The following is a 57,671-nucleotide window of genomic DNA, read 5'->3' on the forward strand; positions in this document are numbered from 1 at the left end:
GGATGAACCTTTCAGGCAGCAATTGTTTAGCATTTATACTGCGTCTGCGCACACTTATGTAGATGGCTACACGACGTGTGCACTTCCTTGTCTAAATGCCAAACACTTTGCTGTAAAAACGTACGACAAAGGTCAACACGCTCTAGGTGTTGTTGATTGACGCAATTTCATGCCACGACTATTATTTTTGGTAACTCTCTGAAATAGATGCCAGAATATTATGTATTGCATAATGGTCATGGAATTGCGTCAATGTCGCATAAGATAAAACCCAGTACGCCTCAATCCCCTGCCCGTCGCACGCTTCTCAAAGGCGGCGCAGCACTCGGAATTACCGCAGGGGTTACTCCCTTTGCCATTGGTCAAGCAAAACCCACACTTAGGGTATTAGGCACGCATGTCACGTTACAAGAAGAACTTCGACAACGTGCCATGCAAGATTTAGGGATAAATATTGTTTTTGAACCCGGCGGCAGTGCGGCTGTACTTCAAAAAGCATCAATGAACCCAACATCGTTTGATCTCTACGAGCAGTGGTCAAACAGCATTAATGTATTATGGCGTGCAAAAGCGATACAGCCGATTGAGAAAAAACGAATTGCGTATTGGGAAGAGATTAATGATCTGTCTAAAACGGGCAAGCTTACTGCAAACGCAAGAATGGGAGCGGGCGACGCACCACACAAAATTATCAATGTGCAAGACAACGGAACGCTAGGTGAACGCCACACAGATACCATCAGCTTTTTGCCTTACGTACACAATGTAGACTCCTTTGGCTACGATAGACGCCTGCTCCCCCTAGAGCTTCAAGGTGAAGCCGAAAGCTGGGGGTGGCTGTTAGATAGTCGATATTCTGGTAAGGTAGCGATCGTAAATGACCCCACCATTGGTCTTTTTGACTTAGCACTCGCCGCCCAAGCGAAGGGTTTTGTTCAATTTGATGATATTGGTGCAATGACCGAAGTTGAACTAGACAATCTTTTCAGCGTACTAATAGAACTCACACAGTTAAATCACTTTAGCGGTTTTTGGACTTCAGTTCCTGAATCGGTTCAATTCATGAAAAGCGGCAGAGTTGCGATTGAAAGCATGTTTTCACCTGCGGTATCTGCGCTAAACGGCCAAGATATTCCAGTGACATTCGCCGCTCCCAAGGAAGGCTATCGCGGCTGGCACGGGGTTATGTGTTTGTCATCCGCTACCCACGGAAGAAGCAAAGATGTTGCTTATGAATACATGAATTGGTGGCTGTCTGGTTGGCCAGGTGCATTTATTGCCCGCCAAGGCTATTACATTTCGAATCCACAGCGGTCCGCAGAATATCTATCTGAGGCCGAGTGGAATTACTGGTACAAGGGACAAGTGGCGACGGCGCCACTCAAAGGTACCGATGGCATGATAAGTGTCGAAAAAGGAGCGCAGAGGAATGGCGGTAGCTACGAAGAACGGTTTAGCAACGTGGCAGTATGGAATACGGTTATGCCGACTTACGAATATAGCCTGCAAAAGTGGTATGAGTTTATTACGTCATAGACCCTTCTTGTCTTTGTGTTCATGAGATAGGACTTTACTACCATCATGCTATCATCAATTCGAATACAACTGATTGCCGTGCTAGTCGCTCTTGTAGCACTCATACTGGCACAGGGATTCATTGCCAGAGAAAACCAAGCCATTCTCAATAGTGGTGTGTCCGCGGCTGCCAAGGCAGTTATAGATGTGGGGTTAGTGAAAGAGCTTGAACGCGATGTCGTAGACTTACAACGCAATGTGCTCATTTTTAAAGAAAACGCCAGTCAATCAGCCATCACTCGTTTTGGCAGATTGATGGTAACGATCAACTCCAAACTCGACCAGTTAGCAAAAGCCGACTCACCTGATGTTCGAGCCGCTGACGATTACATTTTAACGCGCATGCGTGAGCACCTTACGGCGTATCAAGAGAATTTCAACCAAGTGGTTGATGCGCGCTCAGAGCGCGATAATTTAGTCGCCTATGGCACATTGTCTGATATCACAACGCTAGAGCGAGCACTTCAAGATGCATTAAATAAAGGTGCATTAAACGAAGCGTCGATTGACAGTGCGCTGTCGCTACTTTTGCGTGCGGAAAACGCCATGCTTAAATATTTGTCTAAGCCTGACATTAGCTATACCAAGCTTTTTAACGAAGCCATTAATGATTTCCAATCTTTACCATTGTCTAACGACGAAGCAGTTCAAGGTCGTATTGTTAGACTGACGGAAAAAGCAAAGGCCGACTTTTTTAAGCTCACTCAAATAACCCAAGGTAATTTATTTTTAGTTAATGTAGTAATGGCAGGGTCTGCCAACGAATTCTTGTATTTAAGTGGAGAGTTAGCAAACAAAGTAACGTCTGACTCAGAAATCATAACCAAACGTACATACGCGCTTGCCAAGAGCACGCAACAAAATGGTGAGCTATTCTCGCTTTTTGCCATTTTATTGGCATTAATTGCAGCCCTCTTCTCTACGCTTCGCATTTTGGGCCCCATTCGTTCCATAACCGAAGTATTCAACAAACTTTCGCGCGGCATACAAATCTCTCATATTCCCGGCAGCACACGTAAAGATGAAATTGGGAAACTGGCTAGGGCAGCGTTGGTGTTCAGTGATAAAAATCGCCAAACGGAAAAACTGCTGGCAGACACACAAAATATGAATGCCCAGCTTGAGAATCTTAATAAAGCGCTAACTGACTCAAAAATTAAGGCTGAACAAGCTACGGCCTCTAAAAGTATCTTTCTTGCCAATATGAGCCATGAAATTCGCACGCCGATGAATGGGATCATAGGCTTGATAGAACTAGCGCAACAACAGGATTTAAGCCCAACAGTTAAAGGCTACCTTGATAAAGCTGCCTACTCAGGACAAATATTATTGAGTGTTATCAACGACATTCTCGACTTTTCGAAGATAGAAGCGGGCAAACTAAAAATAGAAGAAGTTAGCTTTTCCCTTCATTCTTTGTTTGACAATCTTATTGCTGTAATCGCACTTCGAGCGAAAGAAAAGAACTTGTCCGTTCATTTTACTGTTAACCCTAAAATTCCACCCCAAGTGATAGGCGACCCGTTACGTATTGCACAAATCATTATGAACATTGGTAATAACGCTGTTAAGTTTACCGAGCAAGGAAGAATTGATATTGAGTTTGACGGTGAATTAAATGCGAGCGGTAACGTCTTGTCACTGACAATGCGTATTACTGATTCTGGTATTGGAATGAGTAAATCGCAGCTTGCCAGAATTTTTAACCCTTTTACACAAGCCGACGGCTCTACCAACAGGAAGTACGGGGGTACGGGTTTAGGTTTAGCTATTGTAAGTCAACTCACTGAACTTATGCACGGCCAGCTGCACGCCACTTCTGTACTGGGCAAAGGCAGCATGTTCGAGGTTTCATTACCACTTAAAGCATTTAAGAATCAAAGTGGTGTATTAGAACGCGTGCCCGAGTTACCGAGCGATTGCGTTTATATCACCAAAGAAAAGCTTTTGCCCCGCAGTTATTGCAAACAAATTAATGTAAATAGCAGCGCGATAATGTCAGTTGAAGAGGCTAAGCAGGCTGAATCATTACCCTCTCACATACTCGTCGACATTCCAGAGTTTAGTGCATTCAGGCTCAATATTGCGTGGTTAAATCAGCTACTAGAACAAGGGAAATCCATTGGGTTGATCATGGAAAGTGCTGGCAGTGCGTTGCAGTCAAAATACGCCTCATTGTGGAAAGGGCCGTTTATTATGCACCCATTCACACCGGCACAGTTCGAGCGTTTCGTTAACCAAATGATTAACAATGACGATGAAGCTGCGATGGATTTTGAGGATGACAACCAAGCAGTTAGTCTTGAAGGCCATGTTTTACTTGTCGAAGACAACAACATCAACCAATTGGTCACAGGAGAAATGCTAACTAACCTGGGGCTTACGTTTGATATTGCTGAAGACGGTAAACAGGCGGTCCAAAAAGTCGAAAACTCCCCGGAGTACGACCTTATTCTGATGGATGTTCAAATGCCCGTGATGGACGGTTACGAAGCCACCATCTCATTAAGAGAAAAAGGGTACAAACATATCCCTATCATTGGCCTGTCAGCTAATGCAATGAAAGAAGATAAACAGAGCGCAATAGAAGCAGGTATGGACGACTACCTGACCAAACCTATAAAACAAAAGTCTCTGGTAGCACTTTTAACGCGTTACTTGACGAAACAAAGTGGCCAACACCGAGCGTAACGTGTGGATTGTATTAAAATCAGGGCAATGACATAAAGAAAGGGCTGTCTATAAGACAGCCCTTTTTTTCAAATAGCACAGTTGCCAAACGTTACAGCGCCTGAATTGTCTCGAACTGCTCTTTAAGCTTAGCTAGGGCTTTTTCACCCTCCTCTAACTTAGCACGCTCTTTTTCAATAACGGCTTCTGGTGCGTTGCTAACGAACTTTTCGTTACCCAATTTACCACGAGTACGAGATACGTCTTTCTCGATTTTCTCCATGGCCTTGGTAATACGAGCAAGCTCTGCGTCTTTGTCGATAAGCCCCGCCATTGGGATGAGAATTTCCATCTCACCCACAAGCGCTGTTGCACTGGCTGGCGCTTCTTCACCGTCTTTCAATACCGTTACGGTTTCAAGTTTAGAAAGCTTATCAAGGAACGCTTTAGCGGCATCAAGTCGACGCGCATCCTCATCACTTACGTTCTTAAGTAACGCATTAAGTGGTTTGTTTGGAGAGATATCCATTTCACCACGGATATTACGAATACCCACGATAAACTTCTTCACCCACTCAATGTCGGCAAGCACTTTATCGTCTTGCTTCGCAGCATCAACTTCAGGGAATGCCTGAACCATAATGCTTGCGCCCTCTTCTACCTTGAGCGCACTTAACGGCACAACACGCTGCCAAATAGTGTCGGTGATAAATGGCATAAGCGGGTGCAATAATCGAAGCAGGCTTTCAAGCACGTTAATTAGCGTATGACGCGTACCGCGCTTTTCAGCTTCGGTGCTAGCGTCATTGTTAAGCACTGGTTTAGTCAGCTCTAGATACCAGTCACAGAATTGGTTCCATGTAAACTCATAAACCGTTTGCGCTGCAATATCGAAGCGGTAATCTTCAAGGGCCTTTTCAAACTCAACCAGTGTTTGTTGGAACTTTGCCCAGATCCAGCGATCGGCCATACTAAGCACCATCTCGCCGCCGTCACGACCTGTATCGTGCTCTTCTGTGTTCATTAATACAAAACGCGATGCATTCCAAATTTTGTTACAGAAGTTACGGTAGCCTTCAACACGGGCCATATCAAAGTTGATATCGCGGCTGGTTGACGCCATCGCTGCAAAGGTAAAGCGCAACGCGTCTGTACCGTAGGCTTGAATGCCATCTGGAAATTGCTTGCGAGTACGCTTAGCAATTTTTTCAGCAAGCTGCGGCTGCATCATACCCGCGGTGCGTTTAGTCACTAACGACTCAATATCAATCCCGTCGATCAAATCAATTGGGTCTAGAACGTTGCCCTTCGATTTTGACATTTTGTCGCCGTTCTCATCGCGGATAAGGCCGGTAATATAAATATCTTTAAACGGGATTTTGCCAGTAAATTTCTTGGTCATCATGATCATTCTGGCAACCCAGAAGAAGATGATGTCAAAACCCGTTACCAATACTGAAGACGGGACAAACGTTTCCAGATCTGGTGTTTCTTCTGGCCAGCCCATGGTTGCGAATGGCCAAAGCGCACTTGAGAACCAAGTATCAAGAACGTCGTCATCTTGTGAAAGGGAAACGTCACTACCAAGTCCATGCTTTTCACGCACTTCCTCTTCGGTACGGCCAACAAAAACGTTACCGTTTTCGTCGTACCACGCAGGGATACGGTGTCCCCACCACAGCTGACGTGAAATACACCAATCTTGAATATTGTGCATCCACTGGTAATACGTTTTGTTCCAGTTCTCTGGCACAAATCGAATTTCGCCACTTTCTACTGCTTCAATAGCAGGCTTTGCAAGAGACTCAACGGCAACATACCATTGGTCAGTTAGGTATGGCTCGATGACTGCACCGGTTCTGTCGCCGCGCGGTACTTTTAGCTTATGAGGTTCAATCTTAACCAGTGAACCTTGTGCTTCTAGGTCTGCAACAATTTGCTTACGCGCGTCGAAGCGATCTAAACCACGGTATGCTTCTGGCGCATCATCGTTAATTTTTGCATCGTCAGTAAGAATATTGATCATAGGTAGGTTGTGACGCTTACCCATGTCGTAGTCGTTGAAGTCGTGAGCTGGCGTAATTTTAACGCAGCCTGTACCAAATTCTTGGTCGACATAGTCATCGGCAATCACTGGAATTAAACGACCAGTAATAGGCAGCTTAATTTCTTTGCCGATAAAGTCTTGATAACGCTCGTCATCTGGGTGTACTGCAACCGCTGTATCACCTAGCATAGTCTCAGGGCGGGTAGTCGCTACAACTAACTCACCGCTGCCATCCGCAAGCGGATAGCGCATGTGCCACATGTGGCCGTCTTCTTCTTCGTTCAGTACTTCTAGATCTGATACCGCAGTGTGAAGCACCGGGTCCCAGTTTACCAAACGCTTACCACGATAAATAAGGCCTTCTTCGTGCAATTTCACGAATACTTCTGTCACAGCTTTAGACAGGTCTTCGTCCATGGTGAACACTTCGCGCGACCAGTCAGGTGACGTACCCAAACGACGCATTTGGCCGGTAATAGTACCGCCGCTGTGCTCTTTCCATTCCCACACTTTTTTAACGAAGTCTTCGCGACCTAAATCGTGGCGAGTCTTACCCTGTGCGTTAAGCTGACGCTCAACGACCATTTGTGTTGCTATACCCGCGTGGTCTGTACCCACTTGCCAAAGCGTGTTGTCACCTTTCATGCGGTGATAACGAGTAAGGGCATCCATAATAGTTTGTTGGAAACCATGGCCCATATGAAGGCTACCCGTTACGTTAGGTGGCGGAAGCAAAATACAATATGGGTCGCCACTGCCTGAAGCTTTAAATAAACCCGCATCTTCCCATGACTTATAGCATTGCTGCTCGATGGACTGCGGTTCAAAGGTTTTATCCATTACTTACTCTCAAATTGAAGCTGAATGCGAATGACCTATGCAGACTTAAACTGCATGTTGCAACCAGCTTGCTGATAGTTTTTATATCTTACCCGCGCCGCTTGCTTAGCGTTTTCATCCACGGGTACAAAATCAATAATTTGGCGATGTTGGTTGGGCGAAGGCACCATGCCAGAGCCCACGTTTACCACCATTTGTCGTCTGGCTACCTGTTGCGGTTGCCAACAAATTTCTACCGGCGTACCCGTTTGTGGACCTTCACCGTGAAGGTTATGGGGAACAAAACGGTCTGACGGTAGCTGCCACAACAATTCATCAACCTGCTCAGCCTGCGCCTGAGTGTCGCACAATACGCTAATTTTTTGTTTATTAGCGTATGCCGATGCAATCACTTCACTGGCGCGGCCTGCCACACCGTTGTCGCTACTGGTAAGTTGATAAAAAATAACCTGTGGCATGAATAATTAGTCCTCTAACTTGATGTCAGCGCGGTTCATTAAGAACTGAGACAGCATAGGCACTGGACGGCCCGTTGCGCCTTTGTTCTTGCCACTGCGCCATGCTGTACCTGCAATATCAAGGTGCGCCCAGTTGTACTTCTTGGTGAAGCGCGACAAGAAACAGCCAGCGGTAATTGAACCAGCAGGACGACCGCCTAGGTTTGTCATATCGGCAAACGGACTTTCAAGCTGCTCTTGATAGTCGTCCCATAGCGGTAAACGCCACGCACGATCTGAACTTTGCTCAGATGCATTAAGTAGCTCGTGTGCTAGAGGGTTGTGTGTGCTCATTACCGCTGTTGCATGGTGACCAAGCGCGATAATGGCCGCCCCCGTAAGGGTAGCTACATCGATTACCAACTCTGGCTCAAAACGCTCAACGTAAGTTAGCGCATCACAAAGCACTAAACGGCCTTCGGCATCCGTGTTTAACACTTCAACCGTTTGGCCCGACATTGTCGTTAAAATATCGCCCGGACGATACGATTTGCCGTCTGGCATGTTTTCACAGCCAGCAAGTACACCAATAACGTTAATCGGCAAATTCAGCGCCGCAATGGTATGCATGGTACCTAGTACCCCTGCTGCACCACCCATGTCGTATTTCATTTCATCCATCGCTTCGCCAGGCTTAATTGAAATACCGCCTGAGTCGAAGGTTAAGCCTTTACCAACAAGCACGATAGGCGCTTGGTCAGCAGGGCCACCACGATGGTGCATAATACTCATCATGCTTTCATTCTCAGAGCCACGACCAACCGCCAGATAGGCCTGCATGCCAAGCTCAGCCATTTGGGTTTCATCAACCACTTCAGCAGTAACGCTATCGTATTGGCTTGCTAATTCTTGTGCTTGTTGCCACAGATATTCTGGATTACAGATATTTGGCGGCATGTTAGCCACATCTTTGGTTACTTTGGCGCCGCGAGATACTGCAAGACCATGCTCAACGGCACGCTCTCCTACCGTTAGCTCACGGCGAGTAGGTACATTAAATACAATTTTGCGCAGGGGACGACGAGGCTCGCCTTTTTTAGTTTTAAGCTGCATGAAGGTATACAGCGTATCTTCAGTCGCTTCTACTGCTTGGCGCACTTTCCAATACGTATCGCGACCTTTAACGTGTAATTCAGTTAAGAAGCACACTGCTTCCATTGAACCCGTTTCGTTCAGCGTTTGGATCGTTTTGGCAATGATGTTTTTGTACTGGCGCTCGTCTAGTTCACGCTCTTTACCACAACCGACAAGAAGGACTCGCTCGCTCAGTACATTTGGCACATTGTGTAAAAGCAACATTTGACCTGCCTTGCCTTCTAAATCGCCGCGGCGTAGCAAGTTGCTGATGTAACCTTCACTGATTTCGTCTAGCTGTTCAGCCACTGCCGTTAGGCGGCGCGGCTCAAAGACACCCACAACAATACATGCACTGCGTTGTTTTTCTGGACTGCCACTTTTTACACTAAACTCCACGATATCACCTCGCTTTTCGTCGTTTATGGTTTGCACGATGACTAAAATCACGTAACGTTTCGCGCTGCTTTATGTTTTAATACACAGCATAACTATTGATTACGCTGCAAATCACGCAAAACGCCCTATGAAATATAGGCTATTTTTGCGTCAAAACACCATGCAAACGGTTTATGATTGCAGGCAAAACTTGTAAAAACGGTAAGTTTAAACAAAATTGTGCATTCTTTCACTAAAATTCCTAATTTTCCGGAAGGACTGAGATGCTGATATTCCGCTATTTACTTAAGGAAACGCTGAAATCTCAGTTAGCGATTTTCTTCATCTTAATGGCAATTTTTGTCACCTTGAGGTTTGTGCGCGTTTTAGGCGACGCTTCTGATGGTGATATCCCTGCAGGCCTTGTTTTAGGCTTTTTAGGTTTATATGCCCCAATACTCTCATCACTCGTGTTACCCATCAGTGCGTACTTGGGCATTATGTTGGCCCATGGCCGATTGTATGTAGACAGTGAAATGACCGTCATGCGTGCCTGTGGTATCAGCGAATGGTACGTCACGCGGGTTATGTTGTTTTTATCTGTGCTGATAATGGTAGTCACAGGGGCCATTACGCTATATTTCGCACCACTGGCGGCGGAAAATGAATACCAACTACGCGAGAAAGCCCGCAGTGAGGCAGGTATTTCTGCACTTATGCCTGGACGATTCCAGCAAACTGGCAATGAAAAGGCCGTTATTTTTGTTCACGACGTTGATAGCAATAGTGACAATGAAGACCAGTTACTTCGCGTATTCTTGTCGCAAAATCAGACCGAAGGTAATGATGGCGAAGTGCGGGTAGTGTATGCACAAACGGGCGAAGTAGCCAACAACCCAGACGGCACGCGAAACCTTGTACTTAAACAAGGTGTGCAGTATGAAGGCAATCAATCTGAAAAGGCTTATCGCAAAGTTGAGTTTGATGAATACCAAATTCAGATTGCAGATAAACCCGCTGATGAAACCCGTAAAAAAGTGAGCGTATTACCCACATCAGAACTATGGGAAGATGACAGTATTGAGGCACGTGCTGAGCTTCAATGGCGTATTGCCATTCCATTATCTATTCCATTTTTGGTCCTAATCGCGGTACCGCTGAGTGCGGTAGATCCTCGTCAGGGACGCTTTGGTAAAATGTTCCCCGCAATACTGTTGTACTTAGGGTATTTCTTGTTATTACTTGCAAGTAGACGCGTACTCGAAGATGGCAAAATGCCACCTCAATTGGGGCTTTGGTGGGTGCACACAATCATGCTAATAATTGGTATTACCTTGATTGCTCGAGATAGAAAAACCGGCACACAATTTCGTGCGTGGATATTGGGGAAAAAGTAAATGTTTAAAATCCTCGATCTCTATATTGCGCGCACACTATTAGGCACAATAACGGTCACACTAAGTGTCCTTATCGGTTTAAGTGCACTCATTAAGTTTGTTGAGCAGCTAAGAAAAATCGGCGAAGGTGACTATGACATGATGGTTGCTTTTCTCTATGTTTTACTGAGTTTACCACGCGACTTAGAACAGTTTTTCCCGATGGCAACCTTGCTTGGCGGCCTGATTGGTATGGGCGTGCTGGCGAGCAATAGCGAGCTAGTGGTGATGCAAGCAGCGGGACTCAGCCGCTGGAATATCATTAATTCTGCCATGAAGTCGACATTGGTCATGATTTTACTGGTAATGGCTGTGGGCGAATGGGTTACTCCCTACAGTGAAACCAAAGCCAAACAAATTCGTACCGAAGCCATTTCTGGCGGTAGCTTATTTTCATCTGACAAATTAGTGTGGGCTAAGGATGGCGAGCGATTTGTGAGTATTGGTCAGGTGCTTAGCCAAGACTCGTTAAAAGATATTAGTATCTTTAATTTTAATGATGATTTATCTCTGCAAAGTATTACCTATGCCAAAAACAGTGAGTTCGATGGCGATGGTTGGTGGCTAAGCGATGTCGAGGTAACGCAATTTAGCGATACTCAAGTAACGCTTGAGACCAGCGATAGTATGCGTTGGAACTCCACACTCACTCCAGATAAGTTGGGTATAGTTGCAGTTAAGCCAGAGGCATTGTCGATAACTGGCTTATTAGATTACGTAAACTACCTTGAGAATAACCAGCAAGACCCTGCTCGTTACGAATTAGCGCTTTGGCGAAAGATCTTTCAGCCCATATCGGTTGGCGTTATGCTGTTAATGGCGTTGTCATTTATCTTTGGCCCATTGCGCAGTGTTACTATGGGCGCACGCGTGATCATGGGCGTGCTAACAGGCTTTGGCTTCTTTATTCTAAACGAAGTATTTGGGCCGGTAAGCTTGGTGTATCAACTTCCGCCTTTCTTGGGAGCCTTACTCCCTAGCTTACTTTTTGCTGCTATCGCAGGAATAATGTTAAGGCGCTAATTCGCGCCTTACGCTATTTACCAACTTTTGTGGTCGTTGGCTTCTTTGGTGAGCTTTAACACCTCGGTCTTCGCAAGGCGGTCTTGCAGTGATTGTTTGTTTTTAAAATCGAATAAAACAAGCAATGTACCCAAACCGCCCAACGATGCTATTAAGCGTATGAACAAGCGCGGCCACGTCATTGGCTCTTCAACCGTGCTATAAATGCGCAAACGCCATGCACGCATGCCTAGGGTTTGACCGCCTCGGCGCCAGAACCACAAGAAAAAACCAACTATCCACACGCCTACCCACGTTTGAATAAGCAGTTTATAGCCAAATGACGCCTGAATAAGATCAGCAGGCTCAGCATAACCTTGTAAGTCAAGCACACCATTTTTCAGCATGACCACCAGCGTTACGATCATCACCATGGCAGCGCACATACCCACGGCAGTTGCCACTAGCGTATCGTAAATCATTGCCAACAGGCGACGCAAAAAACCTGCTCGCTCCATTTGCTCAGTATTTTGCGTTTGAACTTCGTTGTCATTGGCTTGAACAGCACGTGCTGCTTTCTTTTTTCTGTCTCTGGCCATGAATAACCCGTTTTAAAACTTCATTGGCGCGTAGTTTGCCACATTAGCGTTAATCTACAAGCAATCATAAGTGAATCAGGTGATTAAGCATTTAGTCAGTATGAATATGAGCGATACGTCAGCAAAAGCTTACAGAGTTACTGTTCTACCGGTTTTCGCAGCCTCAAATATCGCATTTACAATTTTGATATCAGACAGCCCTTCTCTACCAGTTACCATTGGCTGTCGCCCGGTTAGTATGGCTAAGGCATCGTTATCCATTTGAAGCGTTTGCTGCATACCGTCTATAGGGGGGAGTATTTTCTCGTCTGACGTCGTGCCCGTTACACCGTTATAGCTCTGCATGGGCTTAAGTTGATACCAACCGTCTTCGCAGTCTGCTTTAAAGTGGTTGAATCCTTTCACAACACTCGTACCACAGTCAGCCACCAGCCCGCCCCCAAAATCCATGGTAAACAAGGTAGTTTCATCAACTTCGGTAAATTTCTCAGGAAAGCGTTTTGGAGGGTGATTGCCGGTAACCGCCACTGGCTCGCGGCCAGTCAAAAAACGCGCACTGTTTATCGCATAAACCCCCATGTCATAAAGTGCACCGCCTCCCATATGCTTTTTCATACGCCAGTTGTCTTTTGCTCTCCCCTGCCCGGCATAGCCCGCGAAACTCGATACCCCCGTTATATTTCCATAGGGCTTTGTCTTCAGATACTGACGAAAAGTGCGTGTATTCGGTTCGTGCTGCATGCGATAACCAATAGACAAGGTAACATTATTGCTTTTACAGGCATCGATGATAGCTTGGCACTCCTTGCTATCCATTGCCATAGGCTTTTCACACCACACGTGCTTTCCGGTATTTGCAGCTTGCACCGCAAAATCTTTGTGTGTTCCAGTGGGGGTAACTACATAGATAATGTCGATGTCATCATTGTTCGCAACCTCGGCCATGGTGCGGTACAGGTATACGTTGTTATCCTTGATACCATGCTTTCTTTGCCACTGAGGAATTTTTCCTTCGCTTCCTGTAATGATGCCTCGCAGCTCACAATACTTGGTGTGCTTTAGCGCTGGTGCTAATAAATTCGTGCTGTAATTGCCCAGCCCAAGCAAAGCGACGCCTAATTTCTTTTTAGGGGGCTGAGCTAGTAAATAAGGGCTGTGCGCAATGAGCAAACCTGAGCCAGTTAATTGAAGAAAATGACGGCGAGTGATGCTAGGCACAGGTACTCTCCATAAGAAAAAGATCCACGTATAGTTTTAATAGTGTCCGCTCTGTATGGAAAGATCACTCTGCTATTTCTTCAAACTCACCTTTATATTTTTCGCTACAAATACTGCGTTCATTAATTCAGAGTTTCTTCGAAGTGCTATACATAAATAAGTGCGCGATAAAGACATCTCATTTAAAGCTAAGACATGGATAACATAAGCCTTACTTAGCGTCATTTAATAGTGCAATAAGCACGTAAGCTTACAGAAAAATGTTCCCATATTCGTGCATCCATTAACCATTGTTAATCGTTATTGCTATTACAAATGGATAATGGACGTAAATACGGTGACAGCAAAAACTCTGGTAACAATACTTATCGCTAGCTCATTTTCGCTCGACATGTGTACTGCAATGGCATTAGACGACCCCGAAGGTGATATTGAGCATATTCGAGTACGTGGTGACTCGTCTGTAAAAGATGGTGAGTTTATCTCAGCTTCGCAAGGGTGGGTGTCTGGTGACACCTTAATTGAGCGCCCAATGTTGCGCGCCGGTGAAATACTTGAATTTATTCCAGGCATGATGGTGACCCAACACAGCGGTTCGGGGAAAGCCAACCAGTACTTCCTGCGTGGTTTTAACCTCGACCATGGCACCGATTTCACTGTACGTGTAGATGGCATGCCAGTGAATATGCGAAGCCACGGACATGGCCAAGGCTACAGTGACCTTAACTTTATTATCCCCGAATTTATCGACAACCTAAGCTACTTTAAAGGCACCTATTATGCCAACATCGGCGACTTTTCGAGCGCTGGCGGGGCGTTCTTCAACTTAAGGAACTCACTTGAGCAAAACCAGTTGTTCTTAGGCGTAGGAGAATTTGGGTTCAAGCGAGCCGTCGCATTAAATCACTTTGAGTCTGGAGAAAGCCGCGTTATTACAGCTTTGGAATATCAAACCTATGACGGTCCGTGGACTGACGTTGACGAAGATGTAAAAAAGAAAAACGCCCATATTCGTTATATTACGCCCTTGCTAGACGGCCAACTCGCCATTACAGGTATGGCCTACGATAATAGTTGGAACGGTGCTGACCAAGTACCTGAACGCGCTATTGAAAGCGGCTTAATTGACCGTCTTGGCTCTATCGACACCCAAGTTGGCGGCGATTCGTCTCGCTATAGTCTCTCCGCAAACTATACCAGTGATACATGGAATGCCTCACTTTATGCCATAGATACAACGCTTAGCCTTTTTTCTAATTTTACTTACTTCCTTGATAACCCTACGACTGGCGATCAATTCGAACAGGCCGACGACCGAAAAATTTACGGTGGTGAAATATTCACTACCCTTCCATTGGCGCTTACGGATGGAAGCAGTATTACGCTAGGTGGCCAGTGGCGTTTCGACGATATTGAAAACGTGGGTTTGTATCGCACCCAAAACTTAACCCGCTTTGGCACTATTCGAGAAGACGAGATTAAAAGCAACAGCTATGCACTTTTTGCTCAATCAAACATTGTATTGAGTGACGCACTAAGCCTGTCATTAGGTGCTCGATACGATTACTTAGATGTGGACGTTACTAGCAATCTTGGTACTAATTCAGGAAGCGAAAGTGACGGTATATTTACCCTTAAAGCGGGCTTGAAGTACAGTGTATCAGACCAACTCACCGCATTTGCCAACATTGGGCAGGGCTTTCATTCTAACGATGCACGAGGAGCAACAATTAGCATAGATCCAATAAGTGGTGACGCTACCGAAGCAGCTCCCTTATTAGTAAAGAGCCTTGGCTACGAAGCGGGCGTTAACTATACCGATAATAAAACCTATAACCTATCTGCTGCCCTGTGGCGCTTAGTACTTGATAGCGAGCTGGTATATGTTGGTGATGCAGGCTTTACTGAAGCCAGTCGCCCCTCAGAGAGACACGGCATTGAAGTGAGTGCCTACTACTGGATGAGCCATCACCTAACTGCAGATATTGAAGCAGCGTGGACAAAGGCACGATTTAGCGACAGCGTCGAAGGCGAAGGTCATCACATTGATGGTACCGTACCAGGTGTGGTGAGTGCGGGGCTGACCTACTTCCAAAAAAGTAATCAACTAGGGTTCAGTTATACCCTACGAGGCCGTTACTTAAGCTCTCGCACCGTAGAAAGTTTCGATGAAATATCACCGCCATCAACATTTTTAATTAATGCTCAAATTGCCTATCGCCAGCCAACATGGGACGTAACGCTAGAAGTACTCAATGCCCTAGACAGTGGCGATCACGATATTGATTATTTTTACGCATCTAGGCTGCCCGGAGAGCCAGACGAAGGGATTGAGGATTTGCATTATCACCCTGTAGAGCCGAGAAATGTTCGCCTTACCTTTTCAATAAAGTATTAATACATAAGCGCTATGTTGTTTAGAAGTCTGTCTATTGATTAGGTAATCATTCAGGTAGTTGTATATAAAACATGCTAGTTTAAGAAGTAGCCGCCAAACAGTTAAAGCAATAAATAAATGGCCGCACCACAACGATAAAAATAGGAGCAACAATGGAACACGAAACTCTGTTTCCTCTGCTGTGTAAAACCGCAGACGGCGACAAAAAAGCGTTCGCAGAGCTTTATAAGATAACAAGTCCACAGCTCTACGCTGTTGCTTTAAGGCTTTTAAAACGTCCCGAACTTGCTGACGAAGCCACCCAAGACGCCTACATCAAAATTTGGCATAACGCCGGTAACTATCAACGAGGCAAAGGTACGGTACTTACCTGGATGGTCAGTATAGCTCGCTATCGTGCGCTCGATTTAATCCGCTATCACAATGTTAGAAATGAAGTCGAATTAAAAGATGATGCACCGTCAGGTATGGAAACTACGCAATCAATAAAGTTAGAGGCAGAACAAGCAAAATTAGCCTCTTGTTTAGATGAACTTGATGGACCACAGCGTCAAGCTATCCATTTAGCCTATGTGAATGGTATGTCACATCAAGAGGTGGTGACTCACTTGGCGTCACCACTTGGAACCATTAAAAGCTGGATAAGACGAGGCTTGCAAAGCTTGCAGAGGTGCCTATCGCTATGAATTATTTAAAAGAAGAACGATTAAACGCTCTCGCGGCTGAATATGTAGTTGGAACGCTGCGCGGCAAAGCGCGAACGCGCTATCAAAAGCTAATGATGCAGTATCAGGCTGTTAGCGATGCAACCGCACAATGGGAGCAATATCTTACTGGGTTTGCTGAAACCTTGCCTCCGGTGACACCACCTGACAGCGTGTGGGAGAATATACAAATTAAGCTTGGCCACAAGGCGGCCAATGATACAGAGTATGTCGATCAAACGACTAGTACTAAACCAAGTGGCGACAATGTAGTTGCTCTTGAAAAAGTAAATCAGAAGCGTTGGAAGAACTTATCGTTCATATCCACAGCTGCTGCAATGGTGTTGGCCGTATTGCTTTTCGTCATGCAACCTGCGCCTACCCCAGAGGTTTCCCATATTGCCGTAGTCAATAATGCTGATAACACGCCATTGTGGGTGATAGAAGTTTCTGACACGACTATGAATGTTAAGGTCACCGATGCATTTGTCGCGTTAGCAGACAAAGACTATGAGCTTTGGATGGTGCCGGCAAACGGCGAAGCACCAATTTCCCTCGGCTTAATGCCTGAGGTTAATGGCGACACGCGCGCGACACCAGATATCTTGCTAGATCAAAGTATCGCGGCGTTAGCAGTGAGCTTAGAAGCACCAGGCGGCTCGGTAACAGGCGCACCAACGGAAGTGCTATATATAGCGCCGATTGTTTCCGTGTAATTTCCCGCGCTAAGCTGCATACCAAAAGGCCACGAAACGTGGCCTTTTACTTTTCATAAAAACTTTTTTCTAATTTTTTAAACAATTTTGCATCTAAGGTGAAACCTCGGTCGTTTGGTCTCTTGAACTCATAAAAAACAGAGAGACTCGACATGATACAATTTAAACGCAAAACTTTGTCACTGGCTATTGCCGTGACATGTGCAGCTGTAACTGCTGGCGCAATAGCGTCAAGTCACCGAGAAGCACCGAATATCACTCGCCACCCAGCGTTAGATAGCACCGACTTTTATGCTTTCAATAGCTATGAACAAGGTCGTGAAGATTATGTGACTTTCATAGCAAACTATATTCCACTGCAAGATGCCTACGGTGGTCCTAACTACTTTGCTATGGATCCCAACGCGCACTACGCGATTCATATTGATAGTGATGGCGACGCGGTTGAAGACCTAAGCTTTGTTTTCAAGTTTAACAATATGCTTGCCGCCGAGAACGAAGGTATTGCCCTGCCTATCGGCCCTGAAGGCGAACAAAAAATGGTGAAAGTGCCGCTTAAAAATGTAGGCGGTATCAGCGCAGATGATTCAAGCGCAGCGAATTTTTCAGAGATGTACAGCCTTACTATGGTGAGCGGCGACATGCAGACAGGCACGCGCACTACGCTTACTCCCGCCATGGGCGATATGTTCAAAAAGCCGCTTGATTACATTGGTAACAAAACCTTTACCAGTGAAACTGAATACGCGCGTTATGCTGAGAGCTTTATTTACTCATTCAGTATTCCTGGATGCGATGATATGGCCAAAGTGTTTGTTGGTCAGCGTAAAGACCCCTTCGTTGTTAACTTAGGCAAAACATTCGACTTGGTAAATTATGTACCTGTTGAGGGCGACAGCGCACCGGGCGCAGGTGATGGCGAGGGTTTTCCTGGCGGTATAACGCAAAGCGCGATGAATGACGACTTAGCCGATAAAAACGTGACAGCGTTATCTATTGAAGTTCCAAAAGCGTGCATCACTGGTGAAGGTAACGGCGTAATAGGTAGCTGGACCACGGCAAGTTTACCGCAGGCGCGCATCCTAAACCCAGATGCCACTTTTGCGAAACCTGAGGCTAATGGCGGCGCGATGACTCAGGTGTCTCGTTTAGGTAGCCCGCTAGTCAATGAGCTTGTTATTGGCATTGGCGATAAAGACAAATTCTCAACTTCTCACCCAAGTGCAGACGGTCAATTCGCTGATTATGTAACCCACCCTTCTTTGCCAGAACTACTGAACATTCTGTTTAAAGATGCAGTGAATACTACGCTGGGCACGGATATCGAGACCCTTGCGCCGACTAACTTCCCGCGTATGGACTTAGTGACAGCGTTCCTTACAGGTTTCCCAGGTGTTAACCAGCAAGCAACGGTTACAGCATCAGAAATGCTGCGCCTAAACACAGGGATCCCAGCAACGCCAGCCGAATCACAGTCAGCATTTGGTGTTGCAGGCGATGACTTAGCAGGATTTCCTAACGGTCGCCGCCCTGGTGATGACGTGGTCGATATTGCCCTTCGCGTAGTTATGGGCCGCTTGTGCTATCCCATCCCGGTAGCAGTTGAAGATACAGACCTGGGCCTTTGTACACCAGAAGACGCTAGTGTGGGTAATGTACCTTTCACTGATGGCGCACCTGTAGATGCAAGTATGATTGATTCATCATTTCCGTACCTAAAAACACCACTTGCTGGCTCTGAATAAGGAGATCCATCATGTCCATGAAGATTAGGTTATTTAACAAGAATCCAAATGCACCCGCGTTTGTGGGTTCGGCTCCAGCCCCTTTCCTAAAGCACAAAATGTGGGTCATTTCTGGATTGGTACTAGCGCTATCTGGCTGTTTCGATAGTGATGACGATAACGATTATCAAGCGCCAGAAGAAAATGCAGCGCCCGTAGCCGTTGATGAAATGCTGACGACACAAGCAGATATTGCCTTTGAGGGTACGTTGACAGCAACCGACGCCGATGGTGATGCGCTTACCTTCGGGCTTGGAGAAAACGGTACATTAGGTAATGCCAAAGTTAATGCTGATGGCAGCTTTACCTACGCACCTAACGCTCAGGTAACGGGTATTGATAGCTTCACATTCACCGTTTCTGACGGCGTAAACCCAGAGGTTACGGCCACCGTAAGCGTTACGATTGAGGCTCAGCAGGTATCGTTCTCTAGCTATACCCGTGATGCCTTTAATCAAGCACCCATCGATGAACCTCTGCCAATTAACGGGCGCGAGTTCACTCAAGATGCTGACGAGACCACGTTCGATGATCTATTGATTGGTCAATAACGAACCGTCAGTACACAGTGTCAACCGCAAAGCCAAGGACGGCTTTTTTAAAGGAAGTTCTAATGAAGTTTTTAAAGCATTCAGCTCTGCAATTCGCTTTAGCAAGTGTATCGCTGGCCTCGATAGCTTGTTCAGCGTATACCCAAACTGGAAATCTAGATTTTAATACGGTTATCGCAACATGGCAGCCTGAGCAGCTATCAATAGAGAGTATAGATGAAGCGGAAGAGGTGCTGTCTTCAAGTCGTTACCTTTCAGCATCTGGAGATGAAAGAGAACGAGTAACGCGTTTTGTAAACTTCATGCGAAACGACATTAGATTACTAAGTGCCGGACAAAAAGAGCGTTTAGTGTTATTAGAAGCTCGATTATTACAGGGCATTCATAAATTTGAGCAAGCTCAACAACACCTTAAAAAAATAAATCACTCTCGCTCTCCAGCTGCACAATTACTGTTGGCAGATATCAATATACAACAAGGTAATATTAAAAAAGCAAAAGAATACTGCGAGAAATTGGTAGGTCAAACAAGCTTTTTGATAGCCTTTACGTGCATGATAAATGCCGATTTTTCACAAAATAGAGATGTAAAACTGCTCAATAAACTTAGCGCATTTGAGCGCTACACCAGTAAAGCAAGACCTGCTGAGCGCCAGTGGTTTTATGAAGTACTATCAGATATGGCACTGCGACTTGGTAATCCTGAAGCAGCAATTACATATCTAGTAAAAACTAATTTTGAGCAGCTTCCCATAAGCGCAATGCTAGTTTGGGCCGACGCTCATTTTGCATTGAAAAATTACGAAACGATAACCTCTACACTTGCCGCCGTCGTGTCTGATATATCGACAGCCGACGATGGCCTACTTCTTAAATGGGCAATTGCCGAGAGAGCACAAGGTATTGTGTTATCTGAAGTGCAAAATCAACTTGCTAAGAACATGGAAATTCGAGTATGGCGCGAAGACAGCTCTCACGCTGCACGAGTTGCCACGTACTTTTTAGAGATAGAACCTGATTATCCATTGGCACTCAAATTTGCTGAACTCAATTGGCAGTTCGCACAGTCACTGGATGACCAAGAACTTTTGAAGCGCGCTCGCCAAGCTAATGGTGTCTCAACCAATGCTTAACGCTTTCAACTACTTTAGTGTACGAATCATGAATAGATTTATCGCATTTTTTATTTTTGCAGCCTTCAGTGCTTTCACATTTTCACACGAATTGAGCAACGGCTATTTAACGCTTAAAAACAGTTCAAGTGAATCGCTTTTGGGCGAACTTCTACTAAAGCCTGAAGATATTGGACGAGCCGCTGGTTTGGACATTAACAACGATGGGAGTTTGACTTGGGGTGAGGTCAACAGAAACCATAATGTAGCAAACGACTACATTCAAAAACACTTAGTGATACGAGGCAGCGAAACGCGATGCTCCATTAGCGTAGCCCAACCCTCTCTACGGGAGATATCTGCTGAGTCGCTACTCGCATATCCACTATCAGTAAATTGCGCTTCTTTAAACGAAGTGTCGATTCAGTACACCGGCATAGTTAATAACTTTCCAACGCACAAACTACTCACAACACTAACGTTAAGCGACCACACAAATGTGTATGTCCTAACCGATGAGCGACCTCTTATAACTATATCAGCTGATGAAAACAACTGGATTTCTCAGTTTAACGAGATGGTTTATCAGGGAATTTGGCACATCTTTATTGGTCTAGATCATATTCTGTTCTTAGTGGCTACGTTGCTTACCGTGAATCTTTATAGAGAAAATAAAAGCTGGGTAAAAAAACATAGCAAACAGCATATCATCAAAAGTACGGTAATTTTAGTGAGCACGTTTACCTTAGCGCACTCAATTACGTTAACCGCAACAGCATTAGATGTTATAACGCTTGATAGCCGTATTGTTGAGTTAGGTATTGCCATTTCAGTGGTTATTACTGCCATCAACAATGTGTACCCAGTCATCATGCGCTTAGGGTTTATTACTTTCGGGTTCGGCCTACTTCATGGAATGGGGTTCGCCAGTGTTTTTGGCGACCTTAATGCTCAGTCGAACAATTTGGTAATGAATGTTCTCGCCTTTAATTTAGGCGTTGAGATTGGCCAACTCGCCATAGTTACACTGCTATTACCTTTATTAATCTTACTTAGAAACATACGGTTATATTCAAAAGCTATTATGCCCATTGCATCGTCAATAATTGCGGTAGTAGCGATTAACTGGACACTCCAGCGTTGGTAAAGATCATGCTCTGTTGAATAATAAAGAAATGAATAAAGCAAAATACGCTTTTGAACAATCTTTCGGCACTTAATCACAAAAAGCTTAAAAAAATGTTGTATAGGCGCGCGGCATCGCTATAATGCCAAGCATCAACTCCACGTTGATAACCATACACAATGCCAGTGTGATGGAATTGGTAGACATGACGGATTCAAAATCCGTTGCTAGCGATAGCGTGGCGGTTCAAGTCCGCCCACTGGTACCATCTTCTTCTTTTTGAAGTTGATACTGAAACCGACCTTTGAGTCGGTTTTTTTGTGCCTGCAATTCGACAAATCGCTACGCAAGCTTGTCGGCCGAAGGTCGGTCCCATTAAGCCTACGTTTTTTGTCACCCAGATGTCAGTTTAGGCAAAAACGAATTAAACTCCATTTAACAGCTTCAAATCGGTATAATCGCGCGCAAATTATTGAAGGAAATAGAATGAAAGTTTTAGGTGTAGATTTAAAAAGTAACGACGCTACCGTATGTCTATTGTCGTTAGTTGACGGTGTATTTCATATTCCAGATTGTCGCTCTCGCCGCTTAACACTTGCAGACACTAGCGCTAAGGGTTTAAAGAACTTTCAGAGCACGTTTGCCAAATTAGCGGCTGATTATAAAGTGGATGCTGTTATCATTCGTCAGCGTCAGAGCAAAGGCAAGTTTGCAGGCAGCGCCATTGGTTTTAAGCTTGAAGCAGCCATTGAGCTTATCGACGATTTAGACGTGATTGTCTTCAGCCCAACTGACATAAAAGAATCGTTACGCAAAAATCCTTTGGCAGTGCCGTTCTCTGAAACAGGTTTAAAACAATTTCAAGAGCCCGCATTTACAACTGCTTATGCATGGCTAATGAAAAATGAGCACGAGGCTTAAGGCTGGGTCAGATAAATAGACAATAGTGAGATCCAATGCACCTGCAGAATATTCGCAGATGCATTGGATTAGCGTAGTTAGTTAACTTCAATTGACCAATCAGCACCGTCATTAGCAGCCGACCAGTAATAGTTCTTTGGAACAGCGCCAGCTTCTACAACCCACACTTGAGCCACCAACCGTTCAACATCACCACCAATCGTGAGCTGATATTCAGCCGCACCAGCAGGCAATGTTGTGCGCAACTGACAGGTAGTGTAGTCAACTTGCACTACCCCATTCACCGTTGAAAAGTTGTTGCAAACATTCAAGTACACTCTCGATGCATCAGCATTATTATCCAGTGACAAAGTTAGGTTGTTTTTGCCTATAAAGTCGAATTTTTCATCACTAATAATATCACCTGTTTCTTCTGGCTCTTCCACCGGTTCTGGCGTAGTAGTGGGCGGCGGCGTACTTGCCGGAGGCGGTGTGCTCGCAGGAGGCGCAGACTGCCCATTACCACTAGAACTTGAAACTGACGTATCGCTACCGCTACCACCGCCGCCACAAGCGACTAACACTGCAAATGCTGGAATAAGTAAAAGATGTTTCATTGTCAGCCCCTTAGTAAGAATAAACTTTTGATAAATCAGCGTTTTCGCTCTTAAACCATGACTTTTTGTCTTGGCCATTAGAGCTTACAAAGTCTGCAAATTGAGGGTAAGCTCTTAAAATATCCACATATTCTTGAGGATGAAGCCAGTTACTGTTCGTGCTTGCATTAATGGCTATAGCCCAAGGTAATCCATTTTCTGTTTGATAGGTGGCCCCAGCTCCCAAGTCTGTGGCATCTTCAGCTAAACCAAAGTAACTTGTGTTTGCTAACGCTGTAGGTGTTTTGTTTTTAAGATGAATCTCCAAACCGCGCCCTGGATTACTTGCAAAGGCATCTCCATGTTCGGTCCCCTCTGTGGCAAAGATGAAGGGTTTGTAAGGAGCCTGAGGGAAGTTACTTACACTCACATCACGATTGAACTGAAGCGAAATTGCAAACTTAAATTCATATTGGGATGTACAGCCTTCCTCAGTTTTATAGAACCAACAACCACCTGCTGTCACGTGATCCCATAAATCGTCGCTAATTTTTAATACCGCATACTCGGTACCATTCTCTAATAGAGGTGTCGCCACTTCGGCGCCATTGATATAAAAGCGAATTGTATCAGTATCGATATCCTCATTAGTGATACCTTCAAGTTGAATAGCAAACCCATTGTTATACGACGCTCCCATAGCGGTTAATTCACCGGTGAGGCTCAGTTTTTTAACGTGGTTTTGTTGCGAGACAATCATTGACGAGTTAAGACGAATCACAACATCGTTAAAATCATAATCACCGGTTTCAGGCCAGTTGTCTTCAAAGGCCAAGAAGTATGGCGTATTGTTCACTAAACTGTTGCCTGAGTTAACAACCGCTACTTGATAATCTTCCACCTCACCATCAGTTACACCACCGCTTGGTCCAACCCCCGCCGTGGTTGTATAGCGCACACGGGCCCAAGTTACACCTGAGGTGACCTCTAATGGAGTATCTTCGAAGAGGAAGTGCGTGCCTGAAGTTAAGCTTTTGTCAGCAATTAATTGCTCGCTCGCGTCGAACTTGCCATCCTGATCCCAGTCGACCCACATACTTAAAAAGCCGTCGCCTTCGACTGTTACTTGCATAAAGCTTTCTAGACCAGCTTCAAACGCAGTAATAAAGTTTACCCCGTCTTCATCGCCATTGGTTTGCTCATCAGTGAACGGTGAAACATGCGCATCATATTCAGCATCTATAGCATGACCCAAATGAATGCCTTCAACCACACCGTGTCTTGCGCCATTGCTGGCAAGTGAAGTTAAATACGAATCTGGCGCATCGCCGAAATCAGTAGTCGCAGGCACAGATTCATCGGTGATGGGTGCCATCGCACAGCGCGCACCATCATTATTGCCAGAACTTGGGCCATAGGCGAAAAGCTCAGCCTTTGGATTATTCCCGTCAACATCGATACGGAAAATGTTTCCATCTGAGTTTCGGCTAATGTAAAAGGTGCCGTTTACGTCAAAATACGCCGCGCCGAAGGTTCCTCGTTGCCCCACGTTGCTTACTTTCGACTTACTACCCGTGCTAACGTCTATTCGATATAAGTCACCATATTTGTCTACAGCATAGGCAAAACCGTCGGTGGGATGAAACGCTAAGTCATAGATTAGCAGTGAAAGCGAAGCGCCATCGATTACGCGCTGCATGTCTAAATAATCGACATCATCTTCATCTAAAGAAACTCGATACAAGCCATATTGACTGCCTTTCTTATACAGATAATAGGCATTTTCAGTAAGCGCCACATCACCAACAAAAAAGTTCGCTCCGGGCTTATTGGTTACTGTTAACGGCTCAATTTGGTAGTCGTTACCAATTCGTACGATAGTGTTGTTTTGATAACCCCAACCATAAAGGTATCTGTCGTGGTTACTGAACCCAAAACCATTAATCCGGTCGTTCGTGCCCAGATTACTTGAAAGTAAATCAACGTTTCCTGTAACGAGATTCACCCCGTATAACTGGGCGGTAGTGTCTTGCATTAGAAAGGCTTGTGATGGACAGCTGTCAAAAGCGTCTGCTGCTACGTGGCATGATGAAAATGCCATTAACATTGCGGCTGCTAGCTTACATTGTCTCTTCATTTAACTTCTCACAATCAAAGGATAATAATGACTGTGATTACAAGTTGCATGCCAGCATCAAGATAAAACTAATCAGCATCAATAAATTAATCATTTAAAACAATATCATATAGAAAAGCCCATCTGATTATCACGTCTATTTTATTGAGTAAACACACCTCATTTTTTCAATTTGCGAATTGCAAAATCAAAGAGATTCGCAATAAGAAAATCAATTCAACGCCATCACTCAGCACTTTTTTCAACGAACAATGCTCGAGGAAACAAAATGTCACATTTTTTTTACCTTTAGTGATAGTGTAACCATACCCGTGTTCAATATACTGGGTTATCAGACAACCGTTTTTTATTCAGTTTGCCTGTAATATTTTGAAGCGTTTAACGACTAACGCTAACAGACAACTCATTCAGTAAGCTAAGTAAATTTAAGTTTTAAACAAACAAGGAAATAGATATGAAACTAGCAAAAATCCTCATGCCTGCGCTTTTAATTGGTTTTAGTTCATTGGCACACGCTACCGATGCAGATGAAATTATCTCTACATACCATGAAAATATTGGTGGGGAAGATGCACTTAAAGCAATGAAAGGTATCAAGATTGTTGCCGAAGTATCGCAAGGACCGATGAAGTTCCCATTGGAAATTGTCCAACAGTCTTCGGGCAAGCAATACACCAAAGCAACTGTGCAGGGTCAAGAAATCATGCAAGGCGTATTTGACGGTGAAACGCTTTGGAGCACTAACTTCATGACTATGAAAGCAGAAAAAGCGCAAACCGAAGAAACCGAAAACATGAAGTTAAATATGAACGACTTCCCTGATTCGTTAATGGATTACGCTGAAAAAGGCTATCAAGCAGAACTGATGGGCACTGAAAGTGTTGACGGCGAAGACACCTATAAGGTGAAACTAGTTAAAGAGCCTATTACCGTTGAAGGCGAAGAAATACCGTCTATTGAATATTATTACTTCGATGCAGAAAGCATGGTCTTAGTGATGATGGAAAGCGATATTCACAGCGGTCCAATGAAAGGCCAGGTTCAACAAATAAAAATGAGTGACTATCAAGAAGTTGACGGTATTTATTTCCCGTTTGCTATGACACAAGGCATTAAAGGACAGCCTGCTGCTACATCGCCACTAGTTATTAATGAGATTGAATTAAACCCAACTGTTGATGACAGCGTGTTCGCGTTTCCAGCTGCACAATAAATTGGTTTTATAAGGAGATAAACCCATGAATCAACTCCCAAAACGCTGGGCGTTGGCAGTTGCTATTGCAATCACTACAGCAGCAAGTGCACCCGCACTTGCTGTTGACAAGGCAAAAGGCAGCCCAATTTTTGGCGACTTACAAGCACGTCACATTGGCCCCGCGCTAATGAGTGGTAGATTTGGCGACATTGAAGGTCACCCTACGAATAGCCGAGTGCTTTACGCTGGCGCGGCAGGCGGTGGTGTGTGGAAAACTGAGAATGGTGGCGCAACTTTCCAGCCCATCTTCGAAGATTTCCCTCAGTCTATCGGTGCTATTGAGGTAGACCCGAGCGACCCTGACAATACCGTATGGGTTGGTACAGGTGAGATCTGGACGCGTAACAGTGTATCGATTGGTGACGGCCTGTTCCGCACTAGTGACGGCGGTAAGAACTGGGAGCTCATGGGTTTTGAAGGCTCTGAAAGAATTAGTAGCGTTATCGTAAACCCGCAAAACAGCAACGAAATTTACGTTGGTGTGTTGGGTGGTTTATGGGGTGACAGTGAGCAGCGCGGCGTCTACAAATCAACAGACGGCGGCAAGACGTGGGAGCAGCAGCTTTATGTCGACGAAACGACAGGTTGTGCTGACCTTATCATGGACCCTCAAAACCCAAACGTTCTCTACGCTTCAATGTGGGAATTTAGACGTACCGGTTGGTCATTCAACTCTGGCGGTACCAATAGTGCACTGTATAAATCAAGTGATGGCGGTAAAACGTGGAACAAAATTCACCAAGGCTTCCCTGAAGGAAAGCTTGGTCGAATTGCCGTAGCCGTTGCACCTTCTGATCCGAACAGACTGTACGCAGTGCTTGAAACGGAGAAAGATGAAGAAAAAGGTTTATACGGTTCAAATGATGCCGGAGCAACATGGCAGCATCTTAATAGCGATTTTGGGTTAGTAGTAAGACCTTTCTATTTCTCGCGCATTACGGTTGACCCGAAAAACCCAGATATCCTTGTGAAAGGTGGCCTATTTGGTTCGATTTCAAGAGATGGCGGCAATACCTTTAGAAACATGGGTACTATGCATTCTGATATCCACGATATTTGGTTTGATCCTAACGATTCTGATCAAATGTTTGTCGCCACTGACGGCGGTATTTACCGTACGTGGGACGGCGGCACCACGATGGAAATTGTTGAGAATATTCCTGTATCTCAGTTCTATCACGTCAGTGTAGACAACGCACAGCCATATAATGTGTACGGTGGTTTACAAGACAACGGCAGTTGGTATGGCCCTTCTGCCGCCCCTGGTGGTGTGCGTGCAAGCGATTGGAATAGTGTCGGCTTTGGCGATGGCTTCCGCGTGTTAAAACACGAAACCAAACCCGTAATCTATTCTGAAATGCAAGGTGCTGAAAACGTTTGGCGCTACAACACCAAGCTAAAACAAATAAAGACTATTCAGCCATTGCCTATTGAAGGTACGCCTAAGTTTAGATTTAACTGGAATGCACCAATCACACTAAGCCCTAATGAGCCAGATCGTATTTATATTGGCAGCCAGTTCTTACATGTATCGGACGACATGGGTGATACGTGGAAAATTATTTCACCTGATTTGACAACTAACGATCCCGAAAAGCAAAAGCAACTGGAATCTGGTGGTCTGTCGATGGATAACTCAGGTGCTGAAAACCACTCCACTATTTTCACCATTGCCGAGTCGAGCTTTGATGAAGACATCATTTGGGTAGGTACAGATGATGGTAATGTTCAGCTTACAAAAAATGGTGGCAAGTCGTGGACGAACTTAATCGACAACGTACCTGACTTACCGAAAAACACATGGGTGTCACACATTGAAGCAAGTGTGCACGACAAGAAAACTGCTTATGTGACCTTTGAAGGTCATACATCAGGTGACATGAAACCTTACGTTTATAAAACGCAAGACTTTGGTAAAACCTGGACAGCGCTTCACGATGACACCATTGAAGGCTTCGCCAGAAACATTCAGGAAGACACAGTAAATCCAGATTTGCTATTTTTGGGAACTGAGTTTGGTCTGTTTGTGTCAATCAATGGCGGAAGGTCGTGGGAGCGTTTCACTAACAATATGCCTGCGACAGCGGTGCACTATATAGCGTTGCAAGAGCGTACCAACGATCTTGTAATGGGTACACATGGACGCGGCGTTATTATTATTGACGATATATCACCCCTTCGTGAGTTAAACGACGATGTATTGGCGAAGGCAGTACATTTCTTCGATGAAGGAGCTGCAACCATTATAGATGAAGAGCAAAGCTTTGGGGCTGGCGGCTTTGGCAGCGAAACCCAGTTTGTAGGGCGCAACCCAAATAACGAAGCTAAAATTGCTTACTATATGAAGAAAAAGCACATCTTTGGAAAAATGAAGATTGAGATCTTCAACGAAGAGGGTGAGCTAGTAAAAGCGTTACCAGCGGGCAAGAAGAAGGGGATTAACTTGGTCACATGGGATTATCATTTACCTGTCCCTAAAATTGCTACCGGAAAGACGTTTGCTCGCGGCGGTTTCGCGGCCCCTACCGCACCAGCAGGTGAATATAGAGTGGTATTAACCAAGGGCAAAGAAACCTTTGAAAGCACATTAACGCTTAAAAACGATCCTGACTCTGCCCTATCTAAGCGTGAGCGTCGCAAGCTTCAAGAAACCACGATGAAGCTATATGACATGACACAAGACTTAGCATACTTAGTTTATCAAGTTGACCAGTACCTAAACGCAGCACAAGGCAGTGAATCTGACGAAGTTACCGCGATCACCGATAAGCTTATGGCGCTGAAGGAGACCTTAGTTATCACTACTGGTGACAACTACGTTGGTGCAGCTGAACCTCAGCTACGCGAGAAAATCGCAGACTTGTACAGCAAAATTACGCAAAGTTTTGTAGCACCATCTAAGTCTGAAATGCAGAACCTTGCGCTATTAGAAGACATGTTTGATAAAGCAAAAAGTACTTATCAAGCAATGGAAAAGTCAGAACTACCTGCGCTTACCGCGTTATTGGAAGCGAAGCAAAGCAAAGTTGAAATAAAGTCATTTGACGATTTTGTCGCCGAATAAATTTCAGCACACCTAGTGCAGGCGAGTTATCGATGCTCGCCTGCACTTCCCTCTCAGCACTTTTTCTTAACGTATTGAAGAACCATGAAATAGTGTCATTTCGCAGTACCTATTCATTAAATGTTCAACTTATTCAATTTAGCTCTTTGACCAATTTGACATACGCTTTGTGAACTGCCATATTTTCGTTCAAGAAGTATATTTTATAAACAACATTGTACTGAGAAAGTAAGGTACATCTGAGATTTAAGGAAGAATGTTATGAAGAAGCTTTTCGCAGTAGTTTCCCTGCTAGTTCTAGCGCCTTTTAGTTTTGCAAGTCAGCACACTGGCAACGCTTCTTGCGCCACAGACTCTACGTGGCAGGAAGTTGGCTATAAAGCAGCAAGCCAAGGTGAGCCTGCAACGCAATTTTACAATATCGTACAATCGTGCGACAAGCCAGCAACAGCACAAGATGAAGCCGAGTTTGTGCAAGGCTACATGTCAGGCATTGAAAGCTTCTGTACCTATGACAATGGCTATGCGCTGGGAAGAGTTCAAAAAGCGTACCCGAATGTATGTCCAACAGCGATGGCCGATGACTTTATGCAAGGCTATGAAGTAGGATTACAAAAGCACAACAGTGTAAACAGTGCCAATTACCATGACGGTTTCAAGCATTCTCGTAAGCCAATTCACAGCGCGAACAGTAAACGCACCAACCACTTCTAGTTCAAGTACTTATTAGGCACTAAATAGGCACTAACAAATTTATCGAAAACCGACACAGACGTGTCGGTTTTTTTATGCCCTAAAAGTGCGTTTTATTTTCGTAATAGTCTTGCCCGCGCAAATCAGAAAACACCACTGTAATGTCTTTGTCTGTCCCCACTATGGGCCGCAAAATGTCATCAACAATAATGGCCACACTAGTTTTTACCTCTTGCCCTCTATCAAACCACAGTATTTCAATGAAAGGGTAAGCAGGCAACGCGCCACCCTTCACGATAAACTCACTGGGTATGTGTTCGACTGTGAAATGATCGGCAGGCGTATCAGTCACTTTAGCAATACTCTCAACAATATCATCGGCAACGCTCGTAAGCGCGCTAACGTCAATTCCTCTAGCTCGAATGTGTGGCACGTTGGCTCCTTGGTAAACTTCTCTTGTTTCTTTTAATAATGATACTAAATATTGGCAAGTAACTTGAAAGGTAAAGGTTAATTAAGAGCCAAAACCAGTAAAACAACGAGATTTTGACACTATGCGTTTACCTACAAAACAACTTATCACTAAGATTGAACACCTTTCTAGCGAACTATCACCGAAACAGCTAGCGCATTTTCTCGATATTATTGATGCCATGACGGCATTGGTCGAGGAAGCGGGCACTGTTGGTTTAGACACCCCAAAATACGATAAACCACCTATTGCACCATCATCATCGGCTGTCCACTAATAGTGAATTAGACGAAGCCCCTTACTAGCTCCATACGATACTCAGCACATTCCTTCCCCTGTGCCCGATAATAAAGCGACTATATTGTAGTGCAATTGATCAACGCGTTGTGAATTGTCGGGTTCATTAGTTTAAATTCGCTATCAAGCATTAACTACAACACAACACTGTTAGAAATTGAGCGTAGTTAGAAATAGATCGCGGTTAGAATTAAATAGTTACCTACACGACGTTTGTTATCGCCTGAACACTTATACTTTTTGTGACTACCAGTACTTTCATAAATTGAACTAGAATTAATGACAAGACTAGACGTTATTGTTTACCCTCATTAAGTTAGCTTCAAAATTAAGACGCTGTTATGTTGCTACTTATAGAGAATAGGCGTTGTGGAACAACTGGAAAGCGAATGTAATTGATGCTGTCATTGCGCGACAAAAAAGTTTCTAATTTTACCTTTATTAAGTTATTTGCACTCACAGTCGTATTAAGCGTATGCGTGCATTCGTTCGTCTTTGCTGAGCCCATTATATCCAATCCTCGATTCAAACAACTCTCCACCGAAAATGGTCTTTCACAAGACTCCGTCAACGACATGTTGGTCGATAGTGATGGCTTTTTATGGGTAGCGACTGAGACAGGCCTTAACCGATACGACGGACATCACAACAAGCAATATATTGGCTTACAAAATGAGTTTGCTGATGACGGTATCTATTCGCTATTTGAGGATAAGAACGGCGATATTTGGGTAAGTACATACAGCAGCGGCGTTTATCGAATTAGTCGCGCCACGGGTAAAAGCGAGCGTTTACTTGCCATAACCTATCAAAGCCAGCCGTCGTGGTATCAATATGCATCACATTATATTGAAGGGCCAGATAACACACTATTTATTGCTTTTGATCACGTTATTGTTCAATACAATCTGACCACGAATACATGGGAAACCGTATTCGATTTACTGGCCCCCGAACTCGCTATTTCAGATGACGAAGTCATTCTATATTTGACGTTACACGATGATGTACTTTTTGTGGCGGTTTCCACAGGTCTTTACACGTTTCACATCCCAAGCCTTACTATCAAAAAGGTTGAATACGTCAAAAACAGTGACTCGAACAAAGACAAAATGAACGCGAAGCTAATTCTAATCGACGATAGGCATCAATTCTGGCTAGGCACTGTCGATGGGCTATATCGATTTGATCTTGGTGAGTTACTCGCTTTTGCGCGAGGACAAGACAACATGCCCAAAAGTGTTAGAGCATTAACTTCACTCAATATTTGGAGCATGTTATCTATTAAAGGTAGCCAGTATTATCTGGCAACCAACGATGGTTTATATATTATCGACCTTAATACACTTCAGCTGCAGCACCTGTTTCGCCCTTCCAACTCCAATTTGTTAATGACTGACGATAACCTTACCAAAATGGCGCAAACGCCAAACGGTCAATTATGGTTGTCAACGAAGACGTCTGGTATGTTGCTGTGGAATCCTCGCTCAGTCCTTTTTAAAAACATATTTTCTGATAAATCGTCCCCCAACCAACTTAGTGACAATATGGTTCATGACTTCCATGTTCAAAATGATACTAATTTGTGGGTTGGGACGAATAACGGGTTAAACCTCTACAACTTAGAAACAGGCGATTTTGAACATTTTTTAGTATCATCGGATAAAAAAGCAGTAGCCTCTTCTGGCTCAATTTTTATTATTCGTGAAGGTGAAGACAATTGGGTGTGGCTGGTTACCTACGAGGCAATACTCAAATTTGATCTTGTGACTAAGCGCGTTATTCCTTTAAGTATGGATGCAAAAGCAAATGCGCTGTTAAGCTCAGACATGGCCTACGATATTCTTCGACTGTCGAAAAACAAATATATCGTGGCTGGCGAAGAGCAGTTTTATCTGCTTGACGGAATAAAAAACACACTAACAAAAGACGAAGTACTTTCAGCCACTTTAGATACCAGCCAGTTTTACACTTTCATTCCTGACTATGATGGCGAAGAGCATACTGTGCTGATTTCTATGACGGGTGGGCTATGGCGCTATCATGTAGCTACCAGCCAGTTAGAAAAAATCCACGAGGCGCGAAGTTTTCAGTCTGAATATGTCATTCAGCCTACTGAGGCTATTTTAGATGACTATAATACGCTGTGGGTTAGCTACCCAGGTCATGGACTTTACGGGTTAGACGCGACTACGTATCAACAAAAACACTTCTTCGATACTTCGAATTTGCTGCCTACCAATATCGTGTTTAGTTTAGAGAAAGACGATAACGGCTATATATGGATGGGTAGCCACAAAGGATTACTGCAATTTAACCCTAAGACGCTGGCTATTAAGCAATACACGACAAAAGAAGGGCTTATCAACAACGAATTCAAATGGGGGGCGAAAAAGCCATTAGACAATGGTGATTTGGTATTCGGTTCTCAAAAAGGCTTTACCCTCTTCAACCCCGATCAGTTTGTTCAAAAGAATGACATTACGTCTAATGTTCTGATCACAGATGTAAGCTTAATATCAAATCAACTTGAATTAGGTGCAGGTAACAAGAACGGTAAAACGGTATTTCTGCAACACAATGATATTGGTTTAACGATAAACTACTCTGACATGCAATACGACCAAACCAATGTAAGTCATTATAAATATGCCTTACTCGGAGGCGTTGATGTTACCTACCCCCCAACTAATTCAACAGAAGTTACGTTTCCCCAACTTGAACCTGGCCAATACACCTTTGAAGTGAGCCGGTTTAATGTTGCCAATAACACAACAGGCCCAGTTTCGTCTTTGCGTATTAAGGTACATTATCCCCCCTTTGCCTCTCCTTTTGCTTATCTTGTTTACAGCCTGCTAGTCATCTTGTTTTTAGTGATATTTTTCTGGCGAAGAAAGCTACACAGCGACAAACTCAAAGCTGCACACCTCGCAGTGCTTAAAAATAAAAACAGACTGTCCATGGCCCTCACAGCTAGTAATACAAAGGTATGGCAGTGGCGTGAAGACACCAATAACATTTCGCAAGAACGCATTGCTACAGAGCTTGGATACGACGCTTTAGATGGCACGATTGACTTCGACTCACATTGCGCATTAATTCACGAACACGACCTCAAAGCATTTAAATCACAGTGGCAACTTGTGCTTGAAGGCCAGCGAAAAAACCTTGACCTAACATATCGTTTACAAGCAAAAGACGGGCATTATGAATGGTATAGAGATGTAGGGGCCATTGTAGATAGCACAGAGACCAGTGACACCATAAAACTGGCTGGCACATATTCAAACGTAACCGAGTCAATTAACACGCAAACTAAAGCACAGCTCTACGGCGAAGCATTCGAGCACACCCGAGACTGGGTAGTAATTTTTGATGGCGCTTTTAAACCCATTGTTGCAAATCAGTCGTTTAAGGACGCACTTTGCCTTTGTCCTAACGAAGACATTGCCGTTCAACTTAGTCAGATTTTTTCTGATCAAAAAAGTGCATTGTTTGAATCGCTGCGCAATATGCGAAGACTTGCGCCTAATGAACACTGGAGCGGCGAAACTGAGATTCAAAGCTTAAAAGGTGATAAGTTTGTTGTGAATATTGGCATAACCGCCGTTACCAATGCGCAAGATCACAACGAAATAAGCCGCTATCTAGTCATTCTGTCAGATATTACTCAGCAAAAAGATGCACAAGGGGCTTTGGTACAATTAGCCAACTACGATAGTTTAACAGGGCTACCAAATCGCTCTTTGTTGCTAGACCGTGTTCAACACGCGTTTGATCAGGCTATCAGAGATAATACTTCCATAGGACTATTCTTCATTGATTTAGATCGATTCAAGCAAGTAAACGATAGCTTAGGCCACGACGCGGGCGATACCTTGTTGCGCGTCGTCGGTGAAAGGCTTGAAAACTTAATGCGTCAATCTGATACCGTTGCACGATTGGGCGGTGATGAATTCGTTGTCATGATTGAGAAAGTCTCTAAAGAAAAAGATCTCAGTCACATCGCAAATGAAATGATTAAAGAGCTATCGAAAAGCGTGATGCTGTCCAACCAAGTTGTCAGTGTTTCAGCAAGCGTGGGAATATCGGTATTTCCTGAAGATGCCAGCACACCAGCAGAATTATTGAAAAATGCAGATATTGCTATGTATCACGCTAAAGAGCTGGGCAGCAATAATTTCCAATACTTTACTGAATACATGAATGAACGGGCGCAAAACAAACTGCGACTAGAGAATGCCGTAAAACAAGCCCATGTCAACAAACAGTTTATTGGCTACTACCAGCCTATCGTGCACTGCAAAACGGGACGCATTTCTGGCTTTGAAGTGTTAATGCGCTGGCCCACTGAAAATGGCATGACACCACCCGATGTTTTCATTCCCGTTGCAGAAGATATTGGACTGGTCGAAGACATGACGATTTCGCTAATCGAGCAAGCAATCCCTACGCTTACCTCCCCCGAGTGGAGACAAAGTGGCTACTATTTGTCTATCAACTTAAGTGCAACACATATATCTAAATGCGCGAAAATTGATGAAATAGTTGTGTTGCTTGCCGCCCACGACATCCCAAACAGTGCTATCAGATTTGAGATTACAGAAAGCGCACTCATGTCAGACTACGAAAGCGCCATGCGTGCAATGGCAAAAATGAAAGAATGTGGTTTTGTCATTGCTTTAGATGACTTTGGCACAGGATATTCCTCGCTAAAGTACTTGAAAGACTTCCCTATTGATATTCTTAAAATAGACAAAAGTTTTGTACAGGACATCGGCTTTAACGGCGGTAATGAGGCCATAATTCTTGCCACACTTAGAATGGCAGACAGCTTAAATATTCAATGCGTAGCGGAGGGAATTGAAACCCAAGAGCAAGCAGCGTTCTTTAAGCAGTACGGTTGTGAATATTTACAAGGCTACTTATACGCTAAGCCTCTTCCAGAAGCTGACATGCTAACGCTTTTGCATGACAACGTGCTCAGCACATCTGAATAACCTGTTCAGATGTGCTTTGTCTCAATTTGCGAACCTCTTTAGGCAGCAAAAACGTACGGCAAAGATCAATACGCTCTAGCGTAGTACCACTTTATGCAACTCAAAGCGCACAGTACCATTTCGCAGCTGTTCAGAAAGACTGGCAAACTCTGATAACGCCTGCAATTTCTCGACACCATCTGAGGTGTCCCACTCAACCAACGTAATCTGTTGAGGCGCTAACGCATTGGAATCATGAGCACTTAGCACACTATTATTTATTTGATATACAAAGCGCCCCCCGACTTTATCTAAAAGCGGTGGCAGGCTGCTAATGTAGTTAAAGTATTCACTTGGCTTTTCAGGATTAGTCCATGCAAAAGCCAATGTATAGGTTTTATCTTTTTTAAACGTTAACGTTAGCGGTGCGTCTAACTCATGATCGTAAAGTCTTAACGCTTCCCATGCTTGGCGTCTTAACGATTTAACATCAGTGAATTGAGCTAGCGACTGAAATGCTTTTTGTGCTTTCAGTGAAGACCAATGGCTAACGACAAATACATTGGGCTTGAAATCGCCAAGTAAGGTTTCTTCAACTACAAGTACCCCGTCTTGTTGGTAGCCATAGTTGCGTGCAGTATCGCCATTTTTCTTAAAATAGCTATCCCGTAGTGCGCGTTTTGCAGGATCAGTTACCGGAGCAATAAGTTGCATAACAGCGCCCGGATAAAAATGCACCACCAATTCACCACTTTCTTCTTGCGCCACTGCGCTGGGCACTATGAGGCCGCAAAAAACAATAAAAACAATAACAATACAACACTTTACACTATAAAAACCTACACCCTTCATTTCTATCCCATACTTTCTCTGTTAGCTTTAGGTCACTTTACCAAGGTATATACTGGCTAACACGGTTTGTTTTTTATTCAAAATGGTGCATTATCGTTCCATGAATGACTGGAATGATTATGCACTTATCTTAGCGCTTCATCGCACAGGAACCTTGCGCGGCGCAGCAATTTCATTGGGCACCACACACACTACGGTTGCTCGACGTCTCGCGATACTTGAAAAACAGCGCAAAGCAGAAGTATTTGAAAAGATCCCAGGTGGCTACCGAGCAACGCCGTTCGGTGAGCAATTGGTGGCGACCGCCAAAAAAGTAGAAGATGTAATAATGACATCTGAACGCTTTGCTTGCTCAAATAGCGACGCGCTTTCAGGCCCAATCACGCTCTCATTAGGCGAACCTATGTCTCAGTTTTTGTTAGTGAAAGAGCTAGGAGAATTTTCGCGTCTATACCCTAATATTAACTTGCGTATTAAGAGCTCTACTGCCTTCGCTGACATCGATAAAGGCGAAGCTGATGTTGTAATACGCGGTGCGTATAAACTTCCTGATCACCTTATTGGTAGAAGATTGTGCAAGCTCGGCTTGTGTTTTTATGCACATAAAGACTATTGCAGTAACGTTGGACAAAAAGACTGGAGATGGGTAGCACCTATTGAAAACGAAGTTTGGCCTGAGTGGCTTGCAGAATCGCCTCTTCCTGATGTCCCCATAGGTATTTCTTTTGACGATATTATTTCGCGCTATCACGCTATCGTTCAGGGCGTCGGCATGGGGCGCGCGGCGTGCTTTATGGGTGATACTAATCCGGAATTGGTGAGGCTTGAGGGCAGTTCGCCCATTTTAAAATACGACATCTGGGTGCTCACGCACCCAGACCTTCATCATCAGCCAAAAGTAAAGTTGCTAATGCAGTTCTTAATTGATGCACTGCTAAAAAAGAAACCGCTTATCGAGGGGCAAGCTTCAGTTGACTAATTGCATAATTGATACAACATGATGTTTTCTAGCTTGTCACTAATAGTAACGAATGAGATTAATTTTAATGCGAAGTATTTTTACCCTAGTCACGATTTTGTTTTTAAATGGCTGCGCCAACCTGCCGCAGTGGTCGGTATTTAGTATTTCCGACAGTGAAATAGAACAAGCCTTAGACGAACAATTAGTTCAGTTACAAAAGAAGGCTTACTTGGCCGGTATTCCGCTTATGCTCAGCGTGGACGACTTAACTGTTGATATCGGGCCTAACGGAAGAGATGTGGTTTCACTTGGCACTCAGGCTAAAGCAACAGTCAGTGCGTTTGGGTTTAACTACCCCATGAAAGTCAGTTTGCTAATTGAAGGCACACCTTTCTACGACAGCGAAAAAAAGGCGATTTTCGTTCGTTCTCTCTCACTGTTGGATAGTACAATAGACGCAGGAGGCTACCGAGGAAATATTGCACCCGTTAGTGGTGAAATGATGATGCTAGTCAATGGATACCTTGCCTCAAACCCAGTTTACACACTAGACACAAGTAATGACGTTATTGGGCTGTTGTCTTCCGTGCCTTTAAGCCTTGATGTTGAACAAGGCAGACTTGTTCTACGCCCAAAGCGCTAAAAATTCAGAGACCTTGGAATTAAAATACCTTGAGCGTGTTTTCACAAATATCTTCGTCGTTTTGAAAGGTAACTTACTTTATGGCCACTAATACGCATTCACAGAAAACGCCCAGCGCAGATACCAATTTAGATACCAGCGTTAAGATAGAAACCATGCATGAGCTGGCACAGCATGTCGACTACTCATTGTTAAACACGCTAACGGCCGACCCGCAGGCAACTGAAGATGGTAACGATCACAAACCCCGTCAAGTTTTTAGCGGCCATTATGTACCCGTTACGCCAACGCCTATTGCTGATCCGCTCTATGTCGCTCACAGCCACGCCTTTTTTAATGAACTTGGTTTTGACGAAAGCCTAGCGCTTGAGCATGACTTTAAACGTCTGTTTTCCGGCGATATGTCTAATATTGACAGCAACATACATCCATATGGTTGGGCGACGGGCTACGCCCTGTCTATTTACGGAACGGAATATACACAGCAGTGCCCATTTCAAACAGGCAATGGCTACGGTGATGGACGTGCGCTATCTGTATTAGAGGTAGAAATTAACGGCAAACGATGGGAAATGCAGCTAAAAGGGGCTGGCAGAACGCCTTATTGTCGCGGCGCAGATGGACGCGCTGTGCTGCGCTCAAGTGTGCGCGAGTTTTTAGCTCAAGAGCATATGCATGCGCTTGGTGTACCCACATCCCGTTCGCTTAGTTTGTTTATGTCACAATCTGAAACAGTAGACAGGCCCTGGTACCTTGAAGGTTCAGACTCTCAAGACCCTGAAGTTATGGTGCCAAATTTGGTTGCGATTTCCACCCGCGTCGCTCCCTCATTCTTGCGCGTTGGCCAAGTTGAATTATTTGGGCGGCGCGCGCGCAGGCATGAGCATCCGAATGCATTAAATGAATTGAAAGCCATTGTTGCGCACCTTATTGAAAGAGAATACAAAGAAGACATCGATACCACCCTGCCCTTTGAAAAGCAGGTAGTCGAACTAGCCATCGCATTTCGAGAGCGACTAACAACATTAGTTTCACACTGGGTAAGAGTGGGATACTGCCAAGGCAACTTCAACAGCGACAACTGTGCAGGCGGTGGTTACACTCTCGACTACGGCCCTTTTGGCTTTTGTGAAATGTTCGACCCTGTCTATCAGCCGTGGACAGGAGGTGGTCGTCACTTCTCGTTTTTGAATCAGCCTATTGCTGCACATAAGAACTTTGAAATGTTGTGTAGTGCTTTGGCTGTCCTACTTGAAGACGCCGAGGATGAAGCCAACGCCCTATCACTTGTTGCCGACGAATTCCCTGAGGTGATGGAAAGCAAGATGCAAGGAATGTGGGCAGCTAAACTTGGGCTTAGTCGATATGATCACACGCTTCTTGTTGAGCTGTTGCAGCTAATGGTGCGCACGGGCGTTGACTACACCATATTCTTTAGAGAACTATCATCGCTTCCTAAAGATATTAGCGCCTTTTCACCAAGCTTCTACAACGCGCCGAAAGAGTTGTTGTTATCGCAGTGGAAAGCATGGCTCGGTGCGTGGCAAAAGCAGATTGAAAACAGCGGTGACAAGGAAGCTATCGCGGCGCAAATGCGGCGTACCAACCCCAAATACACTTGGCGAGAATGGCTTGTCGTGCCTGCATACAAGCGCGCCGAAACCGGCGACTTTACGCGCATTCATTACCTGCAAGACATACTAGGTAAACCCTATGAAGAACAAACCAAGGCAATAGAGCAGGAGTTTTACAAGCGACGCCCACTTGAGTTTTTCGGCGCTGGCGGTGTATCGCATTACAGCTGCTCTTCATAACGGCTTACTTCAATTGATGAGGGAGTCGTGAATATTAAAACTGTTTAAACATACAGTGTTTTGATTTATCCTGTAACCCTACATTACTCGGATAAGTCGTTATGCTATTAACATCAGAATTAAACGCTCAGCAGCAAGAAGCGGTTACCTTCGGTCTTAGTTCGAGTACGCCTTCTCACCATAACCCGCTTCTTATCATTGCTGGCGCGGGCACAGGCAAAACCAATACACTTGCACACAAAACAGCGCAACTCATATTAAAGGGGGTTGCGCCAGAGCGTATTTTGTTGATGACCTTTGCGCGTCGTGCCGCATCTGAACTCAGCTCACGGGCCAATCGCATTGTCGAGAGAACCTTACGCGAGAAACAAGCTGCCTATCACCCCGTAACATTACCTTGGATGGGCACCTTTCACTCCATTGCTTCACGGTTATTAAGAGAGCACGCCTCGTCTATTGGTCTTCAGGCCGATTTTACGGTAATGGATAGAAACGACAGTGCAGACATGATAGATCTTATTCGTCATGAGCTCGGGTTTAGCAGCGTGAACCGCCGTTTTCCAAAGAAAAAAACATGCTTAGAAATTTACTCTCGCTGTGTCAACGCACAAGCTAGCCTTGCTGATATTCTTGAGAGCCACTTCCCCTATTGCGCTGAGTGGGAAGACGAGCTAACCACACTGTTTTCCCAATACGCCAAGACTAAAATTGAACAAGTCAGTTTAGATTATGACGACCTACTGCTGTATTGCTTTCACATGGCTCAGGTCGAGGCAATAGCCACTGAGGTACGCAAGCAGTTTGACTATATTTTGGTAGATGAATACCAAGATACGAACGTTCTTCAAGCAGGCATATTAAAAGGCTTTTTCCCGACTGGCGAAGGGCTTACTGTAGTAGGCGATGACGCTCAGTCAATTTATTCATTTCGTTCAGCAACCGTTGATAATATCCTAAACTTCCCCACGGCGTTTTCATTACCCGGTAAAGTAATATCACTTCAGCAAAACTACCGCTCTCACCCGCATATTTTGGCGCTCTCAAATGCCTTGTTAGATGAAAGTAGTGAAGGCTATAAAGTTGAGTTGTATAGCGAGCGTAAAGCTGGCCCTAAGCCTAAATGGGTTACCGTTGAAAACGACGTTAAACAAGCTGAGTTTATCGTAGAGCGCATATTGGCAGCCCGCGAAGAAGGCATTGAATTGAAACAGCAGGCGGTACTGTTTCGCTCTAGCTATCACAGCGATCGACTTGAACTTGAGCTTACGCGGCGCAACATTCCCTTTGTAAAGCACGGTGGGCTTAAGTTCTTAGAAGCTGCACATGTGAAAGATGTACTTTGCATACTGCGCTGGGCAGACAACCCGAAACATAAAATTTCTGCATTTCGCGTGCTTAAATTGCTACCTGGTATTGGGCCCAAGATTGCCGATAAAGTGTTTAATTACCTTGAATCACAAAACTTTTTGCTGTCTTCGCTGCAGGCCTATGCCATACCTGAGTCTGCGAAATCGACGTTTAAAACTTTAGCTACCTTGCTTGAAGATATTCACAGCAACAAGCTAGTTTGGGCAGAGCAAACCAGTGCAATAGCAACTTTTTACAAAGAATTGCTGGAAGTAAACTACGACGACCATTTTGTCCGTTATGGCGATATAGAACAGCTATCGATGATTTCTCAGCAATTTACCTCTCGAGAGCGCTTTTTGACAGAGCTCACGTTGGACCCACCACAAAGCTCCGGCGACCTGGCAGGTGCGCCGCTTATTGATGACGATTACCTTATTCTGTCTACCGTGCATAGCGCTAAGGGGCAAGAATGGAAAAATGTATTTGTGCTCAATGTGGCCGACGGCAACTTTCCCAACGAATATGCCGCAGGCGATAAGCGCGCGTTAGAGGAAGAACGCCGCTTACTTTATGTGGCAATTACTCGGGCAAAAGATGAATTAAGCCTTATTCAACCGTTAAAGTATTGGGTACCGGAACAGCAAAAATTTGGCGACAAGCATGTATACGGTGCAAAAAGCCGCTTCTTCACTGACAGCGTATGCGCCCATATGGAACCAGTATTCTACCCAAAACGCACCGCGTCTGAGGGCGAGAAGAAAATAGCTAAAGGCGCCATTGCCGACATAAAGAAAAACATTCTAGGAATGTGGGACAACCAAGGCTGAACTAGGGTACATTTATTTTAAACGTTGAAACGCTGTATTGCCTGACCGAGAAAAATAATGAGCTACTTACACTACCATGTCGAAAATGGCATTGCCCATGTTGAGCTAAATCGCCCTGATAAACACAATGCCTTAAACGAAGGCATGTTTACCGCCATTGTAGATTGCATCAGTCGTATCAAAAAAGACAAAGCCGTTCGGGTGGTTATTGTGTCAGGCAACGGAGCCAGCTTTTGTAGCGGCTTAGATGTTAAATCGGTTATGGGGAACCCAAAAAGCGCGCTCAAGCTGATGTGGAAGTGGCTTCCTGGCAGCCCTAATTTGGCCCAGCAAGTCAGTGTTGGCTGGCGACGCTTACCGGTTCCGGTCATTATGGCAATACACGGAAAGTGTTGGGGCGGCGGTATGCAAATAGCGTTAGGCGGTGACTATAGAATTGCAACACCAGACAGTTCGTTGTCGGTGCTAGAAGCCAAATGGGGTCTGATACCCGACATGGGTGGCACGTTAGGCATGCGGGAGTGTATGGGTATTGACCACGCTAAACGTATTGCCATTACCGCAGAAGAACTTACGCCAGAAGAAGCACTGTCTATCGGGCTTATATCGAAAATTTCAGACTCACCCACAGAGGAAGCGCAAAAGTTAGCGCATCAACTTATGGCGCGCTCACCTGATGTTAATAAGCGGGTCAAACGTATGTATCAGCAAGTATGGGGAACCAACGAGCGACAAATTCTGGCCAAAGAAACCATAAATCAAATCAAAATTTTTATGGGCAAAAACCAAAAGATTGCCGTTAAGCGCTCGCTTGGAAATAGTGATTCGGAATATGAGCTGTAATCCACAACTTATTATTCGTGATTAGAACTCCACACGTTGATTCAATGCCGGGATAGTAGACTTGTACCCTTTTGACAGCATTGCTTTTTGAAGCGCTAATTTAGCATTGTCTTCGCCGTGAACTAAAAAAACTCGCGGTGTATTAGCAAAATTTGAGAGCCAATCAATTAATTGCGCTTGGCTAGCGTGAGCGGAAAAACCGCCTAATGTATGAATGCTCGCATTAACGGCAATGTCTTCTCCCACAATTTTCATACGTTTAGCACCATCGACAAGGAGCCTCCCTGGCGTACCCACCGCTTGAAAGCCAACAAAAATAACGTGAGACTGTCCTCGCCACAAATTTTGTTTAAGGTGGTGCCGAATTCGCCCGCCATTACACATACCACTTCCCGCGATGATAATCGCTCCACTAACCAGTTTGTTTAAGGCTATTGATTCTTCGGTTGAAGTTGTATAACTCAGAATGGGTAATAGAGAATGTAGGCTTAAGTTGCGACTATGTATTTTATGTGCTCCCTCTTCTATAGCATCAAGATCTTCATCGTTGTAAACGTCCTGATACCGATGATAAATCTCTGTTACAGCAATAGCCATTGGGCTATCTAAATAGACTTTTTGGTGTCTTAGCTTGCCTTGCTGGTAGAGCTCTCCTAGACGAAAGATTATTTCTTGCGTACGACCGACGGCGAAAGATGGTATAAGAATATTTCCACCATTTTGACTAGCTTGCAAAATAACCTTTTCAAACTCATCCAAAGTCTCTTCCATAGAGCGATGATTTCTATCGCCGTAAGTAGACTCAATCAGAAGAATATCAGCTTCGGTTATGACCTCAGGGTCTCGCAAGAGTGCGGCTTGTGAATTTCCCAAGTCACCTGAGAAAACGAGCTTTTTCTTAGTTCCCTCTTCTTCAACGACTAATTCAATGATGGCTGACCCCAGAATATGGCCCGCTTCTGCAAAATTAACTGTAATGTCATTGGTAATTGATATGACTTGCTGATAGCGGACACGTTTAGTAAGAGTCATTACGCCTTCCACTTCACCTTCCCGAAAAAGTGGTTCAATCAGCGTCTTACCTGAGCGTTTACGGCGCTTGTTTTCCCACTCTGCATCTCGCTCTTGAAGTGAGGCGGCATCTTTTAACAATACTTCGATAAGGTCTGCTGTTGGTCTAGTCATGAAGATAGGCCCTGCATAACCTTCGCGGACTAAAATCGGCAACCGTCCCGAGTGATCCAAATGAGAATGAGACAACACGACAGCATCTATGTTTTTCACATCTATCGGTAAAGGCGCTGAATTTTTCGCTTCTTCTTCCCTTTTACCCTGATACAATCCACAGTCTAGTAGGACCTTACTTTTTGTTGTTTCAAGCAAGTACATAGAGCCCGTTACGCCCTCGACCGCGCCTAAAAAAGTTAATGTTGCCATGGGATCTCCTTACTACTCTATCAGGTTCACTTTATTTATCGCTAATGGAGAGATGTGGCTGATTGATTTCATCTTCGACATACTGCAATCGCTCGAACGCTTTAAACCACCATTGAGAAATCTGAAAACAACATGCTATAGCGTCTGCTAGTTTGGTCATTTGCGATACTGAAATTTGGCTTCGAGTAGCACTTATAATTAAGTTTGATTTTAAGTCGTGATACTCTTTGCTTAGCAACTCCATTTGTACATTGAGTGATGCTTCGCTATCGAACTGACGCCACCGTACCATTCGTAAAAAAACTGACGTTGCTTCTATGAACTCAAAAACGCGCTTTTTAAGTTCCGAGTTATCTTGCATCGCTCCCACGCTATCACTCTCGATAATGCTTTTAGCACTGTGTGTACAAGAGACAAAATAATGTTCAACTCGCATTAGCGCAGAAAGGGCAATGGTTGTATCTTCATTGAGTGCAGCTCCCTCAACGTTGACAATGAATTGAGAAACATGGGAGCAGCGCTTTGTTATAATTTCTAGCTCACTCTGCCTTGTGTCTTGCTTATTCGTTTCCGTCGAAAACAGGCTTGGATATAGTGCTAAAAACTTGTCTGCAATGACTAGGAGCTCAAGGATAGTAGCATTGACTGCGAGAACGGGAGTTTGAGCAATGTTTTTATCAAGGTATTGAGGGTGTGACTCTTTTTCTTCAATCGATGTGAATCGTTGCTCTAAAAAATTCACAATCGTATCGTTGAAGGGAAACACTAAAAAGACACCAAGCACATTAAATAACGTATGGAAAAGTGCAAGTGTAATACCTGGAGCAGCAGGGACATTTAACCATTGCGTAAGCAGCGAAACCGTACCAAATAAGATTGGTAGGGTAACGACGGCCACTAGCGCGGTGGCGACGTTAAAAAGCACTTGTGCAGCGGCAACTCGCTTAGCACTGGATGTTGCGCCTACAGAGGCTAAAAGTGCAGTTGAAGTTGTTCCTATGTTTGCACCAATGACCATTGCACCAGCGGCGTATAATCCAACAATCCCCGACGTAGCTGCAGTTATCGTCAACGCTATGGAAGCACTTGATGATTGGGTTAACACGGTCATCGTTACGCCTATGAGTAAGAATGTAACAAAACCTGTAGCACCTTCGGCAGTTATCTGACTTAGATCCAATGTAATCACTATGCCTTCAAAGGCAGCTTTCAGAGTGTCTATTCCAACAAAAAACAGTCCAAAGCCTGCAAGCGCAATGCCTATTGAAGCAAGGCGCCCTTTTGGATTGAGCAATTTTAGTATCATGCCAATCCCAATCATCGGTAATGCGAATGCGGCAATATTGATTTTGAATCCTACTGCGGCAACGAGCCATCCAGTCATTGTAGTGCCAACATTCGCTCCATACACGATACCAAGTGCATGGCGCATACGTAATAAGCCAGCATTTACAAACCCCAATGATGCAACGGTTACTGCACTCGACGACTGAACAATTGCTGTCATAATGGCGCCTGAAATGACACCTTTAATAGGAGTATCACTGTACTTAGCAAGTAGTCCTCTTAATGAATTACCTGCGGCTAATTTTAGGCCTTCGGTCATCATTCCTATTGCCAATAAGAACAACCCTAAGCCTCCAATGACACTTCCTAGCAATATCAGGTTTTCCATGGTCCCTCGTCAGCAGGCCTACGACGCGCGTTAAATCACAAATCTAGACCGAAGTTGCTAATAATATTGCTTTGAGTATAGTCACAAGGCCGACAGACACTTTGTTCTTAATCAAGAAAAAGCCATTCGCCAGCTACGAAAAACAAGAGAAAACATGCCCGTTTGAACGCCATCGCTTTGGCTAATAAGGTAAGAATATGGCTCAACTAGTGTGTATCGGGTTGAAACACTGTCATTAGGGCGCTTGTTTGGTTACCACCTGCTTGAAGCGCACCACCAATAACGTAAATACGTTTGTCCACGGTTAACGCTCCTAACCCATGTCTTGGGTTGGGCATTTCGCTAATCGCTTGCCACTTATCTTTAGCTATATCGTATTCCCACACCGTTGAATACACGCCACCGCCATTATTAAAATACTCACCACCAAATACATATATCCGGTTGTTAAACGAGGCACATGCCAACCCGCCTTGGGCATCTGGCAGTGGAGAAAGGGATTCCCACTTTTGCGTAGTTAAACTGTACACTTCGTGCGTGTTCAAGTTACCGCCTGCTGCGGTTCTGCCGCCAATGGTGTGAAGTGAGTTGTTAACAACAACACTGCATGCGCTGTTTCGGGCGGTCGGTATGGCGGGTGCTTGAGTAAAAGAAAGGGTTTGAGGGTCAAACACGTAATGCGTGTTTACGTCGATTTGATCATTCCACTGACTATTTTTAGCCGCTTTAGAGGGAGTTCTACCACTGACCAGGTGCACTTTATTATTGTGCACCGCTGATAGTGTTTCAGCTAGAGGCGCAGGGAGCTTTGCCACTTTATTCCATGTTGCACCTGTGTTGCTTCTTGTGTCATCTTTTCTTATGAGTTCAAGCACATCAACGCTGTTATGCCACATGCCATTGCTATCTTGAACAAAACCACCAAATGCAAATAGCCGTTCGCCTACCACGACTAACATGGGATGATGACGTGGTTCAGGTAACGCAGGCCATTCAATCCATAGAGAGCTTTCGATATTAAATGCAATAACCCGTTTGGACACACCAATTTTGTTTGCGTCTACATCTGGCGATAGCCCTCCGGCCACAACAATATGGTTTTCAAAAACGGTTGGATAAATCTCTTGCACTCTGTAGGGTAATGAAGGTGCATCCTGCCACATGTTAAGAGCGCTCACTTCATCGACAGTATTAGCTAGAGCCACCTGCGACGTAAACATGAAGGTGATTAGTGTCAACAATATACTCGGTTGTAATAAGCGATTTCTGACCTTTTCTTGCATTGCGTTTTCTTTGAATAATCTAATGCGATATTGCTACGCTAGCAGCGGTGGGTTTACTAAGCAATGATATCGATTGAATATGCGTTGTTAAGCAGTGCGCCAAAAACATAACGTATTAAAACCAAGATGTTTCTTCACCTGATATACCCCTAGTAAATTCTGTGAAGCTACTCCGCAGGCATACGCTATTGCGGCTCCAATGACGCCATATGATGGTATTAACGCTAACCCCAGCGCCACTGTTAGCGCGCCACTTACTAGCACATTATCGCGCACTTTTTTCTCAAGCCCAGTCATGCTTAGCAAATAACCCACAGAACCTGTGGCGATATTCACAAATTGCCCTGCGGCCAAGATCATTAACGCATAAGAAGCAGCCCTAAATTCCTCACCGAATATACTCATCAACCATTCAGGGAATAAAAAAATAAACAAGGTAGTGGGGATCGCAACAAGTAACATCATGCGTACTGACATAATGGCCATACGCCTTACCCCGTCCATATCATTTGCTGCATGCATGGCGGCAAACTTTGGTGCTGCAATCGTGTTAACAGCAAATAAAATGAAGCTGGTCAACATAGCTGTGCGCTGTGCAGTGGCAAAAAATGCCACGCCCTGTGCATCTTCCCATACTCCTAACATAAGTTGGGAAGACCATTGGATCACTTGATGTACAATGGCTACAGTCCACAGCGGCATACATGTGCTGCGCAGCACTGCTGATGAAAACGTTGTTTTGTTAATCGACTTGGGAGCTGAGTAAACCCAAAAACACACGCCTATAATGAGTGTAGACACACTCGCAATAACGAAATAATTGCCAATATCCTGAGCACTATTAACTGGCACAATCACTAATAAAACAAGGATCACACTGGGTAACAATACACTTGAAACCAGCATCGATTGAGAGATTTTCTTCAGTCCTTGTAGGGCTTGAGCATGGATGATGTATATGGCAATAACGGGGGCGGCTAACAGCATGGTTTTGAAAACAGCCGTAAAGCCAGGTAACTGAAATACCGCATTATTAAGCCAAGGCGCAGCAAAATAAAATACCAAAGAGCACGATGTTGATGCTATTAATGTCCAAATAACTGCTTTTATATAGACACTGTGAACCTGACTCTCTTTATCTGAACTGTCTGTTCCCCCTTCTTTCGCTATAAATCGAACGACCGCCTGATCTAACCCAATGCGACCAACGGTGGCAATGATAGTTATGAGCGTGAAAGAGAGAAAGAACAAACCGGCTTGAGTAGCGCCAACGGTGCGAGTAACCACAACGTTCATTGCGAACAAACTTAACGCCGCAAGTACCTTAACGGTAAGCCCTACTGCGCTACCAAGTAGCATTTCTCTCATATGGGGGTCGGCAAGATAAAGACGCCACTTTGGCACTTTTTCCATAAAGTGAGTCCTTTTCTTAGCTATCAGAAAGAATAAAACTCTCTATGCTATCCATTAAATCAGTATTGGCAAACTGGCCTAACGATCCAGCTTTAAGTGATGAAACCTCATCGAGGGTTTTATAAAGCTGCTCTACGTCATAGGTGACATAGCAACCGTCAAGCTGTTCAAAGTTTCTACATGTAGCCAATTGGTGCTCATTACGGTGTTCACCTAACGCTGCCACCCTCGGAAATACGACAACAGGCTTCGACTCAATAAGTGAGGTGATAATAGAGCCCATTGCCGCATGTGCGAGCACCACTTCTGCCTTATCGAATTCTTGCTTGTAGGCTTTTTCATCCAAAAACGCACAGTATTTAATGTGCTTTGGCTGATACTCTCCCTCACCAATTTGACCAAATATTTCAACGTCTGGATGGTCTGCTGCCCATGTGTCAACAGCTTCTACAAAACGGTCAAAAGGTAACTGTGTACCTACAGTCAAAAATATCATAAAACTCTCCCTTGATATTGAGGGCCAGAAGGCTGGACTAAGTTTGGCCACTGCGTTAGCCAAAGATCAGCAAATGCACCTACTTTCTTGCCTGACAGTGACAGCTCTTCGGCGTTAGCTATACTGTCTATCCAAATTGTTTTAGCGCCAAAAAACTTACCGAGCATTACGGCAAAAAAGCCAGGTGCGGCACCACTTGAAATCACAACATCTGGACGCTTGATGGCCATGATCCAAGCCATTTGCACAAACAGCACAAGCAACTTCATTTTCTCATTGCCATTCGCATCAATGACTTTAAAAAACTTACTTCCCATACCTTCGCGATAATGATTGGAAACATAGCTGGTGTCATAGCGGTCAAAAACAGGCTTTAAACGCAACAACTGAATTAAATGACCGCCTTGAGATGCCACTGCTAAAAGTTTTTTCTGCTTCATGATAATACTCCAGTATAGAAACGGTCTCGGAACCGATTAATCACTACACTGAAGTAAGAGCAAAGCTCAGGCCAAACTTAAAAAACAATAAATATCAAAAGGTTACACTGAAAAACCGTTTTTACTCATTCGCATTTCGCAAAATAGAAATGTGATTTCTTAGGGTTTTATGCAGAATGCAAATCACGATATTTATGATAGTACATTTATGGAATATCGCGCTTTGCGACACCATATATGTCGTATAAGCCGAAATAAACTCTTTGCAGAAGGAACGGGCGGTTTACATTGTTGGGATAACCAGTGTTTCCATTTGGCTGCGACTAACGCGTCTTCAACCACCATTTCTCTGTAGCTTATAGCGTTTAAAAGTTGCGGGGTAACGCGATTGTTGGAATGAATAAGCTGTCGAAGTATCGCATAAGCATTTAGCACATCATTAAGAAAGCGAATTCGATTGCCCCTTGAAATTGACTGGGGTGACTCAGTACGACAATACGTAGGGCAATTAATAAACAAACTCGTTGGCGCACTCAATACCAGCTGAGCATAGAGTAATAGGTCTTCGCCACCATTTATGCGCTCATTAAATTCCGCCTTGCTTTGCCTAATAAGTGTTATGCTTATTAAAGGTTTGGTTGAACCTAAGCCGTTAGCGATAAAAAAGACCCCATCCATGTATTGATGCGCGTTAAGCGGGCACAAGTTGGTGTGCTTTGCCGCATAGCAAGCTTTAGTTTTCGGGCTGGCAAGAAAATAGCTATCTATCACCACATCGGCATTGTTGTTTAAAGCAGCGTTTAAAAGCGTGGTTAGCCTGTCGCTTGTAAACCAGTCATCGGCATCAAGTACGGTAAAAAAAGCGCCATTGGCTGCGCGTAACGCTATATTTCGCGCGGCACTCGGCCCCATATTTTGAGGCGTTTTTAGAACTTTTACTCGAGAGTCATGTTGGGCGTACGCCATAGCAATAGAGTAAGTATCGTCGGCCGAACAATCGTCAACCACAATAAGCTCTAGATTATAGTGAGTTTGATTGAGCACAGAATCGATTGCTGTAGCTATTGTTTGCGCGGCGTTATACGCCGCAATAATGACAGTGACGTCTATCTTCATCTTGCCCTCACAGCGGTTTAGCCCGCAGTAGACAATTCGCCGTTAATCAGTTTTTCGAGAACATCTCTTATGATTTTTACATTTGATGTCGACGAATAGGCAGAGTCGTAGCGTTGCCGTGAGAGTTCGGCTGCGCGTGCTATTAGCGCCTTATCTGTAATATATTTCTTAATTGCCTGCGCTAATGCCTGTTTGTCACCGGGTTCAATAAGTAACCCCGCATTGTCGTCAGGGATTGCTTCAGGGATCCCGCCTACCGTCGTACTTATCACCGCAAGACCTGCCGACATAGCTTCTAAAATAGCGATAGGAAGCCCTTCGTTATGTGAAGGAAGTAAAAGTACATCAGCTTCGTTCATCAGCTGGTATTTTTGGTCTCCGGTCACCCAGCCAATCACGTCAAAGTAGTCAGATAACCCCTTTTCCGTTATCAACGCCTTGAGCTTATCTATTTCTCCGTTACCTCCCACCTTTATCTTAAACCCACCGATGCCTTGTTGTTTTAGGCTTTCGACAGCGTCAACAAGGTCGTATATGCCTTTTCGCTGACCAATATAGCCTAAGAACAAAAAATGAATTGGCTGAGTAAAGGTAAAGGTTTTCTGTTGGTAAAGAGACTCAAAAATAGGAGACGGGAAGTTGTTTATAACGCGAATGTCATCGTTACTTGAAATAGCGCTGACGTATTTTGCCCAATACTCAGAAAGCACAAAAACGCTATCGGCATTATTTAAGACATATCTAACAAGGCCCTTGTAGAATCCACCCGCGCTGTCATAGGTTCGCGCAAACACCGAGCCGTGTAGATGGAAAATAACTTTACAGTTAAATAGCTTGCACACAAGAATAAACAGTGCTTTTCGGTAGATACTGCCTTTATGCGAACCGTGCAAATGACAAATGTCGACTTTGCTTCTAAACAGTAGTCCGAGTAATGACGCTAACGCGCTGAAATAAACATAAAAGCGTTTTAGCATACTGCCATCATCATGAGACACAATGACGTAGCGCTCATAATCATCATAGACCCCTGCTTGAATGTGGTTTTCGATGACAGCATGGATCCCACCACGTGCTTTTGTTCCTATAATCGCAACGCCCTTTCGTTGAATAGTATCGCTCATAGTTGTTCTCCTACAACGTAGCTTCACGTGGTTAAAACAGGTTTTGTTTTCGGCTTTTTCCAACCATTCGGATCGCTTTCCAACAACGTAATGAACCAGCCAAAAATCGTAAGGTGATAAAGCGACTGCGCATTTGATGACAGCGCACTGGTTAATAATAGTAGAAATAACAATAAACTTGCTTCTGGACGCTTCAGTGCACATACCATGAACGTCATCGATAGCAATAGAAGGAAATAGCCAGGAATACCTGTCTCACCAATAACGTGCGGCCAGTAGGTATCATAGAAGTATTGACCTAACTGAACCCACCATAAATCTTTCATCGCATTGTATTCATAAACGTTTGCTACATCGGCCGCCGAATGGCTACCAATTGTTCCCCACCCGGCTCCCCAAAAATTGCTTTCAAACAGTTCAAATACAGCTTCTACCAAAAAGATGACGCGAGGAGACTCGAAGTTTTCAAGCACGTACCAAGCGTTGTCTTTATCCATGCTCAAAAAACTGATAAGCCAGGTAAAAAACGCAAATACAACAAGTGCCAAAATGAGGCGATAATCAAAGTTAAAGGCGCGCTGAACCTTCATAGCCATTAGCGCCATAAACAACAGCATGAGTTCTAAACGCTGAATGGCAACAAAGACAAAAACAATGCACAGAAAAACGAGAGAATGGCCAAAACGAATATTACCGCGCTGGTATTCCACTTTTATCAGTATTGCGGCGATGGTAAAGAACAACGCAGATTGACCCGGGTGCCAAAACCACCCCACAAAGCGCGGCACCAACATCCCGCCTAAATGACCGGGCTCAAAATGTCCGCCACTTTTAAATAATGCATCGTATGCACCTGATGCGCCAGCTTGAAAAAGAATGAGCAATATACACATGACCATTAAGGGCTTAATCACCTTAAGTGTTCTTTGGGTCCAAATCTCATCAACACGCGCAACAGAAAACAGCATGACCATTGGGAAGAACTTTAGTTCGTGGTAAAGCTGAACCAGAATGATCTTCATACCTTTCTGGTTAGCAAGTGAGATAAGCACACCGTAAATCAGATACCCCAAATAGAGAAACAGTGCCGCCCACCATTGAACATTCAGCCTTGGTCTAATGACGGTTATCAAAAGTCCAATTGCTATTATGGGGAAGAGTTTTTCAAACAAGTCAAACGGGCCGTACAAGGCTAAGTTGATTTTTTTCACCATCAAGAAAAAGATTTCAAGAATGAACATGGTGAACAAAATATGTGGCACAATTGAGACTTGCTTTGTATCACTCATAACGAATAAAGCGACTCCAACAATTGTGCATCGGGCATATACGGAATAATTTTGTCGCGCTCATCGCTGATGAGCTCTGCAAAATAAGTGCGGTCTTCTTCACTCAACACAGGTTTGTCACCAGTATTTCGTTCCATTAAAGAGCGTTTTAAAGATGTTACAAATTTTTCCGGAAACAGCGCTACAAACGCGCTCTTTGCGAACGATTTGCGCATCAGTACTTTTTGCAATGTAGGTGAACGAGGAATCCCAGAACGATTCGCAAAGTCTTGTGTCCAGGTAGCTGGTGAGAGTCCAAGAAACTGCGCAACTTCATTCATTACCTGCTCATTGTTTTTGGCGTAGTCACGGTAGTCGATGACATTTAACCGTTCACCAAATAGATTTCGAGCGTATTGCGTTGCCTCAACAAAACGGCTCGACTTAAGGTTATGCCATATGGGTAAGTAATTATCTCGAGCACCTGACAGCTCATGCTCGAGAGCTTCTTTGAATGTTCGCGTTTCTCTTGCATCTCTAATCAGGTGCGAATAAGCAGAGAATGCCCGCTCAATGGGGCTACGCAACATTAAAATGTATTTTGCATTTGGGTATTGAGCATTGATGCTATCGAGTATTTCGGGCGCCTCAATTGACATGGCCGACCCATCAATGGAAAGCTTGCCGGGTTCGTAAAGCGCATGATACTTATCTTCTTCAGTAACAAACATTTGGCTTACAGTGTCGTTGTCTGCAGGCCCATCAAACTGCGTTCCTTTCACTTGTGCAAAATGATAATGAGGCTCTTTGCGTTTAGTGTGCGAAACATCCTCATGCTGCATCAACTGATTGTACAGACTGGTTGTAGCGCATTTTGTAAATCCTAGAATAAACACATCAGGCATTGGCACTCTCCTTTCCTTTTAAATACGCTTGCACTTTTTTACTTACTGGGCTTGCTGTTCATTGATGTTGAAACGCTTTGGCTTCGTTTTATCTTGGCCACTTACATCAACTATAGCTAAATCTATACCAACCACTAAAAATTCGTCGCTATCGGTTATTTATAAAAGGATGAGCGAAATTAACGAGATACGGCGACACCGCTTATAGCACGAGGCAATTCGCATTTTGCAAATACAATTGAGAAAACCGGTGAATAACCGCGATTTGCAGTTTGCAAAATAAAAAAGCTGACTGTAACCCCCTTCCTCCACATCAGAAAAAGACCAAAAATCAATCAATAAAAAACAATAACTTAGACTTACAATATAGATTTTTAGCCCCCTAAAACATCGAAAAGGAAGGCTTCTTGCTAAAGTTAATACAGAGTTAAAGGCACGCGTGCCGTTAGCAAATTTACAATTTTCGATTCAAAGCATCTTTTAAGCGACCGTTGAAGGATGGATTTGGGAGTGATTACGATGGCATGGAAAAATTGGAAAAATGGGGTGCTTTCATCGTTAGTCATACTCTGCTTAGGCGGCTGTATGGCGACTGAAAATTTAGTTCATGTGCCAGAACATGAGCATATGGCTAAAGTTGAAGACTACGATACTGGTCTACACCGCCAGTCTGTTCATATTTTTAACCCCATGCCAATAGACGAGCGCGTAGCGCAGTTTAAGCTTCAACCACGTGTTGACCATATCGTTTTTGTTATCGATCAAAGTTCAGCGCTCAGTGATTCGTTTCGTGGTCTCAATACTCAGTTCTACGCTAAAGAAGTGGTCCGCAGATTTATCAAGACTATGCCCACTCAACGCTTTAGCAGTACTATCGTCACTTATGATGATGCCATTAACCCGCAACTTTATGCGCCATTAGATGCGCGTTTGAGTGTTTCACCATTGCTTCCAATCGAACTTGAAAAGCAGTTAGGCCAGCACCGTGCACTTCAACATGTTGAAGTGCAATCTTTATCAGTTGCGCTTGATTTTGTGTCGGAGCTTGTAGGCAATTTACACGGTCCATCAGCCGTTGTGTTGGTTACTGAGTGGGAGCAAATAGATGAGTCAGTCGAGCATGCAGTAATGCGTATGCGTCAACGCGCCGATTTCACAACAAACGCGCATGTTGTTGTTCCAGAATCGGCGTCAATAGCATGGCCGCAAAGCTACTCAGGCCTTTGCTTTTACACTGTCGGCGTTGGCAATCGCATGTCACGTAGTCGACTAGAAAGTGCTGACAGCTGTGGCTTTTCGGCAGCTGTTGATAAAGTAGCGCAACCCAGCAATATGGCTAATTTCGTGGAAACCGTGCTTTATCGAGGCCCCTCTGACAGCGATAACGATGGTATTTACGACTATCAAGATCGCTGCCCAGATACCTCACCGGGCAAAATGGTTGATTATAGCGGCTGTCCGCGCTTTCCAACGAATCATTAGGGAGATGTAGATCATGAAGATGGTAAAAGTAATATTTTCGGGTTTATTGGTTGTAGGCTTCCTAATGAATGTCAGCGTAGCGCAAGTTGACACTGTTCGCGTAGCGACAGTTGAAGATCAGCAGCGTAAAGAAGCCATAATGTCTGCGCAAACGGCGAATGCTGAGCAAGATAATGCAAGCTTTCAAGTGGTTATTACTGAAGAGCCAAATACACAGAACCAAGCGCCTACGCAACTAGAACAGAACGTTTCTCAGTCGCTCCGGCCGGTAACACTGGAAGAAGAAATTCAGCAACAGCGAGTGCAAAGTAAACTAGAGCTTTTCGGTTATGAAATGTTTAACAGTGTTGCTACTACGTTTGCACCTGTTTCAGATATGCCTGTGCCCTACGATTACGTTATCGGGCCTGGCGACACTTTCACTATACAAGCATTTGCGGCCACCAACGTTCAATACAACTTAACGGTAACCCGAGAAGGTATGCTACTTATCCCAGACGCCGGCGCCGTTAACTTAAGCGGCCTTACCTTTGAGGAAGCAAAAGTTGTTATATCAGAGGCCATTGAAACCAGACGCATTGGTATAAAAACCATAGTTACACTTTCTGAGTTCCGCTCTATTCAAATTATGCTTGTAGGAGAGGTATCTAAACCTGGCAGTTATTCCGTTAGCGGCTTTTCTACGCTAATTAACGCACTGGTCTCCAGCGGCGGGGTAAAGCGCACTGGCTCGTTGCGCAACATTCAAGTGAAGCGTCATGGTAGTGTTGTCGCCACTTTCGATCTTTACGCCTTATTGCTAAAAGGTGACGACAGCGCCAACATTTATCTGCGTCAGGGCGACCTTATTTTTGTTCCACCTGTTGGCCCGACAGTTGGCATTGCAGGCGAAATATTGCGTCCAGCCATCTATGAGCTAGCGAACGAGCAAAACGTGTCTGAAATTTTGTCATTAGCAGGCGGTTTACTGCCAACAGCAAATGCAAAGAATGCCCAAATTGAGCGAGTGTCAAATAGCGGCATGTATACCTTAATGCAGGCTAATTTGGATCGTAACGGCAACACTGTGGCCGTTAAAAACGGCGATCTTATTCGCATCTTTCCGGTGCTAGATAAAATGGACGACGTAGTTTTACTCTCAGGTCACGTATTAACGCCCGGCGGTTATCAATGGTTTAAGGGAATGAAAGTGTCTGACCTGATCCAGTCCAAAAATATTCTACGACAGGGAGCTGAGTTTGATGCAGCCATGATCCAACGCGAAAACCGCGAAGACAAACGTACCGAAGCTATTTACTTTAACCTTTGGAATGCAATAACCGACGAATATTCTAAAGATAATATTGTGCTTCACCCCCGTGATCAGATCATTATCTTCGATACGCATTCACCTCGTGCCGGTCAGTTATCAAAGGTAGTGGCGAAGCTACAAAATGAAGCTACCGCTAATGACCCGGTTAAAGTAGTAGACTTCAAAGGTGCGGTCCCTCACCCGGGTACCTATCCGCTGCACATGGGCAAGCGCCTACTTGATATGGTCAAATACGCGGGCGGTTTAGAAGCAGGTGTTGACCTTGACTACGCGTTGCTTGCACGTACCGACCTTCAGTCAGACCGTCTTT

The 57,671-nt window shown here is 44.4% G+C and carries 43 protein-coding genes and 1 tRNA gene (1 of these 44 running past the window's edge); 25 read left to right on the top strand and 19 right to left on the bottom strand.

What is annotated here, in order from left to right:
• Window positions 1-252 precede the first annotated feature (252 nt).
• Window positions 253-1,536, top strand: coding sequence for an ABC transporter substrate-binding protein (locus LHL20_RS14485; protein WP_226433801.1), 1,284 nt, complete (start codon window positions 253-255; stop codon window positions 1,534-1,536).
• Window positions 1,537-1,581: 45 nt separating this feature from the next.
• On the top strand, window positions 1,582-4,266 hold the full coding sequence (locus LHL20_RS14490) for a hybrid sensor histidine kinase/response regulator (protein WP_226433802.1): 2,685 nt from the start codon (window positions 1,582-1,584) through the stop codon (window positions 4,264-4,266).
• A gap of 91 nt (window positions 4,267-4,357) precedes the next feature.
• On the opposite strand, the gene LHL20_RS14495 is transcribed toward LHL20_RS14490, so the two are convergent.
• The 3 genes from LHL20_RS14495 to pepA are packed head-to-tail and all read right to left on the bottom strand — an operon-like array spanning window position 4,358 to window position 9,102.
• Window positions 4,358-7,132, bottom strand: a complete 2,775-nt coding sequence (locus LHL20_RS14495; RefSeq protein ID WP_226433803.1) for a valine--tRNA ligase — start codon at window positions 7,130-7,132, stop codon at window positions 4,358-4,360.
• A gap of 35 nt (window positions 7,133-7,167) precedes the next feature.
• Entirely contained in the window at window positions 7,168-7,590 is a 423-nt protein-coding gene (locus LHL20_RS14500) for a DNA polymerase III subunit chi (protein WP_202262374.1), read from the bottom strand.
• A gap of 6 nt (window positions 7,591-7,596) precedes the next feature.
• Window positions 7,597-9,102: a leucyl aminopeptidase gene (gene pepA, locus LHL20_RS14505; RefSeq protein ID WP_202266101.1), complete on the bottom strand. Its 1,506-nt coding sequence runs from the start codon at window positions 9,100-9,102 to the stop codon at window positions 7,597-7,599.
• Between the two features lie 263 nt (window positions 9,103-9,365).
• On the opposite strand from pepA, the gene lptF reads away from it, so the two are divergent.
• Together lptF and lptG are read left to right on the top strand one after the other, a co-directional pair.
• Window positions 9,366-10,478 carry an LPS export ABC transporter permease LptF gene (gene lptF, locus LHL20_RS14510; RefSeq protein ID WP_226433804.1) on the top strand — a complete coding sequence of 371 codons (1,113 nt, stop codon included), beginning with the start codon at window positions 9,366-9,368 and terminating at the stop codon, window positions 10,476-10,478.
• Window positions 10,479-11,540, top strand: coding sequence for an LPS export ABC transporter permease LptG (gene lptG / locus LHL20_RS14515; RefSeq protein WP_226433805.1), 1,062 nt, complete (start codon window positions 10,479-10,481; stop codon window positions 11,538-11,540).
• 17 nt (window positions 11,541-11,557) lie between these two features.
• Here lptG and LHL20_RS14520 read toward each other — a convergent pair whose 3' ends face one another.
• Both LHL20_RS14520 and LHL20_RS14525 read right to left on the bottom strand, forming a co-directional pair.
• A complete protein-coding gene (locus LHL20_RS14520; RefSeq protein WP_226433842.1) occupies window positions 11,558-12,037 on the bottom strand; it encodes an RDD family protein in 480 nt (159 codons plus the stop codon).
• Window positions 12,038-12,247: 210 nt separating this feature from the next.
• The gene (locus tag LHL20_RS14525) at window positions 12,248-13,336 is read right to left on the bottom strand and encodes a Gfo/Idh/MocA family protein (protein WP_226433806.1); all 1,089 of its coding nucleotides are present in this window, start codon (window positions 13,334-13,336) and stop codon (window positions 12,248-12,250) included.
• A 322-nt stretch (window positions 13,337-13,658) separates the two neighbouring features.
• Between LHL20_RS14525 and LHL20_RS14530 the strand changes: the two genes are divergently transcribed.
• The 9 genes from LHL20_RS14530 (at window position 13,659) to LHL20_RS14570 (ending at window position 22,648) form a co-directional block, all read left to right on the top strand.
• Complete coding sequence (locus LHL20_RS14530; protein WP_226433843.1) at window positions 13,659-15,734, top strand: TonB-dependent receptor; 2,076 nt, start codon at window positions 13,659-13,661, stop codon at window positions 15,732-15,734.
• Window positions 15,735-15,886: 152 nt separating this feature from the next.
• The gene (locus LHL20_RS14535) at window positions 15,887-16,420 is read left to right on the top strand and encodes a sigma-70 family RNA polymerase sigma factor (protein ID WP_226433807.1); all 534 of its coding nucleotides are present in this window, start codon (window positions 15,887-15,889) and stop codon (window positions 16,418-16,420) included.
• Window positions 16,417-17,154 carry an anti-sigma factor gene (locus LHL20_RS14540; protein ID WP_226433808.1) on the top strand — a complete coding sequence of 246 codons (738 nt, stop codon included), beginning with the start codon at window positions 16,417-16,419 and terminating at the stop codon, window positions 17,152-17,154. The genes LHL20_RS14535 and LHL20_RS14540 overlap by 4 nt, the downstream gene beginning before the upstream one ends.
• A 152-nt stretch (window positions 17,155-17,306) precedes the next feature.
• Complete coding sequence (locus LHL20_RS14545) at window positions 17,307-18,899, top strand: DUF4331 domain-containing protein (protein WP_226433809.1); 1,593 nt, start codon at window positions 17,307-17,309, stop codon at window positions 18,897-18,899.
• Between the two features lie 11 nt (window positions 18,900-18,910).
• A complete protein-coding gene (locus LHL20_RS14550) occupies window positions 18,911-19,489 on the top strand; it encodes an Ig-like domain-containing protein (RefSeq protein ID WP_226433810.1) in 579 nt (192 codons plus the stop codon).
• A 62-nt stretch (window positions 19,490-19,551) separates the two neighbouring features.
• Window positions 19,552-20,622 (top strand): tetratricopeptide repeat protein, encoded by a 1,071-nt coding sequence (locus tag LHL20_RS14555; protein WP_226433811.1) that lies wholly within the window; start codon window positions 19,552-19,554, stop codon window positions 20,620-20,622.
• A 28-nt stretch (window positions 20,623-20,650) separates the two neighbouring features.
• On the top strand, window positions 20,651-21,748 hold the full coding sequence (locus LHL20_RS14560) for a HupE/UreJ family protein (protein WP_226433812.1): 1,098 nt from the start codon (window positions 20,651-20,653) through the stop codon (window positions 21,746-21,748).
• 160 nt (window positions 21,749-21,908) lie between these two features.
• A tRNA-Leu gene (locus LHL20_RS14565) sits at window positions 21,909-21,995 on the top strand.
• Between the two features lie 218 nt (window positions 21,996-22,213).
• Window positions 22,214-22,648 carry a DUF3010 family protein gene (locus LHL20_RS14570; protein ID WP_226433813.1) on the top strand — a complete coding sequence of 145 codons (435 nt, stop codon included), beginning with the start codon at window positions 22,214-22,216 and terminating at the stop codon, window positions 22,646-22,648.
• Between the two features lie 77 nt (window positions 22,649-22,725).
• Here LHL20_RS14570 and LHL20_RS14575 read toward each other — a convergent pair whose 3' ends face one another.
• Together LHL20_RS14575 and LHL20_RS14580 are read right to left on the bottom strand one after the other, a co-directional pair.
• Window positions 22,726-23,244, bottom strand: coding sequence for a hypothetical protein (locus LHL20_RS14575; protein WP_226433814.1), 519 nt, complete (start codon window positions 23,242-23,244; stop codon window positions 22,726-22,728).
• A 10-nt stretch (window positions 23,245-23,254) separates the two neighbouring features.
• The gene (locus LHL20_RS14580) at window positions 23,255-25,360 is read right to left on the bottom strand and encodes an LruC domain-containing protein (protein ID WP_226433815.1); all 2,106 of its coding nucleotides are present in this window, start codon (window positions 25,358-25,360) and stop codon (window positions 23,255-23,257) included.
• Between the two features lie 454 nt (window positions 25,361-25,814).
• On the opposite strand from LHL20_RS14580, the gene LHL20_RS14585 reads away from it, so the two are divergent.
• The 3 genes from LHL20_RS14585 (at window position 25,815) to LHL20_RS14595 (ending at window position 30,393) form a co-directional block, all read left to right on the top strand.
• Entirely contained in the window at window positions 25,815-26,573 is a 759-nt protein-coding gene (locus LHL20_RS14585) for an outer membrane lipoprotein-sorting protein (RefSeq protein WP_226433816.1), read from the top strand.
• Between the two features lie 25 nt (window positions 26,574-26,598).
• The gene (locus LHL20_RS14590) at window positions 26,599-29,679 is read left to right on the top strand and encodes a WD40/YVTN/BNR-like repeat-containing protein (protein ID WP_226433817.1); all 3,081 of its coding nucleotides are present in this window, start codon (window positions 26,599-26,601) and stop codon (window positions 29,677-29,679) included.
• 261 nt (window positions 29,680-29,940) lie between these two features.
• A complete protein-coding gene (locus LHL20_RS14595; RefSeq protein WP_226433818.1) occupies window positions 29,941-30,393 on the top strand; it encodes a DUF2799 domain-containing protein in 453 nt (150 codons plus the stop codon).
• 79 nt (window positions 30,394-30,472) lie between these two features.
• On the opposite strand, the gene LHL20_RS14600 is transcribed toward LHL20_RS14595, so the two are convergent.
• Window positions 30,473-30,805 (bottom strand): DUF1904 family protein, encoded by a 333-nt coding sequence (locus LHL20_RS14600; RefSeq protein WP_226433819.1) that lies wholly within the window; start codon window positions 30,803-30,805, stop codon window positions 30,473-30,475.
• Window positions 30,806-30,926: 121 nt separating this feature from the next.
• Here LHL20_RS14600 and LHL20_RS14605 point away from each other — a divergent pair, with 121 nt between their 5' ends.
• Together LHL20_RS14605 and LHL20_RS14610 are read left to right on the top strand one after the other, a co-directional pair.
• Entirely contained in the window at window positions 30,927-31,121 is a 195-nt protein-coding gene (locus LHL20_RS14605; protein WP_202262426.1) for a hypothetical protein, read from the top strand.
• A 499-nt stretch (window positions 31,122-31,620) separates the two neighbouring features.
• Window positions 31,621-36,141 (top strand): EAL domain-containing protein, encoded by a 4,521-nt coding sequence (locus tag LHL20_RS14610; RefSeq protein WP_226433820.1) that lies wholly within the window; start codon window positions 31,621-31,623, stop codon window positions 36,139-36,141.
• Window positions 36,142-36,216: 75 nt separating this feature from the next.
• Here LHL20_RS14610 and LHL20_RS14615 read toward each other — a convergent pair whose 3' ends face one another.
• The gene (locus tag LHL20_RS14615) at window positions 36,217-36,888 is read right to left on the bottom strand and encodes a hypothetical protein (protein ID WP_226433821.1); all 672 of its coding nucleotides are present in this window, start codon (window positions 36,886-36,888) and stop codon (window positions 36,217-36,219) included.
• A gap of 184 nt (window positions 36,889-37,072) precedes the next feature.
• Between LHL20_RS14615 and LHL20_RS14620 the strand changes: the two genes are divergently transcribed.
• The 5 genes from LHL20_RS14620 to LHL20_RS14640 all read left to right on the top strand — a co-directional run bounded on the left by LHL20_RS14620 (window position 37,073) and on the right by LHL20_RS14640 (window position 43,410).
• Window positions 37,073-37,951: a LysR family transcriptional regulator gene (locus tag LHL20_RS14620; RefSeq protein WP_226433822.1), complete on the top strand. Its 879-nt coding sequence runs from the start codon at window positions 37,073-37,075 to the stop codon at window positions 37,949-37,951.
• A 67-nt stretch (window positions 37,952-38,018) separates the two neighbouring features.
• Window positions 38,019-38,576 (top strand): DUF1439 domain-containing protein, encoded by a 558-nt coding sequence (locus LHL20_RS14625; protein WP_226433823.1) that lies wholly within the window; start codon window positions 38,019-38,021, stop codon window positions 38,574-38,576.
• An 80-nt stretch (window positions 38,577-38,656) separates the two neighbouring features.
• The gene (locus LHL20_RS14630) at window positions 38,657-40,390 is read left to right on the top strand and encodes a protein adenylyltransferase SelO family protein (RefSeq protein ID WP_226433824.1); all 1,734 of its coding nucleotides are present in this window, start codon (window positions 38,657-38,659) and stop codon (window positions 40,388-40,390) included.
• A gap of 101 nt (window positions 40,391-40,491) precedes the next feature.
• Complete coding sequence (locus LHL20_RS14635; RefSeq protein ID WP_226433825.1) at window positions 40,492-42,567, top strand: ATP-dependent helicase; 2,076 nt, start codon at window positions 40,492-40,494, stop codon at window positions 42,565-42,567.
• 57 nt (window positions 42,568-42,624) lie between these two features.
• Window positions 42,625-43,410: a crotonase/enoyl-CoA hydratase family protein gene (locus LHL20_RS14640; protein ID WP_226433826.1), complete on the top strand. Its 786-nt coding sequence runs from the start codon at window positions 42,625-42,627 to the stop codon at window positions 43,408-43,410.
• A gap of 21 nt (window positions 43,411-43,431) precedes the next feature.
• Here the strand turns inward: LHL20_RS14640 and LHL20_RS14645 are convergent, their stop codons facing one another.
• The 10 genes from LHL20_RS14645 to LHL20_RS14690 form a co-directional block, all read right to left on the bottom strand.
• Complete coding sequence (locus tag LHL20_RS14645) at window positions 43,432-44,847, bottom strand: MBL fold metallo-hydrolase RNA specificity domain-containing protein (protein ID WP_226433827.1); 1,416 nt, start codon at window positions 44,845-44,847, stop codon at window positions 43,432-43,434.
• A 31-nt stretch (window positions 44,848-44,878) separates the two neighbouring features.
• A complete protein-coding gene (locus LHL20_RS14650; RefSeq protein ID WP_226433828.1) occupies window positions 44,879-46,522 on the bottom strand; it encodes a Na/Pi cotransporter family protein in 1,644 nt (547 codons plus the stop codon).
• A gap of 206 nt (window positions 46,523-46,728) precedes the next feature.
• Window positions 46,729-47,805 carry a Kelch repeat-containing protein gene (locus tag LHL20_RS14655; protein ID WP_226433829.1) on the bottom strand — a complete coding sequence of 359 codons (1,077 nt, stop codon included), beginning with the start codon at window positions 47,803-47,805 and terminating at the stop codon, window positions 46,729-46,731.
• A gap of 87 nt (window positions 47,806-47,892) precedes the next feature.
• A complete protein-coding gene (locus LHL20_RS14660) occupies window positions 47,893-49,218 on the bottom strand; it encodes a flippase (protein WP_226433830.1) in 1,326 nt (441 codons plus the stop codon).
• Window positions 49,219-49,234: 16 nt separating this feature from the next.
• Entirely contained in the window at window positions 49,235-49,714 is a 480-nt protein-coding gene (locus LHL20_RS14665; protein WP_226433831.1) for a glycosyltransferase, read from the bottom strand.
• Complete coding sequence (locus tag LHL20_RS14670; RefSeq protein ID WP_159626437.1) at window positions 49,711-50,154, bottom strand: UDP-N-acetylglucosamine--LPS N-acetylglucosamine transferase; 444 nt, start codon at window positions 50,152-50,154, stop codon at window positions 49,711-49,713. The genes LHL20_RS14665 and LHL20_RS14670 overlap by 4 nt, the downstream gene beginning before the upstream one ends.
• 192 nt (window positions 50,155-50,346) lie before the next feature.
• The gene (locus tag LHL20_RS14675; protein WP_226433832.1) at window positions 50,347-51,270 is read right to left on the bottom strand and encodes a glycosyltransferase family 2 protein; all 924 of its coding nucleotides are present in this window, start codon (window positions 51,268-51,270) and stop codon (window positions 50,347-50,349) included.
• 17 nt (window positions 51,271-51,287) lie between these two features.
• On the bottom strand, window positions 51,288-52,394 hold the full coding sequence (locus LHL20_RS14680; RefSeq protein ID WP_226433833.1) for a glycosyltransferase family 4 protein: 1,107 nt from the start codon (window positions 52,392-52,394) through the stop codon (window positions 51,288-51,290).
• A 23-nt stretch (window positions 52,395-52,417) separates the two neighbouring features.
• On the bottom strand, window positions 52,418-53,683 hold the full coding sequence (locus LHL20_RS14685; RefSeq protein WP_226433834.1) for a hypothetical protein: 1,266 nt from the start codon (window positions 53,681-53,683) through the stop codon (window positions 52,418-52,420).
• A complete protein-coding gene (locus LHL20_RS14690) occupies window positions 53,680-54,567 on the bottom strand; it encodes a sulfotransferase family protein (protein WP_226433835.1) in 888 nt (295 codons plus the stop codon). Before LHL20_RS14690 ends, LHL20_RS14685 begins: the two co-directional genes overlap by 4 nt.
• A 519-nt stretch (window positions 54,568-55,086) precedes the next feature.
• Between LHL20_RS14690 and LHL20_RS14695 the strand changes: the two genes are divergently transcribed.
• A complete protein-coding gene (locus tag LHL20_RS14695; RefSeq protein WP_226433836.1) occupies window positions 55,087-56,049 on the top strand; it encodes a vWA domain-containing protein in 963 nt (320 codons plus the stop codon).
• Window positions 56,050-56,062: 13 nt separating this feature from the next.
• On the top strand, window positions 56,063-57,671 hold the 5' portion of the coding sequence (locus LHL20_RS14700) for a polysaccharide biosynthesis/export family protein (protein ID WP_226433837.1). The gene runs 1,223 nt beyond the window's last position; 1,609 of the gene's 2,832 nt are visible here — the first part of the coding sequence; it begins with the start codon at window positions 56,063-56,065; the stop codon falls past the right edge of the window.

It is taken from the genome of Alteromonas sp. McT4-15, from assembly GCF_020515205.1.
In the GTDB taxonomy this organism is placed as follows: Bacteria; Pseudomonadota; Gammaproteobacteria; order Enterobacterales; family Alteromonadaceae; genus Alteromonas.

Coding starts and splice junctions, on each gene's coding strand:
- LHL20_RS14655 (WP_226433829.1), bottom strand. CDS start 47,805: ATGCAAGAAAAGGTCAGAAATCGCTTATTACAACCGAGTATATTGTTG.
- LHL20_RS14575 (WP_226433814.1), bottom strand. CDS start 23,244: ATGAAACATCTTTTACTTATTCCAGCATTTGCAGTGTTAGTCGCTTGT.
- lptF (WP_226433804.1), top strand. CDS start 9,366: ATGCTGATATTCCGCTATTTACTTAAGGAAACGCTGAAATCTCAGTTA.
- lptG (WP_226433805.1), top strand. CDS start 10,479: ATGTTTAAAATCCTCGATCTCTATATTGCGCGCACACTATTAGGCACA.
- LHL20_RS14645 (WP_226433827.1), bottom strand. CDS start 44,847: ATGGCAACATTAACTTTTTTAGGCGCGGTCGAGGGCGTAACGGGCTCT.
- LHL20_RS14585 (WP_226433816.1), top strand. CDS start 25,815: ATGAAACTAGCAAAAATCCTCATGCCTGCGCTTTTAATTGGTTTTAGT.
- LHL20_RS14570 (WP_226433813.1), top strand. CDS start 22,214: ATGAAAGTTTTAGGTGTAGATTTAAAAAGTAACGACGCTACCGTATGT.
- LHL20_RS14670 (WP_159626437.1), bottom strand. CDS start 50,154: ATGAAGCAGAAAAAACTTTTAGCAGTGGCATCTCAAGGCGGTCATTTA.
- LHL20_RS14560 (WP_226433812.1), top strand. CDS start 20,651: ATGAATAGATTTATCGCATTTTTTATTTTTGCAGCCTTCAGTGCTTTC.
- LHL20_RS14665 (WP_226433831.1), bottom strand. CDS start 49,714: ATGATATTTTTGACTGTAGGTACACAGTTACCTTTTGACCGTTTTGTA.
- LHL20_RS14545 (WP_226433809.1), top strand. CDS start 17,307: ATGATACAATTTAAACGCAAAACTTTGTCACTGGCTATTGCCGTGACA.
- LHL20_RS14495 (WP_226433803.1), bottom strand. CDS start 7,132: ATGGATAAAACCTTTGAACCGCAGTCCATCGAGCAGCAATGCTATAAG.
- LHL20_RS14540 (WP_226433808.1), top strand. CDS start 16,417: ATGAATTATTTAAAAGAAGAACGATTAAACGCTCTCGCGGCTGAATAT.
- LHL20_RS14695 (WP_226433836.1), top strand. CDS start 55,087: ATGGCATGGAAAAATTGGAAAAATGGGGTGCTTTCATCGTTAGTCATA.
- LHL20_RS14530 (WP_226433843.1), top strand. CDS start 13,659: ATGGACGTAAATACGGTGACAGCAAAAACTCTGGTAACAATACTTATC.
- LHL20_RS14550 (WP_226433810.1), top strand. CDS start 18,911: ATGTCCATGAAGATTAGGTTATTTAACAAGAATCCAAATGCACCCGCG.
- LHL20_RS14520 (WP_226433842.1), bottom strand. CDS start 12,037: ATGGAGCGAGCAGGTTTTTTGCGTCGCCTGTTGGCAATGATTTACGAT.
- LHL20_RS14500 (WP_202262374.1), bottom strand. CDS start 7,590: ATGCCACAGGTTATTTTTTATCAACTTACCAGTAGCGACAACGGTGTG.
- LHL20_RS14640 (WP_226433826.1), top strand. CDS start 42,625: ATGAGCTACTTACACTACCATGTCGAAAATGGCATTGCCCATGTTGAG.
- LHL20_RS14490 (WP_226433802.1), top strand. CDS start 1,582: ATGCTATCATCAATTCGAATACAACTGATTGCCGTGCTAGTCGCTCTT.
- LHL20_RS14650 (WP_226433828.1), bottom strand. CDS start 46,522: ATGGAAAACCTGATATTGCTAGGAAGTGTCATTGGAGGCTTAGGGTTG.
- LHL20_RS14535 (WP_226433807.1), top strand. CDS start 15,887: ATGGAACACGAAACTCTGTTTCCTCTGCTGTGTAAAACCGCAGACGGC.
- LHL20_RS14630 (WP_226433824.1), top strand. CDS start 38,657: ATGGCCACTAATACGCATTCACAGAAAACGCCCAGCGCAGATACCAAT.
- LHL20_RS14595 (WP_226433818.1), top strand. CDS start 29,941: ATGAAGAAGCTTTTCGCAGTAGTTTCCCTGCTAGTTCTAGCGCCTTTT.
- LHL20_RS14485 (WP_226433801.1), top strand. CDS start 253: ATGTCGCATAAGATAAAACCCAGTACGCCTCAATCCCCTGCCCGTCGC.
- LHL20_RS14590 (WP_226433817.1), top strand. CDS start 26,599: ATGAATCAACTCCCAAAACGCTGGGCGTTGGCAGTTGCTATTGCAATC.
- LHL20_RS14580 (WP_226433815.1), bottom strand. CDS start 25,360: ATGAAGAGACAATGTAAGCTAGCAGCCGCAATGTTAATGGCATTTTCA.
- LHL20_RS14690 (WP_226433835.1), bottom strand. CDS start 54,567: ATGCCTGATGTGTTTATTCTAGGATTTACAAAATGCGCTACAACCAGT.
- LHL20_RS14635 (WP_226433825.1), top strand. CDS start 40,492: ATGCTATTAACATCAGAATTAAACGCTCAGCAGCAAGAAGCGGTTACC.
- LHL20_RS14660 (WP_226433830.1), bottom strand. CDS start 49,218: ATGGAAAAAGTGCCAAAGTGGCGTCTTTATCTTGCCGACCCCCATATG.
- LHL20_RS14605 (WP_202262426.1), top strand. CDS start 30,927: ATGCGTTTACCTACAAAACAACTTATCACTAAGATTGAACACCTTTCT.
- LHL20_RS14625 (WP_226433823.1), top strand. CDS start 38,019: ATGCGAAGTATTTTTACCCTAGTCACGATTTTGTTTTTAAATGGCTGC.
- LHL20_RS14555 (WP_226433811.1), top strand. CDS start 19,552: ATGAAGTTTTTAAAGCATTCAGCTCTGCAATTCGCTTTAGCAAGTGTA.
- LHL20_RS14685 (WP_226433834.1), bottom strand. CDS start 53,683: ATGAGTGATACAAAGCAAGTCTCAATTGTGCCACATATTTTGTTCACC.
- LHL20_RS14675 (WP_226433832.1), bottom strand. CDS start 51,270: ATGAAGATAGACGTCACTGTCATTATTGCGGCGTATAACGCCGCGCAA.
- LHL20_RS14620 (WP_226433822.1), top strand. CDS start 37,073: ATGAATGACTGGAATGATTATGCACTTATCTTAGCGCTTCATCGCACA.
- LHL20_RS14680 (WP_226433833.1), bottom strand. CDS start 52,394: ATGAGCGATACTATTCAACGAAAGGGCGTTGCGATTATAGGAACAAAA.